This window comes from Photobacterium proteolyticum, assembly GCF_001939735.1.
Classification (GTDB): domain Bacteria; phylum Pseudomonadota; class Gammaproteobacteria; order Enterobacterales; family Vibrionaceae; genus Photobacterium; species Photobacterium proteolyticum.
This window is the reverse complement of the sequence record NZ_MJIL01000091.1, coordinates 1-57,671: the sequence shown is the minus strand read 5'-3', so window position 1 is coordinate 57,671 and position 57,671 is coordinate 1. Positions and strand designations below refer to the sequence as shown.

Annotated in this window: 49 protein-coding genes, 2 tRNA genes, 1 rRNA gene and 1 pseudogene (1 of these 53 running past the window's edge); 29 read left to right on the top strand and 24 right to left on the bottom strand. The window is 49.2% G+C overall.

Going from position 1 to position 57,671, the window contains the following annotated elements:
- The 8 genes from nudF to idi all read left to right on the top strand — a co-directional run.
- A protein-coding gene (nudF, locus tag BIT28_RS21885; protein WP_075767075.1) for an ADP-ribose diphosphatase crosses the window boundary here: on the top strand, positions 1–68 show its final stretch. It extends 571 nt beyond the left edge of the window; the window shows 68 of its 639 coding nt (coding positions 572–639); its start codon lies off the left edge, out of view; it ends in the stop codon at positions 66–68.
- A gap of 26 nt (positions 69–94) precedes the next feature.
- Positions 95–523: a DUF1249 family protein gene (locus tag BIT28_RS21880; protein ID WP_075767074.1), complete on the top strand. Its 429-nt coding sequence runs from the start codon at positions 95–97 to the stop codon at positions 521–523.
- A 30-nt stretch (positions 524–553) separates the two neighbouring features.
- A complete protein-coding gene (gene cpdA, locus BIT28_RS21875; RefSeq protein WP_075767073.1) occupies positions 554–1,381 on the top strand; it encodes a 3',5'-cyclic-AMP phosphodiesterase in 828 nt (275 codons plus the stop codon).
- Positions 1,382–1,960, top strand: coding sequence for an esterase YqiA (gene yqiA, locus BIT28_RS21870; protein WP_075767072.1), 579 nt, complete (start codon positions 1,382–1,384; stop codon positions 1,958–1,960).
- 142 nt (positions 1,961–2,102) lie between these two features.
- Positions 2,103–3,986, top strand: coding sequence for a DNA topoisomerase IV subunit B (gene parE / locus BIT28_RS21865; protein WP_075767071.1), 1,884 nt, complete (start codon positions 2,103–2,105; stop codon positions 3,984–3,986).
- A 104-nt stretch (positions 3,987–4,090) separates the two neighbouring features.
- Positions 4,091–6,355 carry a DNA topoisomerase IV subunit A gene (gene parC / locus BIT28_RS21860; RefSeq protein ID WP_075767070.1) on the top strand — a complete coding sequence of 755 codons (2,265 nt, stop codon included), beginning with the start codon at positions 4,091–4,093 and terminating at the stop codon, positions 6,353–6,355.
- 151 nt (positions 6,356–6,506) lie between these two features.
- Complete coding sequence (locus BIT28_RS21855; protein WP_075767069.1) at positions 6,507–7,232, top strand: 1-acylglycerol-3-phosphate O-acyltransferase; 726 nt, start codon at positions 6,507–6,509, stop codon at positions 7,230–7,232.
- A gap of 97 nt (positions 7,233–7,329) precedes the next feature.
- Positions 7,330–7,857 carry an isopentenyl-diphosphate Delta-isomerase gene (gene idi / locus BIT28_RS21850; RefSeq protein ID WP_075767068.1) on the top strand — a complete coding sequence of 176 codons (528 nt, stop codon included), beginning with the start codon at positions 7,330–7,332 and terminating at the stop codon, positions 7,855–7,857.
- A 103-nt stretch (positions 7,858–7,960) separates the two neighbouring features.
- Here the strand turns inward: idi and BIT28_RS21845 are convergent, their stop codons facing one another.
- The 10 genes from BIT28_RS21845 to BIT28_RS29370 form a co-directional block, all read right to left on the bottom strand.
- Positions 7,961–8,347 (bottom strand): RidA family protein, encoded by a 387-nt coding sequence (locus tag BIT28_RS21845; RefSeq protein ID WP_075767067.1) that lies wholly within the window; start codon positions 8,345–8,347, stop codon positions 7,961–7,963.
- A 107-nt stretch (positions 8,348–8,454) separates the two neighbouring features.
- Positions 8,455–8,949 carry an arginine repressor gene (locus BIT28_RS21840; protein WP_075767066.1) on the bottom strand — a complete coding sequence of 165 codons (495 nt, stop codon included), beginning with the start codon at positions 8,947–8,949 and terminating at the stop codon, positions 8,455–8,457.
- A 269-nt stretch (positions 8,950–9,218) separates the two neighbouring features.
- Complete coding sequence (locus BIT28_RS21835) at positions 9,219–10,211, bottom strand: serine protease (RefSeq protein WP_075767065.1); 993 nt, start codon at positions 10,209–10,211, stop codon at positions 9,219–9,221.
- 207 nt (positions 10,212–10,418) lie between these two features.
- Complete coding sequence (gene pyrI / locus BIT28_RS21830) at positions 10,419–10,883, bottom strand: aspartate carbamoyltransferase regulatory subunit (protein WP_075767064.1); 465 nt, start codon at positions 10,881–10,883, stop codon at positions 10,419–10,421.
- Between the two features lie 16 nt (positions 10,884–10,899).
- Positions 10,900–11,829, bottom strand: a complete 930-nt coding sequence (pyrB, locus tag BIT28_RS21825) for an aspartate carbamoyltransferase (protein WP_075767063.1) — start codon at positions 11,827–11,829, stop codon at positions 10,900–10,902.
- Positions 11,830–12,363: 534 nt separating this feature from the next.
- Positions 12,364–13,374 carry an ornithine carbamoyltransferase gene (locus BIT28_RS21820; protein WP_075767062.1) on the bottom strand — a complete coding sequence of 337 codons (1,011 nt, stop codon included), beginning with the start codon at positions 13,372–13,374 and terminating at the stop codon, positions 12,364–12,366.
- A 129-nt stretch (positions 13,375–13,503) separates the two neighbouring features.
- Positions 13,504–14,415, bottom strand: coding sequence for a carbamate kinase (arcC, locus tag BIT28_RS21815; protein WP_075767080.1), 912 nt, complete (start codon positions 14,413–14,415; stop codon positions 13,504–13,506).
- A 121-nt stretch (positions 14,416–14,536) separates the two neighbouring features.
- Positions 14,537–15,757, bottom strand: coding sequence for an arginine deiminase (arcA, locus tag BIT28_RS21810; RefSeq protein ID WP_075767061.1), 1,221 nt, complete (start codon positions 15,755–15,757; stop codon positions 14,537–14,539).
- A 993-nt stretch (positions 15,758–16,750) separates the two neighbouring features.
- Entirely contained in the window at positions 16,751–18,196 is a 1,446-nt protein-coding gene (locus BIT28_RS21805; RefSeq protein ID WP_075767079.1) for a YfcC family protein, read from the bottom strand.
- A 174-nt stretch (positions 18,197–18,370) separates the two neighbouring features.
- A complete protein-coding gene (locus BIT28_RS29370; protein ID WP_139310504.1) occupies positions 18,371–18,592 on the bottom strand; it encodes a hypothetical protein in 222 nt (73 codons plus the stop codon).
- A gap of 515 nt (positions 18,593–19,107) precedes the next feature.
- Here BIT28_RS29370 and rraB point away from each other — a divergent pair.
- The 3 genes from rraB (at position 19,108) to BIT28_RS21790 (ending at position 21,990) form a co-directional block, all read left to right on the top strand.
- Positions 19,108–19,506 (top strand): ribonuclease E inhibitor RraB, encoded by a 399-nt coding sequence (rraB, locus tag BIT28_RS21800; protein ID WP_075767060.1) that lies wholly within the window; start codon positions 19,108–19,110, stop codon positions 19,504–19,506.
- Between the two features lie 340 nt (positions 19,507–19,846).
- A complete protein-coding gene (locus BIT28_RS21795) occupies positions 19,847–20,998 on the top strand; it encodes a YjgN family protein (RefSeq protein ID WP_075767059.1) in 1,152 nt (383 codons plus the stop codon).
- A complete protein-coding gene (locus tag BIT28_RS21790) occupies positions 20,995–21,990 on the top strand; it encodes a M48 family metallopeptidase (protein WP_075767058.1) in 996 nt (331 codons plus the stop codon). The genes BIT28_RS21795 and BIT28_RS21790 overlap by 4 nt, the downstream gene beginning before the upstream one ends.
- Positions 21,991–22,060: 70 nt before the next feature.
- On the opposite strand, the gene BIT28_RS21785 is transcribed toward BIT28_RS21790, so the two are convergent.
- From BIT28_RS21785 to pepA, 5 genes and pseudogenes are all read right to left on the bottom strand, one after another.
- On the bottom strand, positions 22,061–22,966 hold the full coding sequence (locus BIT28_RS21785) for a bifunctional helix-turn-helix transcriptional regulator/GNAT family N-acetyltransferase (protein WP_075767057.1): 906 nt from the start codon (positions 22,964–22,966) through the stop codon (positions 22,061–22,063).
- 168 nt (positions 22,967–23,134) lie between these two features.
- Positions 23,135–23,296: pseudogene (locus BIT28_RS21780) on the bottom strand (DUF2061 domain-containing protein); the annotation flags it as partial.
- Positions 23,297–23,548: 252 nt separating this feature from the next.
- Entirely contained in the window at positions 23,549–26,407 is a 2,859-nt protein-coding gene (locus tag BIT28_RS21775; protein ID WP_075767055.1) for a valine--tRNA ligase, read from the bottom strand.
- A 28-nt stretch (positions 26,408–26,435) separates the two neighbouring features.
- A complete protein-coding gene (locus BIT28_RS21770; protein WP_075767054.1) occupies positions 26,436–26,888 on the bottom strand; it encodes a DNA polymerase III subunit chi in 453 nt (150 codons plus the stop codon).
- Positions 26,889–26,939: 51 nt separating this feature from the next.
- Complete coding sequence (pepA, locus tag BIT28_RS21765) at positions 26,940–28,448, bottom strand: leucyl aminopeptidase (protein WP_075767053.1); 1,509 nt, start codon at positions 28,446–28,448, stop codon at positions 26,940–26,942.
- A 193-nt stretch (positions 28,449–28,641) separates the two neighbouring features.
- Here pepA and lptF point away from each other — a divergent pair, with 193 nt between their 5' ends.
- Together lptF and lptG are read left to right on the top strand one after the other, a co-directional pair.
- Positions 28,642–29,742, top strand: coding sequence for an LPS export ABC transporter permease LptF (gene lptF, locus BIT28_RS21760; protein WP_075767052.1), 1,101 nt, complete (start codon positions 28,642–28,644; stop codon positions 29,740–29,742).
- The gene (gene lptG / locus BIT28_RS21755) at positions 29,742–30,812 is read left to right on the top strand and encodes an LPS export ABC transporter permease LptG (protein WP_075767051.1); all 1,071 of its coding nucleotides are present in this window, start codon (positions 29,742–29,744) and stop codon (positions 30,810–30,812) included. Before lptF ends, lptG begins: the two co-directional genes overlap by 1 nt.
- 53 nt (positions 30,813–30,865) lie before the next feature.
- Here lptG and BIT28_RS21750 read toward each other — a convergent pair whose 3' ends face one another.
- On the bottom strand, positions 30,866–31,360 hold the full coding sequence (locus tag BIT28_RS21750; protein ID WP_075767050.1) for an RDD family protein: 495 nt from the start codon (positions 31,358–31,360) through the stop codon (positions 30,866–30,868).
- A gap of 239 nt (positions 31,361–31,599) precedes the next feature.
- Between BIT28_RS21750 and BIT28_RS21745 the strand changes: the two genes are divergently transcribed.
- The 3 genes from BIT28_RS21745 to BIT28_RS21735 all read left to right on the top strand — a co-directional run bounded on the left by BIT28_RS21745 (position 31,600) and on the right by BIT28_RS21735 (position 32,470).
- A complete protein-coding gene (locus BIT28_RS21745; RefSeq protein ID WP_240152958.1) occupies positions 31,600–31,806 on the top strand; it encodes a hypothetical protein in 207 nt (68 codons plus the stop codon).
- The gene (locus BIT28_RS21740) at positions 31,769–32,158 is read left to right on the top strand and encodes a hypothetical protein (RefSeq protein WP_175577583.1); all 390 of its coding nucleotides are present in this window, start codon (positions 31,769–31,771) and stop codon (positions 32,156–32,158) included. Before BIT28_RS21745 ends, BIT28_RS21740 begins: the two co-directional genes overlap by 38 nt.
- 227 nt (positions 32,159–32,385) lie before the next feature.
- Positions 32,386–32,470, top strand: a tRNA-Leu gene (locus tag BIT28_RS21735).
- A gap of 162 nt (positions 32,471–32,632) precedes the next feature.
- Here the strand turns inward: BIT28_RS21735 and BIT28_RS21730 are convergent.
- Complete coding sequence (locus BIT28_RS21730; RefSeq protein ID WP_083652057.1) at positions 32,633–33,913, bottom strand: polysaccharide deacetylase family protein; 1,281 nt, start codon at positions 33,911–33,913, stop codon at positions 32,633–32,635.
- Positions 33,914–34,319: 406 nt separating this feature from the next.
- On the opposite strand from BIT28_RS21730, the gene BIT28_RS21725 reads away from it, so the two are divergent.
- The 10 genes from BIT28_RS21725 to BIT28_RS21680 all read left to right on the top strand — a co-directional run bounded on the left by BIT28_RS21725 (position 34,320) and on the right by BIT28_RS21680 (position 44,041).
- Positions 34,320–34,628 (top strand): PTS sugar transporter subunit IIB, encoded by a 309-nt coding sequence (locus BIT28_RS21725; RefSeq protein ID WP_075767046.1) that lies wholly within the window; start codon positions 34,320–34,322, stop codon positions 34,626–34,628.
- Between the two features lie 121 nt (positions 34,629–34,749).
- Positions 34,750–36,081: a PTS sugar transporter subunit IIC gene (locus BIT28_RS21720; protein ID WP_075767045.1), complete on the top strand. Its 1,332-nt coding sequence runs from the start codon at positions 34,750–34,752 to the stop codon at positions 36,079–36,081.
- A 61-nt stretch (positions 36,082–36,142) separates the two neighbouring features.
- Entirely contained in the window at positions 36,143–36,451 is a 309-nt protein-coding gene (locus BIT28_RS21715; RefSeq protein WP_075767044.1) for a PTS lactose/cellobiose transporter subunit IIA, read from the top strand.
- A 13-nt stretch (positions 36,452–36,464) separates the two neighbouring features.
- Positions 36,465–37,778, top strand: a complete 1,314-nt coding sequence (locus tag BIT28_RS21710) for a 6-phospho-beta-glucosidase (protein ID WP_075767043.1) — start codon at positions 36,465–36,467, stop codon at positions 37,776–37,778.
- Positions 37,779–37,844: 66 nt separating this feature from the next.
- Entirely contained in the window at positions 37,845–38,582 is a 738-nt protein-coding gene (chbG, locus tag BIT28_RS21705) for a chitin disaccharide deacetylase (RefSeq protein WP_075767042.1), read from the top strand.
- A gap of 144 nt (positions 38,583–38,726) precedes the next feature.
- Positions 38,727–39,737, top strand: coding sequence for a LacI family DNA-binding transcriptional regulator (locus BIT28_RS21700; RefSeq protein ID WP_075767041.1), 1,011 nt, complete (start codon positions 38,727–38,729; stop codon positions 39,735–39,737).
- Between the two features lie 176 nt (positions 39,738–39,913).
- Positions 39,914–39,998, top strand: a tRNA-Leu gene (locus tag BIT28_RS21695).
- A gap of 152 nt (positions 39,999–40,150) precedes the next feature.
- Positions 40,151–41,284, top strand: coding sequence for a Glu/Leu/Phe/Val family dehydrogenase (locus tag BIT28_RS21690; protein WP_075767040.1), 1,134 nt, complete (start codon positions 40,151–40,153; stop codon positions 41,282–41,284).
- 26 nt (positions 41,285–41,310) lie between these two features.
- Positions 41,311–43,032, top strand: a complete 1,722-nt coding sequence (locus BIT28_RS21685; RefSeq protein ID WP_075767039.1) for an AMP-binding protein — start codon at positions 41,311–41,313, stop codon at positions 43,030–43,032.
- Between the two features lie 208 nt (positions 43,033–43,240).
- Positions 43,241–44,041, top strand: coding sequence for a helix-turn-helix domain-containing protein (locus tag BIT28_RS21680; RefSeq protein ID WP_075767038.1), 801 nt, complete (start codon positions 43,241–43,243; stop codon positions 44,039–44,041).
- A gap of 33 nt (positions 44,042–44,074) precedes the next feature.
- Here BIT28_RS21680 and BIT28_RS21675 read toward each other — a convergent pair whose 3' ends face one another.
- The 7 genes from BIT28_RS21675 to BIT28_RS21645 form a co-directional block, all read right to left on the bottom strand.
- A complete protein-coding gene (locus tag BIT28_RS21675; RefSeq protein ID WP_075767037.1) occupies positions 44,075–45,046 on the bottom strand; it encodes an ABC transporter ATP-binding protein in 972 nt (323 codons plus the stop codon).
- A complete protein-coding gene (locus BIT28_RS21670) occupies positions 45,039–46,037 on the bottom strand; it encodes an ABC transporter ATP-binding protein (protein ID WP_075767036.1) in 999 nt (332 codons plus the stop codon). The genes BIT28_RS21675 and BIT28_RS21670 overlap by 8 nt, the downstream gene beginning before the upstream one ends.
- A gap of 14 nt (positions 46,038–46,051) precedes the next feature.
- Positions 46,052–47,860 carry an extracellular solute-binding protein gene (locus tag BIT28_RS21665; protein WP_083652055.1) on the bottom strand — a complete coding sequence of 603 codons (1,809 nt, stop codon included), beginning with the start codon at positions 47,858–47,860 and terminating at the stop codon, positions 46,052–46,054.
- A gap of 102 nt (positions 47,861–47,962) precedes the next feature.
- Positions 47,963–49,006, bottom strand: a complete 1,044-nt coding sequence (locus BIT28_RS21660; RefSeq protein ID WP_075767035.1) for an ABC transporter permease — start codon at positions 49,004–49,006, stop codon at positions 47,963–47,965.
- Positions 49,007–49,009: 3 nt separating this feature from the next.
- Positions 49,010–50,029, bottom strand: coding sequence for an ABC transporter permease subunit (locus tag BIT28_RS21655; RefSeq protein WP_075767034.1), 1,020 nt, complete (start codon positions 50,027–50,029; stop codon positions 49,010–49,012).
- Between the two features lie 144 nt (positions 50,030–50,173).
- Positions 50,174–54,067 carry a zinc-dependent metalloprotease gene (locus BIT28_RS21650; RefSeq protein WP_245823830.1) on the bottom strand — a complete coding sequence of 1,298 codons (3,894 nt, stop codon included), beginning with the start codon at positions 54,065–54,067 and terminating at the stop codon, positions 50,174–50,176.
- Between the two features lie 24 nt (positions 54,068–54,091).
- Positions 54,092–54,913, bottom strand: a complete 822-nt coding sequence (locus BIT28_RS21645) for a hypothetical protein (protein WP_083652053.1) — start codon at positions 54,911–54,913, stop codon at positions 54,092–54,094.
- A gap of 521 nt (positions 54,914–55,434) precedes the next feature.
- Here BIT28_RS21645 and BIT28_RS21640 point away from each other — a divergent pair.
- From BIT28_RS21640 to BIT28_RS21630, 3 genes are all read left to right on the top strand, one after another.
- A complete protein-coding gene (locus tag BIT28_RS21640; RefSeq protein WP_075767032.1) occupies positions 55,435–56,874 on the top strand; it encodes an aminotransferase-like domain-containing protein in 1,440 nt (479 codons plus the stop codon).
- Between the two features lie 100 nt (positions 56,875–56,974).
- Complete coding sequence (locus BIT28_RS21635; protein ID WP_075767031.1) at positions 56,975–57,184, top strand: hypothetical protein; 210 nt, start codon at positions 56,975–56,977, stop codon at positions 57,182–57,184.
- 408 nt (positions 57,185–57,592) lie between these two features.
- Positions 57,593–57,671, top strand: a 16S ribosomal RNA gene (locus tag BIT28_RS21630); the annotation flags it as partial.

Here is a 57,671-nt window from a genome sequence, read left to right as displayed (position 1 = left end):
CAGCCTCAATCATTGCGCTACAATGGTTGCAGCTAAACTATTTAAGATTACAGGCTCAGGCTCAATAACCAGTCCATTGGTTTAAGGACACCGATTGAATAAAAGATACACCGTTGATTTTGCAGGAATCATGCGTTTGTATGAAACCAACTATGCGAAGCTGCTCCCATTACTGCCAAAAACAGATACGGTGGGAGACGAGTGCGTATATAAGGTTTTCGAGCACGAGTACCAGTTGCGAATCACGGAGTCGACCCGCTATACCACAGTGATCGAGCTGTGGCAGCGTGCTGACGGGGAGCTTCCGGATTATCTGATCCCCCGACTGACAGTGCGGTTATACCACGATGCCAGAGTGGCAGAAGTGTGTTCCGCTCAGCAGATTTCTCGGCTTAAGCCGAGGTATGATTACCCAAATTTGCGGATGCACCAGAAAGATGAAAAGCATCAAGTGAACCGCTTTTTGGGTGACTGGCTGGCCTATTGCCTGAAAAATGGGATCAGCAAACAATCGGTTTGTTAACAGTATTAGATAAACAAGGTTTTTGACGTTTTGCAGATGTATTCTCTGCCTCAGACGAACCCAGACAGTGTGGTTCTCCTCCAAATTACCGATACCCATCTATTTGCCAACGAGGCAGGTAGCCTGCTGGGTGTCGCGACCAAAGACAGCTTCCATGCCGTAATGGATGCTGTCGATGCGGCTGCGCGTCCGTTTGATGCTGTGGTTGCAACCGGTGATATCTCTCAGGACCATAGCGAACGGTCTTACCAGCGTTTCAGCGACGGTATCTCGCGTTGGTCGCAGCCCTGTTTCTGGCTGCCGGGCAATCATGACTATCAGCCGAGCATGTCCTCGGTGTTGCCGTCTCCGCAAATCAAGCCTTGCCAGCAGGTACTGGCTGGCGAGCACTGGCAGGTGATCCTGCTAGACAGCCAGGTCCAGGGCGTCCCGCACGGGGAGCTGAGCGATGCGCAGCTAGCGATGCTGGATGAGGCGCTGGCATCCCAGCCTCAGCGTCATGCACTGGTATTGTTGCATCATCACCCGCTGGAGGCTGGCAGTGCCTGGCTGGATCAGCATAAATTGCATAATGCCGATGCATTCTGGCAGGTTGTGGACAAATATCCGCAGCAGGTAAAGGCTGTATTGTGCGGCCATATTCATCAGGAACTGGATCGCCTCTACCACGGGGTACGGGTACTGGCGACACCGTCGACCTGTATTCAGTTTCAGCCTGATTCCAACGACTTTGCGCTGGACAAGCTTAATCCGGGCTGGCGTTACCTTGAGCTCATGGCCGATGGCCGGGTGGTAACCTCGGTTTCCCGGTTGCAGGGAGAGTGTTTTGCCCCCCAGTTCGATGCAGGCGGTTACTAGATGAAACCGCTATTGCTTTATATCCATGGCTTTAATAGCTCTCCGAAATCATTGAAAGCGACGGAGATGGCGGAGTATTGTCGTCAGCACCGTCCGGATATTCGCGTAGAGATCCCGCAAATGCCGTGCTATCCGGCCGAGGCGGCAACTTTTATTGATGATCTTGTTTGCTCGCTGCGGCAGGATCACCAGATTGGGTTAGTCGGCAGCTCGCTGGGGGGCTACATTTCAACCTGGCTCAATCATCGCTACCAACTCCCGGCCGTAGTCGTTAATCCTGCCGTCAAGCCGTATGAGTTATTGGTAGATTACCTGGGGGAACAGGAAAATCCCTATACTGGCGAGCGTTACCTGCTTGAGGCCAGGCATATGGAAGAGCTAAAGCAGATGGATGTGCCGGAAATAGTGACACCAGAGCTGTTTTGGCTGATGCAGCAAGAAGGTGATGAAGTTCTCGATTACCGTCAGGCCGTGGCTAAATATGCCGCCTGTAAGCAAACCGTGGAGCCCGAAGGCGATCACAGTTTTATCGGTTTTGACCGTTTCCCCGCTGAAATCATTAAGTTTTTAGGGCTCTAAACCGTTGCCAGGCGGGCAATCGCCGAGTGACGGGTGATGGAGCCGGACTCACAATTGTGGGCATTATCCTCGACCTCAGCTTGACAACCGGGCTGGGGTTACTGACTATTGTGGCAAAAATTTTCTCGTAAACTTCCGTAATATGACAGATCAAAGCTATAACGCTGGAGCCATTGAGGTTCTCAATGGCCTTGAGCCAGTACGCCGACGTCCCGGCATGTACACCGATACGGTCAGGCCTAACCACCTCGGTCAAGAGGTTATCGATAACAGTGTCGATGAAGCATTGGCCGGCCATGCCCGCAAAGTTGAAGTCATCCTCCATGCGGATCAGTCCCTAGAGGTCATTGATGACGGCCGTGGTATGCCGGTGGACATCCACCCGGAAGAAGGGGTATCAGGCGTTGAGCTGATCCTCTGTAAGCTGCATGCCGGTGGTAAGTTCTCCGGCAAGAACTACCAGTTCTCCGGTGGTTTGCACGGGGTTGGTATTTCGGTGGTGAATGCCCTGTCGACACGTGTCGAAGTAACCGTGAAGCGTGATGGTCAGATGTACCAAATTGCGTTCGAAAACGGCGACAAGGTGTCCGAGCTTGAGGTGATAGGTACTTGCGGCCGTCGTGCCAAGGGAACACGGGTACATTTCTGGCCGAACGCGACATATTTTGATAGCCCGAAATTCTCGGTATCCCGCTTAAAAAGCAATTTAAAAGCCAAAGCGGTCTTATGCCCGGGGCTTGAGATCGTCTTTACGGATAAGAACACCGATGAAACCCTGCGCTGGTGCTACGAAGATGGCTTGAAAGACTATCTTGCCGAAGGCGTAAAGGGCTACACCTTACTTCCGGAAGAGCCGTTTACCGGAGTGTTTAGCGGTCAGACTGAAGCGGCTGACTGGGCATTGCTGTGGCTGCCGGAAGGCGGCGAGCTGATCACCGAAAGCTACGTTAACCTGATCCCGACAGCGCAAGGTGGTACTCACGTCAACGGCCTGCGCCAAGGCCTGCTGGATGCGATGCGAGAATTCTGTGAGTTCCGTAATATGCTGCCACGCGGTGTCAAGCTGACGGCAGATGATATCTGGGAGCGTTGTGCCTACGTACTGTCGGTGAAAATGCAGGATCCGCAGTTTGCCGGCCAGACCAAAGAGCGTCTGTCCTCGCGCCAGTGCGCGGCGTTTGTTTCCGGGGTGGTGAAAGATGCCTTTAGCCTGTGGCTGAACGAGCGTCCTCAACTGGCCGAACAGCTTGCTGAGGTGTGTATTGCCAATGCCCACCGTCGTATGCGTGCCAGCAAGAAGGTGGTACGTAAGAAAGTGGCGTCCGGGCCAGCCCTGCCGGGTAAGCTGGCGGATTGCTCCCAGCAGGATCTCAGCCGGACCGAGCTGTTTTTGGTCGAGGGTGATTCGGCGGGCGGATCGGCCAAACAGGCCCGTGACCGTGAGTTTCAGGCAATTATGCCGTTGCGCGGTAAGATCCTGAATACCTGGGAAGTCTCGGCCGATCAGGTACTGGCCTCACAAGAGGTCCATGATATCTCTGTCGCGCTGGGTATTGACCCTGACAGTGATGATCTCAGTGGGCTGCGCTACGGTAAAATCTGCGTCCTCGCGGATGCGGACTCCGATGGTTTGCACATTGCAACCTTGCTGTGTGCGCTGTTTATGAAGCACTTTGAGGCACTGGTGCGTGCAGGACATGTCTATATTGCCATGCCGCCGCTATACCGGATTGATTTGGCCAAGGAGGTTTATTACGCACTGGATGAGGCCGAAAAAGATGGCATTATCGACCGCCTGAGCAGCAAGCGAGGCAAGATTAATGTCCAGCGATTCAAAGGTCTGGGTGAGATGAACCCGCTTCAGCTGCGTGAAACCACCATGGATCCGAATACTCGCCGTCTGGTTCAGCTAACCATTGATGATGATCAGCAGACCAATGAAATGATGGACATGCTGCTGGGTAAGAAGCGTGCGGAAGACCGTCGTTACTGGCTGCAGGATAAAGGCGATATGGCTGAGGTGTAAGCCTGGTTATCTAGGCCGTAAAGCCTTGACCTTCTCAAAATATGATGGCTACTGCCTGCCGATGGCCGGCGGTAGCAAAGAATGATTGAACGGAATACCCAACGATGACTGATGTCTCAATGGACGGCGTTGAACAGCTCCCGCTGAGGAAGTTTACCGAAGACGCTTATCTCAATTACTCCATGTACGTAATCATGGATCGTGCCCTGCCGTTTATTGGTGACGGCCTGAAACCTGTACAGCGCCGTATTATCTACGCAATGTCAGAGCTTGGCCTGTCAGCAACGGCGAAATACAAGAAGTCGGCCCGTACTGTCGGTGACGTACTGGGTAAGTACCACCCTCATGGTGATTCAGCCTGTTACGAAGCCATGGTACTGATGGCGCAGCCGTTCTCCTACCGCTACCCGCTGGTGGACGGGCAGGGGAACTGGGGTGCTCCGGATGATCCGAAATCGTTCGCGGCAATGCGTTATACCGAATCGCGCCTGTCTCGTTTCTCCGAGGTGTTGCTTGGTGAACTGGGACAGGGGACGGCCGACTGGGTACCTAACTTCGACGGCACGATGAAAGAGCCGAAGATGCTGCCGGCCCGCTTGCCGCATATCCTGTTGAACGGGGTGACCGGTATCGCCGTTGGTATGGCGACGGATATCCCGCCGCACAATGCCCGTGAGGTGGCCAATGCGGCCGTGCATCTGATCGAGAACCCGAAAGCCGAGCTGGATGAGTTGATGATGTTTGTCCAGGGGCCGGACTATCCGACAGAAGCAGAGATCATTACGCCTAAGACTGATCTTAAGAAAGTCTATCGTACCGGCCGCGGCAGCATTAAGATGCGTGCTGTCTGGCACAAGGAAAATGGTGATATCGTGATCACGGCGTTGCCGCATCAGGTTTCCGGCTCGAAGCTGCTTGAGCAGATTGCCGCACAAATGCGGGCCAAGAAGCTACCGATGGTCGATGATCTGCGTGATGAGTCCGATCACGAGAACCCGACCCGTATCGTGGTTGTTCCGCGTTCAAACCGTATTGACTGCGAACAGCTGATGAATCACCTGTTTGCCTCGACGGATTTGGAGAAGAGCTTCAGGGTTAACCTCAATATGCTGGGCCTTGACGGGCGTCCGCAGGTGAAGGGGCTGGTTCAGATTGTCACCGAGTGGCTAGCGTTTCGTCGTGACACGGTTCGCCGTCGCCTCCAGTTCCGTTTGGATAAAGTGATAGCTCGCCTGCATATTCTCGAAGGTTTGCTGGCTGCGTACCTTAACATTGACGAGGTGATTGAGATCATCCGTACCGAGGATGATCCTAAAGCCGAGCTGATGTCGCGCTTTGACTTAAGTGCAACTCAGGCTGATGCGATTCTGGAAATCAAGCTGCGCCAGTTGGCGAAGTTAGAAGAAATCAAGATCCGTGGCGAGCAGGACGAGCTATCAAAAGAGCGTGAGAAGCTTGAAAAGCTGCTGGGATCTGAGCGTCGTCTCAATACTTTGATTAAGAAAGAGTTGCTGGCCGATGCCGAGAAATATGGTGATGATCGTCGTTCGCCGCTGGTTGAACGTGCCGAGGCCAAGGCGCTGACCGAGCGCGATCTGGTACCAAGCGAAGCCATCACGGTGGTGTTGTCGGAGAAAGGCTGGATCCGTCATGCCAAGGGCCATGAGGTGGACCCGACCTCGCTGAGCTATAAATCCGGTGACGGCTATCTGGCTCATGCCCGCGGCAAGAGTAACTTGCCGGCGATTTTCCTCGGCACGGATGGCCGCAGTTATGCGCTGGAGTCCCATAGCCTGCCATCGGCACGAAGCCAGGGCGAGCCGATTACCGGTCGTCTTAACCTGACACCGGGCTCGAGTATGCGCCAGGTAATGATGGCGGACGATGATCAGCTATGGCTGATGGGATCGGACGCCGGTTACGGCTTTATCTGCAAGACAACCGATATGGTCTCGAAGAACAAGAGTGGCAAGGCGCTGCTGACGGTTCCCGAGAATGCCGAGGTGATGGCCCCTCAGCCGATTAATAATATTGACAGTGATGAAATCCTGGCTATTACCAATGAAGGGCGGATGCTGCTGTTCCCGATTAAAGATTTGCCGCAATTAGGTAAAGGTAAAGGGAATAAGATCATCAATATTCCGGCGGCTCGCTCCAAGGCACGGGAAGAGTTTCTTTCCCAGCTTGTTGTTCTGCCTGCGAGCGGGCATGTCACGATTTATGCGGGTAAGCGTAAGCTGGGGCTGAAGCCATCGGATCTCGATAACTTCCGCGGTGAGCGTGGTCGACGTGGCTCGTTGCTTCCACGGGGACTGCAACGTGTAACCCGGATGGAAATTGAACAGCCTGACGTGCCGGTTGGCGAATAGCAGTCACCGTTGTCATCGATATCAAAAGCCCTCAAAATTGAGGGCTTTTTTCATAATATTGAAGCCATAGACAATAATTTGTGTACTTAGAGGGTGTAATTTCCCGTTGCCTGAGTATACTAGCGAACGCTTGTACGCTGAGGAGAGTTCCATGATATTTTTATTGCGCATGGTCGCTGTCGCAATTTTTGCAGTTGTCATGTTTGTATTTGGCTGTGGCTACTGTTTGTTGAGCCCGCGCAACCCGAAAAATGTTCATAATGTGGGTCGCCATTTTTGTAAAATGGCCCGGATTTTTGGGATTAAACTGGAACTCCGCTATGCCGAAGGGGCCGACGATGTCGGTGCCAGTATTTATATTGCCAACCACCAGAACAACTATGACTTGTTCACGGTATCTGGTGCTATCATGCCCCGTACGGTTACCGTCGGTAAGAAAAGCCTTGTCTGGATGCCGTTGTTCGGCCAGCTGTACTGGCTGACGGGTAACATTCTGATCGACCGTGCAAACCGCAGTCGGGCTGCCGGGACAATCAGCCAGATTGTCGAGAAAATTAAGCAGCTTCAGGTATCGGTATGGATGTTCCCGGAAGGAACTCGCTCACGTGGTCGTGGCCTGTTGCCGTTCAAGACCGGTGCGTTTCATGCCGCCATTGGCGCCGGCGTACCTGTTGTGCCTATTGTCTGCAGCTCAACTGAACATGTAAACATGAACCGCTGGGATAACGGCGTGGTGATTGTTGAGGTAATGCCGCCAGTCGTGACTGAAGGGTATACCAAGGAAGATGTTCGCCAGTTATCTAACCAGTGTCGTACAATCATGGAAAATAAACTGGCCGAGCTCAATGCCGAAGCCGTTCAGCGTTCTGCAAAATAGAAATGGCATAATATAGCCTCTGTAGTACAGAGCTGGATAATACTAAGGACATGCCTGGCGTGTCCTTTTTGCTTTTATAGATATAGATGTAGATATCATGATCGAAGAACAGGTTGTTTTAGTGGATCCTCAAGGCCGGGAGCTGGGACTACAGGAAAAAATGCAGGCCCACCGGGACGGGGCACTGCACCTGGCCTTTTCCGTGTTGCTGTACCGGGATACCGATAATGGCAGGGAGTTTCTGATGCAGCAGCGGGCGCTGGGCAAGTACCACAGTGGCGGTTTGTGGACCAATACCTGTTGTTCTCACCCGCGTCAGGGGGAATCGATGGAGCAGGCCGGTATACGCCGCCTTGGCGAAGAGATGGGTATTTCCGGTGTAAGCAAGCTCGAAGATATTGCGACGTTTCTCTATCGTGCCGAGCTGGATAACCAGCTGGTTGAACACGAGCTGGACCATATCCTGGTGGCTTGTGTCTCCGAGTTGGGGATTGAGCCAAATAGCAGCGAGGTGATGGGTTACCGTTGGTGGCCGCAGCTCGAGCTGGTACAGGCGGTTGATTCTGACCCCGAGCAGTTTACGGCCTGGTTCCCGCAGGTTTTGGCACGGACACTGGTTCGCTGAGGGTTTCTTCAGCAAGCGCATTACTTCTGCCGGTGTAACGGGTATAAAAAAAGCTGTCGTCAGACAGCTTTTTTGCATCAATGTCTTTTAGTCGCCAGCGCCGTTACTTACGTACCGCGATAGCTTCGATTTCAATTTTCACATCTTTTGGCAGACGTGCTACTTCAACACATGAACGCGCAGGATAAGGGGCGTTGTGTTCGTCAAAGAACTTGCCGTACACTTCATTGACGGTGGCGAAGTCATTCAAATCTTTTACAAAAACCGTCATCTTGACAATATCCGCAACTTTCAGGCCGGAAGATTCAACAACAGCTTTGACATTATCCAGTGACTGACGTGCCTGCTCGGCAATATCCTCAGACACTTCGCCTGTAACCGGGTTTACAGGGATCTGACCTGAAGTCAGAATCATGTTGCCTAGGTCAACACCTTGTACATAAGGGCCGATAGCTGCTGGAGCCTGATCTGTGTGTAGTACTTGAGTCATTGATTGTCCTTACTAAGTCATTCAGAACCTATGTTTAGGGCACTAGTTTGCAGCCCAAAACAATTTAGGTCAAAGTATTTCCTGTTACTTGTAGCACGTAAGTAAGGTTAGGCCGGGATCCCTAATCGTGCTTTAACCACACGCTCGCATTGTTCAATGCGGTTAATGTCCTTCGGCGCAACCATTACCGTATCATTTCCACCCACGGTTCCCAGAATCTCGGCATGAGGCTGGATATCAATCAGACGGGCAACAAGTTGCGCGCCGCCGGGATGGGTCTTGACCACGACCACGAGCTGGTTGTGGGTAATGAATTCGATCTGCGAGGAAATGGATGAACCAACCTGCACCGGCTCATTTTCAACCGTTAGGCAATAGACCTTTTTACCGTAGGCATTGGGTACCTTGGCAACGCCAAGTCGTGAGAGCAGACGGGAAACCGTCGACTGACTGACATCATCATATCCCATGTCAATCAAACGCTGGCGGATGTCGTCCTGGGTCGAAAAGCTTTGCTGCTGAAGCAGACGTTTGCAGGCTGTAGTGATGTTCTCATCAGATGAAAGTGCATCAATCGCGCCGTGTACATTGGATACATTCACGGGCAACTCCTTGTTATTCTATAGGGTATTAAGATCGTATCTCTCTGTATTGCCCGCCATGTTCCGACAAGGAAGTGCGTACTTCGGCAGCCATCTGCACGATGGTCTTCGGGGGCAGGCATAACGCAAGTTATAATATAGCCATTGCATAATCTTGCATAAGCATCATAACAATAATGTGATTATGTTTTATTGACCCTAATCACCAAAATAAAAAGCCGATTTTTTCTGCTATATGACGAATTTTATTCCGCCATATTCGGTGTCAGTTACGGATTTTGAGGAACTTTTTTCTGTGGCTGTGAGGTTAGCTGGGTGCCGGCTTCCGGATCGCTTCTGAGCCCGGAAAGTGCCTCGGCGCTGTTATCCGGGGCTGTCCTTTGGGCCGGCGGTTGGAAGGTTGAGGAAATGGGTGTCCGGTAGGTTTCGAACGGCGATGAGCTCGCTGCAGCCGTATTGATTTCGCTATCGACAGGCGTTAACTGCTTGATATCTGTTTCCTGGAGTCTGTCCGGTGTGTCAGTCACGCTGGCAATGTCGATGACAGGACGGTTGGGACGATTGAGGTCGGTGACATATTGGGATACCTGAATAGAGGCAAGCGCCGGACTGGCCGAGGCGGTAGCAATACCCAGCGCATCAAGCCAGTCGAAAATAAGGGTGGCAGGGACAAACTGGCTGTAGCGGACGGCCGGGCGCAGGTTGCGCAAATCTTCCGGGTTATGGACGATGGCCACCGTGATCCCGGCAATCTCGCCGTCGGGGTTAAAGACAGGGCCTCCGCTCATTCCCGACATCACAGGAGCATCACTGAGCGAGTAGAGGCAATCGGTATTGGTGTCGATGACATCCTGGAGGTACTTGCCGTCCCCTTTGATACTGTTGCCGACTAGCGAATGCCCGTGGTGGGACACGGGCTGGTCCGGATAGATCAGCCCCCAGGTCGGAATACGGACTGATGAACGGCGGATCAGGGCGAGATCGCAATAGGGGTGATGAATGACACCGAAGTCCCAGGACAACCGGGCAACATGCTTGGCGGTGATCATATACTCGTTGTTGACCGGAACGGCAGAGCCAAAACCGCCGAGCAGGAGCGGGATCCCAATCATGACCATCTGGTTGGCCTGGTTGCCCGGCGCCTGGCTGATCGGGCCATTGCTCATGATACAGCCTGACATCAAAGCCAGCGCCAGTGCACCTCCACTAAGCCTGGAGAATAGAGAATTGGAATGCCAACCAAAATCTATAACACACTTCATGCCGCTGCCCTTTGAAAGTCGATGAGTCCGGCAGTGGCATCGATAGAGATCGATAAAAGGAGTAGCCCTGTCGGTTTTTAGTTGTGATTTTTCAAAGGTAGAGGCATTAGTGGGGGCCGAGCGCTCTAGAAATGAGAATAAAAAAACCGGCTCAGGGGTGAGCCGGTATTCTTAGTCTTGATGCAGGAAAAGTCGTTTCTGAGGCAGTTAGTTATGCTCGGTAACGATTTCGCGTGAGAAGACTTTCTCACAATATTTACATTTCAGCTGTACATCGTCTTTCTTGGTTAGAACGCTGAAGCTGCTGTCGACCGGCTCGCCATGGGTAATGCAGTTGGTGTTCGGGCATTTGAAAATAGCGTTGATCTGATCGGGCAGCGACAGAGTCAGTTTCTTAACAACCTCATAGTTTTCGATCTGGTTGACTGTCGCCTTAGGGGCATACAGTGCCAACTGGTTGGCCTGGTCTTCACTGATGAACGTGTTTTCAATTTTAATCAGGTCCTTGGCGCCCAGTGCCGATGATGGCAGGTTCAGGCCGACGGTAACGCGCTGGTTGGTTTTGTGCATCTTGAACAGTTTCAGCACCTTGATCCCTACATTCGCCGGAATGTGGTCGATAACAGAACCGTTCTTAATTGCTTCAACCTGTAGTTGAGTTTCCTTAGTCATAGCTGTCATCTCCTGCTTAAAGTTCTTCGTTTAGTACAAGGGCTAGTAGGGCTTCACGTGCATACACACCATTTTCTGCCTGCTGGAAGTAATAGGCGTGCTTGGTCTTGTCGACATCGACAGTGATTTCATCGACACGTGGCAGTGGATGCAGTACTTTCAGGTTGTCGCGGGCTTCGGCCAGCATGTCCGCCGTCAGGATATAGGCGGCTTTCATGTGGGCATACTCAGACTCGTCAAAGCGCTCTTTCTGGACACGTGTCATATACAGGACATCCAGCTGAGGTATCACCTCTTCCATGCTGGTATGCAGGCTGTAGTTGATACCGGCGTCGTCCAGTTCTTCGCAGATGTAGTCAGGCATCGCCAGAATTTCAGGTGCGATGAAGAAGAAGTTGATGTTGTTGAATTTAGACAGTGCCTGCGTGAGCGAGTGAACGGTTCGGCCGTATTTCAAGTCGCCGACAAACGCTACATTCAGGTTATCCAAATGGCCCTGTGTTTCGAAGATACTGAATAGATCCAGCAGTGTCTGGGTTGGGTGCTGGTTGGCACCGTCACCGCCGTTGACGACCGGTACACCGTTAGAGAATTCAGACGCCAGACGAGCCGCACCTTCCTGAGGGTGGCGCATCACAAAGGCGTCGACATATGATGAGATAACTTGAACCGAGTCCGCCAGGGTTTCGCCTTTTTTCGCCAGTGACGTGTTGCCGCCATTGTCAAAGCCAATCACTGTGCCTCCCAGGCGTTGAACAGCCGTTTCAAACGACAGGCGAGTACGTGTTGAAGGCTCAAAGAAGCAGCTTGCCACTACCTTGTTCTTAAGTAGTGTCGGATTTGGCTCTGCTTTTAGTTTTCCAGCAGTTTCAACAATAAGTTCAAGTTCACTTCGGTTTAGTTCCGGAATGGAGATGATGTGCTTTTGAAACAACGAGTTCGCCATGGCTTCTCTTCCCTATGATAGATAACTGATGAATATATCTAAACTTTCTCTGGTGCCCTTTCATCCAATGTATTCATCGAATGAAGCTGCTGCCAGAGATCTGTTTAAATTTGTCTGCTCTCACGCAAAAAACAGACAAAAAAAAGCCCCCTAAATAAAGGAGGCTTTTTTTAAAAAATTGAAAAAACAGAAAAACGAGACCAGTGCCGATTTTCGGCGGTAGTGCGTCAAGTTGTGCTTAACTGGCTGGTTCATTTTCCGACTCTGTTCTGACAAATTGCGAAGGATTATACGCCCATTTTTTGTGAGCGCAAGCGTTTGCGTAAAGTATTCATTTTGTGGGATTTTATGCAGATATTACGCTGCTGAACCGGTGCGATAAATTCGGAATAACCCGCTGAAAAGGAAGGGCTTTATGAGGCGTTCTATCAGTAGGGAAATGAAGGAAAATGCAAATGCCGCCCCGAGGGACGGCATTAATTATAAGAGCTTTAAGGTTTTCTACGTCGAATCTTTAAAACTCAAGAGAGCCGATTACTGACCCAGTGTTGCCACCATTACTGCTTTGATGGTGTGCATGCGGTTTTCAGCTTCGTCGAATACGATAGAGTGCTTAGACTCAACCACTTCGTCAGTTACTTCCACACCGTTAGCCAGTACTGGGTATTCTTTCGCTAGCTCTTTACCAACTGTTGTATCTTCGCCATGGAAAGCAGGTAGGCAGTGCATGAATTTCACATGTGGGTTGCCTGTTGCTTTAAGCATGTCCATGTTGACCTGGTAAGGAAGCATTAGGTTGATACGCTCAGCCCACGCTTCTTTCGCTTCACCCATTGATACCCAAACATCAGTGTATAGGAAGTCACAACCTTGAACGCCTTCTTGTACGTCTTCAGTCATGGTGATTTTCGCGCCTGTTTCTTCAGCGATTTCTAGGCACTGAGCGACTAGCTCTTCTTCAGGCCAGAAGGCTTTTGGAGCTACCAGGCGGATGTCCATGCCCATTTTCGCAGCGCCAACCATTAGTGAGTTACCCATGTTGTTGCGAGCATCACCCAGGTAAGCGAAAGTCATTTCGTGTAGCTGCTTGCCACGGCCATGCTCTTGCATAGTCAGGAAGTCAGCCAGGATTTGCGTTGGGTGGAATTCGTCTGTCAGGCCGTTCCATACTGGAACACCAGCGTAAGCACCTAGCTCTTCAACGATTTCCTGACCGAAACCACGGTATTCGATGCCGTCATACATGCGACCAAGAACACGCGCAGTATCTTTCATAGATTCTTTGTGGCCAATTTGAGAGCCTGATGGGCCTAGGTAAGAAACTTTAGCGCCCTGGTCGTAGGCTGCTACTTCGAACGCACAGCGAGTACGAGTAGATGTTTTCTCGAAGATCAGTGCAATGTTCTTACCTGTTAGGCGTGGCTGCTCGTAACCGTTGTACTTGGCTTTTTTCAGCTCAGCTGATAGCTCTAGCATGTGCTGAATTTCACGAGGAGTGAAGTCTAGTAGTTTAAGGAAGTTACGGTTGCGAAGATTAAAAGCCATGATGTTTTCCTCTTAAGAATCTGTATCTCTCTGGCCAGCTGACACTGCCTTTGGTTATGTTTGGCAGTGTGCCAGCCTGTATTATGTATTGTTTATCGTATTATGATGCTTTTGTGAATAACTATTCTGTTATTCTGCAACAATATTTGTTCCGGCTTCACCTTTCAGGATGCGTAGACCCGCTTCCAGTGAGCCGATACCAACCAATTTGCCGCCTTGCTTGATGAACTCGCAAGAGGCATCAATTTTTGGTCCCATAGAGCCTGCGTCAAAGGCGTATTGTGATAGCTCACGTGGTGTCGTGCTGCGCAGGGCTTTCTGGGTTGGTTTGCCCCAGTCAAGGAACACAGCGTCAGCATCGGTCAGGATTAGCAGTGCGTCGGCATTAAGTTGCTTGGCCAGGAACGCTGCTGACATGTCTTTGTCGATAACCGCTTCGACACCAACCAGCTTGCCGTCTTCTTTCTTCACTGGGATACCGCCGCCACCAGTACAGATCACCAGGTGTTGCTGTTTGATCAGTGCTGCAATCGCTTCGTCTTCGATAATGCCGGTAGGCTGTGGGCTTGGTACAACACGGCGGAAGTACTGGCCGTCCGGCTTCACTGTCCAGTGGTATTTTTCAGCCAGTTCACGCGCTTCAGCTTCTTGGTAAACAGGACCGATAGGTTTTGTTGGGTCTGCAAATGCTGGGTCATTCGGATCCACGCTCATTTGCGTAAGCATGCAGGAAACGTTCTGCTCAGGAAGCAGGTTTTTCAGTTCTTGCATTAGGATGTAGCCGATCATGCCTTGGGTTTCTGAACCCAGTACATCCAGTGGGTATGGATTTACTTTCTTGTATTCCAGACCTTGTAGTGCCAGTAGGCCAACTTGCGGGCCGTTTCCGTGTACCAGCACGACGTTATATTCTTCCGCGATTTCCGCGATGGTTTTTGCTGCCGTAGCAATGTTCTGGCGCTGGATATCTGCTTCTAGTGGCTCGCCGCGACGTAGTAGGGCGTTACCACCAAGTGCAACAACAACAGTTTGCTTGGTCATGGGATCGTCTCTCTTGGTTTTGTGCTTTGTTGGCCGGTATTCATTGGTACCGGCCATATTATTTTTGCTTAGCGTTTTCGCTTAGCCCCCGAGCTATGTTGCTCAGGATTTATCGTTCGGCTTAGATACCGTCACGTTCGATTGGGCAGCTCATGCAGCGTGCGCCACCACGGCCGCGGCCTAGCTCGTCACCTGGGATTGGAAGAACGGTGATACCAGCTTTGTCGTACTTCTCGTTGGTGTAGACGTTACGCTCGTAGCCAATAACCACGCCTGGTTTCACAGTCAGTACGTTGTTCGCATCGTTCCACTGCTCACGTTCAGCTTCGAAGCTGTCGCCACCTGTGGTGATAAGGTTAAGCTGACCCACACCCAGTGCTTTTTCGATAGCAGTTACGAAGTAGCCTTCTTCTTTTACGCTGACTGCGCCAGATTCATCACCTGTCAGGCTCCAGCACTGTACGTCTTTACGCACAACTTCTGGGTAAACAGAGAAGGTATCTTCACGCATATGCGTCATTACTGTATCCAGGTGCATGCAAGAGCGGTGCTTAGGTAGCTGCATAGCGATAACTTGCTTCGCTTCGCCGTGCTTGAACAGGCTAGAAGCTAGCTGCTCAACACCTTGTGGGGTAGTGCGCTCGGACATGCCGATAAGTACCGCGCCTTTACCGATAACCAGTACGTCGCCGCCTTCGATAGTCGAGTTGTCGTACATTTTCTCTTCGTCACCGAAGTACTTAATGAAGTCTTGGCCTGCGAAGGTTGGGTGCCAGCGGTAGATTGCACGAACGTGGTTGGTTTCACGTTGGCGAGCAGGTTTAGCCATTGGGTTGATAGACACGCCGCCGTATACCCAGCAAGATGTATCGCGAGTAAATAGGTGGTTTGGCAATGGTTCAATGATGAAGTCTGTAGGCTCGTGCATACCTTGCATCATTGAAGATGATTTGATTGGAAGCTCTGAGTAGCTTAGGCCGCCAAGTAGAATAGAGGCTAGTTCTTGGTTAGGAAGGTCAGCCAGGAAGCAGCGAACATCGTTGGCGAAAGCCGGACCGAAACGGTAATCAGAGATTTGAGTACCTAGCAGCCAGTCTTTTGCTTCTGGTACCGCAAGTGTTTCAGCAAGCATGTCACGAAGCAGGAAGACTTCAACGCCTTGTTCGCGAAGCGTATTGGCAAATACGTCATGCTCTTCACCGGCACGCTCAACAGCCAATACATCATCAAACAATAACTCATGGCAGTTTGAAGGCGTTAGGTGAGTTAACGCACGCTCTGGACGATGAAGAAGTACGCGACGTAATTGACCTACTTCAGAACCTACATAGAACTTACTCATGATCGTATCTCTCTATTTTTATGCCAGTGTAATATCACCGGCTTATTTGTTTTTTGGCGATGGTAATTAAATTGATTATTTAATCTATCGCGTCGTTTCTGTAATTAATTCTACTCTTTCGTTAATTGCAGTCTTAGACCTTCGTCACACTTTAATTATTAATAGGGCAACTTAACTGCCCAGTTTTATTAACATAATTCATGCATTTGTAGCTTCTTTTCAAGGTTGGGTTTTTATGTGTGCTTTGTGGGTTATGCATGGTTTTTGTTTCTTTATATTGTTGTTTTTAATTGGTTTTTGTTTTTGGTTGGGAAGTTTATGCAGTTTCTTTTCATCGGGGTGACATATAGAAATACCGATCTTATGCACTTAATATGGTTGTCTATCTAAAATAATCGTGTTTGTTACTGTCGCGGTAACAAATATTTTTCCTTTTATTTTTAAAAATGTCTGTTTTGTAGTTTTAATACAGGTTGGTATTAATTGCATTTATTAAGTTTTAGTGACGATTTAGTGCTTTTTCAGGAAGGCGTTTTTCTCGTTTTTTTATGTTTCGTAAAACGTTTTTATTTCAGGTTTTATTTTATATCTGATAACAAATTAATTTTTGCTGATAATTTAAATGAATAAATCAAATATACCCAAGCTACCTTAAGATGCAGGATTCAGTGTGAGACCTGCAAGCTCAGCTCAAGGAAAATCACGGTAGGAATAGCTACTTCCTTTCAACGCTATGTCCGGTGCTATGAGCTCAATTAGGGCGCTTTTCTGGCCGTCATGCTTTTTTGGGGGGGGAGGTGGAAAGCCCTGACAAGACAAAGACCTGGCAAGATAAAGGCAAGCTCGCCATGTTTGAACAGAGCAGGGGACGGCTACGAGTCGGGAAATTTCAGGAAGGTGCTTGCGAGAAGGCAACAGGCAGTCGGCAATCACCAATAAAAAAACCGCCCGAAGGCGGTTTTCGTCGAGATTGTAAGGATGCCGAGAGGCAAATTACATCATTGCACCGACACTGAGCATTGCCATGATAAGTACAGTCAAAATACCTAGCAGTGGCGCCACCCATTTCACCCAGCGTACGTAAGGGACGCGAGCGATAGCCAGACCACCCATAACAACCGCTGATGTTGGTGTCATGAGGTTAACAATACCTGATGCTGACTGGTAGGCAGTTACGACGAGATCACGGCTTACACCAGCAAAGTCAGCAAGCGGAGCCATGATAGGCATCGTCAGTACAGCCAGGCCTGAAGATGAAGGAACTAGGAAAGACAGTAAGATTTCTAACCAGTACATCACGTTGATGAACACGATAGAAGACAGACCTGTAACCGCATGCTCTGCTGTGTTCAGGATAGTATCGGTGATCATACCGCGGTCCATAATTACCACGATACCACGTGCAATACCGATGATCAGTGCCACACCCAGTAGGTCACGGGCACCGTCGATAAAGCTGGATGTTAGCTCTTCTTCACTCATGCGAGCAATCAGGCCGATGATGATAGTGGATGCCAGGAACATACCTGAGATTTCAGCCATCCACCAACCTGCAACCGCAACGCCGTAGATCATGATACCGAAAGATGCGGCGAAGATAGCAAGGATGATTTTACGTGTCGTCGTGAACTCCAACATTTCGCCTGACTGATTGCCAAGGAAGTGTGCTTTGTTCTCTTCGTATTTGTCGTATACAAGAGACTTGCTCTGGTCGGCACGTACCATTTTTGCGTAACGCATGACGTAGGCAACACAGATTAGCCAACCTACTACTAGCATCGCGACACGCAGCATGATGCCGTCAGTAAACGGAATACCTGCGGCATTTGCTGCGATTACTGTTGCGAATGGGTTAATCGTTGAGCCCAGGGTACCGATACCCGCACCGAGAAGAACGGTTGCTGCAGCGACAACAGGGTCGAAGCGCGCTGCCATCATTACAGGAACAAGTAAGGTGTAGAAAGGTAGTGATTCTTCTGCCATCCCGTAAATCGTACCGCCTGCGGCAAAAAGTGCCATCAGGATCGGTATCATCATTTCTTCACGGCCTTTCAGTCGTGCTGTTACCCGTTCGATACCGGCGTCGATTGCACCGGTTTTGGTAACAAGACCAAGGAAGCCACCAATGACGAGGATGAATAGCGAAACATCAATCGCTGCAGCTTCGTACGAGTTATGGTCGTAGAAGCCATCAATCGGTGCCAGCAGGACATCAACAACACCTTGAGGGTTACTCTCTACGGCTTTGTATGTTCCAGTAACAGGTACTTCTTTACCTAGCTCTTCGTTCATCACGCGGTCATACTGGCCGGCTGGAACGATCCAGGTCATCAGTGCCACAAGGGCTATCAGGCCAAATAGAATGGTATAGGCCGAAGGGAATTTAAAGTTGGCAAAGAAGCCACCTTTTTCTTCTTTGTTTACGGTTTGCGTCGTCATTGTTGTCTCCTTGCCTTTATGGCTGTTGCCAGCACAAAGGGTCATTCTGTGTGCCAAACTTTTGCTTGGCATGACGGTGCTCCCTGAACAAGCTGTTCAGTGAAAAGTGGTATCAGCGGTTTGTGCAGTTAGCTATCGATAACAGTTGCTGACTGCGCTTTGATCATCCTCGCCCTACAGGGTTTGCTGGCAGGATGTCGTCGCTAAAGAGTGGTATGGATTTGGCGTCAGGAAGTCGCTTCCCGTATCTGGCCTATGGCGGTGATGGGCCGTTAGCATTTCGCTTTGGCTGGTATCACCGTTTGCCAAGGTCTGATAGGTGAGCGCTCCTCTGAGGCGGCGTTGCAAGGTGCGCCGTCGGCGCCCTGGCTCGGAGCCGGGATAGAACTTACTCATGATCGTATCTCTCGTATTTTATTCGCTCTACAGTCTGTGCCGCGAGTCTGTTTTTTTGTTTTGCGAGATGATTTTATGCTTCCCGGAAGGGTTTAACTTTGGTTTCGTTCACATTTTTCGTGGGCGATTATGCAGCAAGAGAATCATCAAATCCGGTAATGAGGGTATTTTTCGCCAATAAATGGGTGAATATGCTTATAGGCATTAAAATCATGGAAGATGTTTATGCATAAGGCTGCCCGGCTTGACTTAATAATCCTATAAATAATGGTCTCTAAGCGCGGTTTTAGCCCCTGTCCGCTGTTTTGTTATGCGCTTTTATCTATATAAAGTCGCATTTGTTTCATTCAGTGGAGGCGCATAAACGGGAATATTATGCAGTTTCTGTCGCGGTTACCGAATGAGCAGAATCGACGCTTAGTTTGATAAATATCAATTTTTATTAGCAGCATGGTATTTGTGCGCGATCCATGCGATATTTGCGTGAAATTTTATTCCACAGCTGGAGTTACCCCATGTCTTACGCAGAACTGATTGAAGAGCAGAAAGAAGAAACCCGCGATATTATTGCGGCATTGATGGAAGACGGCAGCGATCCTGATTCTCTGTATTCTATTGAACATCATTTTTCTGCCGATACCTTTGAGGAACTAGAAGGTGCCGCGGTTGAAGCCTTTAAGATGGGTTTTGAAGTACTAGAGGCCGAAGAACTGGAACTGGCTCCGGAAGACGGCGGCGGCAAGGTGGTATGCTTTGATGCGGTTATGGAGTCTGCGCTGAAGGCTGAACTGATTGATGAGCAAGCAGAAAAGCTGATCAAGTTGGCTGAAAAGCACAATATCGATTATGACGGCTGGGGCACATACTTTGAGTCGGGTGAAGACGATGAGGAAGAGATCGAAGGTGAAGAGTAAGCCTTGACTCATCCAAGAGAAAGCTGGCAGTGGCCAGCTTTTTTTGTGCCTTGTTTACAGCGTTGCTTTGTTTTTCATCCCCATCCTTCTGCCCCTTTCCTCCTGTTTAACTAAATCTTATTGATTGATTTTATAGATTATTCCTGCCAAGGAGAGCTTGCCCATAACTGAGAAATAAGTCACTAATATGATATTTGTTTGTGGTATATCTGTTGCTTATTGCTGTGATATTCTTTGTTGTTCTTAGTTTGCCTAGGTGAATGTATTAATTGTTGATACAGCATCTTGTTGGACGGGTTTTATCGTCAATAAAATTAAAAATAATAATGGAATTTAGAAAATGGAAAATCAGGTTAGGTTTTACGGCCGGGGACGCGAGTTCTTCGGCATCTGGATTGTTAACCTTCTGCTCAGCATTGTGACCCTCGGGGTTTACTCCGCCTGGGCGAAGGTCAGGACCAAAAAGTACTTTTACGGAAATACCGATTTGGCGGGTGACAGGTTTGACTACCATGCCAAGCCGATGCAAATCCTGAAAGGGCGTATCGTCGCCATGCTGGGTGTGATTGCCTGGTTGGTATCGAATAGTTTCTTTCCGGTGTTTTCACTTGTCTTATTCCTGGCGTTTATGCTGGTAATGCCATGGTTGGTGCATGGCAATACGCGCTTTGATGCCAGAGTGACGAGCTATCGTAATGTTCATTTTGATTTTGTCGGGACGCTGAAAGGCGCCTACGGTGTTTTTCTCGGCTGGCCTTTGCTTTGCTATCTGTTGATTGGATTGTGCTTCTTTTTCACAACTTCGGTTGGGATGAGTTATCCGATAGGTGGCGTAGTGCTGGGATTATTGACCTTTGTTCTGGGTTTTGTGCTTTACGCATGGATCTCGGCTCAGGTCGCGTCGTATTTTATTAATGGCTATCGTTATGGTGACAGGGCGTTTAGCGGGGAGGTCGAGCTTAAGGTTTATATTAAAACCTATTTGCTCGGCGGTTTGCTAGGGATAGGGATCTGCGTGGTTTGGTTGATCCTCGGGGTCGTCTTCGGAGGGGCTTCTTTACTGGCTGAGCTAGATGCCGTCGGTCAGATTAGCGATCAGGGTCCATCTATCGGGATGATTGTAATTATGATGGCGACGTATGCCGGTATGGTTCTGACGATGCTTGTTGTTATGGGCTTTGTACAGGCCAGATTGCGTAACTATTTGTTTGGAAAAATTAAATCTGATGGTGAGCCGGAGTATGGCCTGGGCTCCAGAATGACAACCTGGGGCTTGGTGTCATTGATGGTGACTAACTTCCTGCTGACTGTTGTCACATTGGGCTTTGCTCGTCCATGGGTGAAAGTCAGAACGGCTCGTTATATTGCTGATGTGACTGTGGTTAATGGTGACCTGGATAAACTGGTTGTCGAAGGCAACGATGCTGACACAGACTCTGCAGTCGCTGACGAGGTTGCCAATGCCTTTGATCTGAATATAGGTATCGGATGATCGTTAGTGGCATTTGTCATCCCCCGCGGAGCTCGGAGAAGCGTGACGCCAGTGTGCAGCTGTTACCTTCTGGTCAACTGCAGCTGGTGACAGAACTGGGGCAGCAAGAGTGGTCATTGACTGAACTTGAGATCAGTAAGCCATTGGGAAATTTGCCGATAAAGGTGACCTTTCCCGGTGGGATGCAGTTCATTGCTCATGATTCACGGTCGCTAGAGCGTATGCTGGGGGCGGGTAAGTCATCGAGGTTGCACCGGGTTGAACGAAATATCCCTATGATAGCAGCCAGCCTGGCAGCCATGTTGGTGGTGTTCGTGCTGATGTTTACCCATGGAGTGCCTTGGTTAACCGGCGCCTTGGTGAGGGTGATGCCTGAACAAGTGCCGCAGCTTGTCGGGGAGCATGTGCTGGCAACATTGGATGAGCATATGCTGGAGCCCAGTGCGCTCACGGTGAGCCAGCAAACCGCGATCAGTGATCGTTTCTCCCGGATGAATACCAACCTGCCGCCGCTACCCGTACAGCCCAAGCTGGTTTTTCGCCGTTGGGGAAATGGGCCGAATGCGATGGCACTCAGTGATGGTTCGGTTATCGTCTTTGATTCTTTAGTTGAACTGGCCGAGACTTCAGAGCAACTCGACAGTATTATATTGCATGAGCTAGGGCATATTCAGAACCAGCATGTGATGAAGTCTCTGGTGCGCTCTACGCTTCTTTCTGCTGCTGTTGCAGTAGTGACCGGGGAAAGTACAGGTCTGATTGACACGTTCAGTGGTATCGGTGTGTTTCTGGTGACTCAGGGCTATTCGCGCACTGCGGAAGAAGAAGCTGATGAATATGCCGCCGGGCAGATGGTGCGCCTATATGGCTCGGTCGTTCCGATGCGGCAGATGTTTGAGTTGCTCAATGAGACAGCGGGCAGTGGCGAGCTGCCGGAGTGGCTCAGCACTCACCCTGAGCTGGAGTCACGGATAGAAGGGTTGTCGCAATAAGGCGCTATCAACGAAGTATCTCTTGAACTCGTTACCTCAAAGCTGGCTTTCGCCAGCTTTTTTATTGTGCTTAGAATGTCTTCAACATCCGTACCTCACAGGCATCATGACCGGTGTTGCCCATCGGGTGGGAGATTTTGACAAACCCAAGTGACTGGTAGAGCGCGATGGCCTCGGTGAGATTGGCGGTCGTTTCGAGGTAGCAGCCCTGGTAGCCCTGCTCGCGTGCAAACCTGAGGGCTGTAACCGCCAGTTTGCGAGCCAGCCCCCGGCCTCTTAGTTCGGGGAGAAAATACATTTTCTGCAGCTCGCAAATCTTATCTTCTCCTGCCAGTGGAGCAACTCCGCCGCCACCTAAAATGCGGTTATTGTGCTCAATCACCCAATATCGGCTGCCGTCATGCTGATACACCTCGCTCATGGTGTCCAGGGTTGGGTCGGCAACGCCGTAGCCTTTATCTGCTGTCAGGCCGTACTCTGCCGAGACGCGGCGGATCACCGCAGCCACAGCCGCGTTGTCGAGCGGGTTTAGTTGCCGGATCTCATACCCTTCTTGTCGGGAGGTGGCCTGCATGGATTTGGTGTATCGCTTTAGGCTGGCTCCGAGCCGGTCGATCTCATCGGTATCCATCTGATCCAGCCAGTTATCGACCTGTGTGTTGAGTTGCTGGTGGAGGGCGGTGAGTTTGTCTCTACCTGGCGTTGTGAGCTCAAAGATCTGGCTGCGTTTATCGAGTGGGTTGGGGACAGATTGCACCAGTCCCTGATTGAGTAAAATAGCCAAGGTCCGGCTGGCATTGGATTTGTCGACATTAAGCCGGTGGGCCATTTCATTGACGGTGGCAGCTCTGTGCTCAAGTTCGATAAGCGTGTGAGCCTGAACCGGGGTAAGGGCCATGCTGCCACAGTGGTTGTCTAGCATACCGAGTTGGCGGACCAGCTGGCGAGAAAGTTGTCTTAATGTTTTGGCATCCATGTGGCTAAACCTGTGTTGTTGCGATGTACAACTATATTTAATTGCGGTGCGCAACAAAGTCAAGTCCTGTGTTTCTTTGCCTCACATTTAGGTGATTGAGTGTTGGCAGTTGATGAGCCTGAAAATGTTATTGTGTTCTCGGCTCTGTACCTGATTGAGGCGATGCGCTCGATGTTGCCAAACCCGTTCGTGAAAGTAATACGCAATGGTGTTGATGGCAGGCTCTATCATCGCCATAACACTACCTATCAGGAGATCACCGGTAAGAAGGTATGCGACGCTAAAGGCAACTGTAAAATGGATAACGGCAAAGCTCAGGGTCTTTTTCATGATGGCTTCCTCTCTCTTGATATCGTTATTATTGCGAATAATTATCAATAACAAAAATCAATTGTTGTTATTGAATTGATAGGTGGAAGCTATTGAAGGGGAGGTTGGTGAGGAGGCAGTAATTACCCTCCCAACCTCCCCCTTGAAAAGGGGGATGAGTTGCTGGTTGTACAGATTGGTATTACAGGTGCCAGAAAATAAAAAAGCCGACGATTGCTCGTCGGCTTTCGCTTCTAATATTAAGGCTGGAGATTACAGCGCAGCGATTGTTGTCTGCTGCTCTTCTAGCTTAATCAGCGTTTCTTTGTAGCTTTCAAGCTTCTCGCGCTCTTTGGCAACAACGGCTTCTGGTGCTTTCGCAACAAAACCCTGGTTACCTAGTTTGCCTTCGATGCGTTTGATTTCGCCCTGGGTCTTCTTCACTTCGCCAGCAAGACGAGCAAGCTCGGCATCTTTGTCGATAAGACCTGCCATCGGGATCATCAGTTCAGACGTGCTAACCAGTGCGGTTGCACACGCTGGTGTTTCTTCTCCCTCTGCCAGTACTTTGATACCTTCCAGCTTGGCCAGTGACATCAGTACGGTACGGTTTGCTTCCAGGCGAGCTGCATCGTTTTCGTCAGCTGCTTTTAGCATCACATCAAGCGGCTTGCTCGGGGCGATATCGTACTCGGCACGCAGGTTACGGATACTGGTGATAAAGGCTTTCACCCACTCGATGTCAGCGATAGCTGCTTCGTTGAAGTTAGCCTCGTTAAACTGCGGTAGTGCCTGAGTCATGATGGTTTCACCCTCAACACCGTCTACTAGCGGCTTCACGCTCTGCCAGATAGATTCAGTGATGTAAGGTAGAACCGGGTGAGCAAGACGCAGTGTCTTCTCAAGCACGGTGATTAGCGTATGACGAGTTGCACGCTGTTGTGCTTCGGTACCTTTCCACAGTACAGGCTTGGTCAGCTCCAGGTACCAGTCACAGAACTGGTTCCAGATGAACTCATAAATCGTACCTGCTGCCATATCCAGACGGTAGTTTTCAACATGAGTGTTGAAATCTTTCGCTGCCAGCTCGAACTGAGATTCGATCCACTTGTCAGCCAATGAGAATTCCATCTCACCGCCCTTCATGCCGCAATCTTGGTCTTCTGTATTCATCAGTACGTAACGACTTGCGTTCCATAGCTTGTTACAGAAGTTACGGTAACCTTCCAGGCGCTTCATGTCCCAGTTGATGTCACGGCCGGTTGATGCCATTGCCGCCAGAGTAAAGCGTAGGGCATCGGTACCGTAAGCTTCGATACCGTTCTCGAAGGTCTTGCGGGTGTTCTTCTCGATTTTTGCTGCCAACTGAGGCTGCATCATGTTGCCACAACGTTTCTCAACCAGTTCTTCAAGGCCGATACCGTCGATCATGTCGATTGGGTCGATAACGTTACCCTTGGATTTCGACATCTTGTCGCCGTTCTCGTCACGGATAAGGCCCGTTACGTATACTGTCTTGAACGGTACTTGAGGCTTGCCGTTTTCATCTTTACAGAAGTGCATGGTCATCATGATCATGCGGGCAACCCAGAAGAAGATAATATCAAAGCCGGTAACTAGTACATCTGAAGGGTGGAATGTTTTCAGATCTTCTGTCTGCTCAGGCCAGCCTTGGGTACCGAATGTCCATAGCGCTGAAGAGAACCAGGTATCCAGTACGTCGTCGTCCTGACGCAGTACGACAACAGGAGCCAGATTGTTGTTCTCACGAACTTCTTCTTCGGTACGGCCAACGTAGACGTTACCGTCGTTGTCATACCAGGCCGGGATACGGTGGCCCCACCATAGTTGACGAGAGATACACCAGTCCTGAATATCGCGCATCCAAGAGAAGTACATGTTCTCGTATTGCTTCGGTACGAACTGGATTTCGCCGTCTTCAACGGCTTTGGTGGCTGTTTCTGCAAGCGGAGCCGCACGTACGTACCACTGGTCGGTCAGCATCGGCTCGATCACCACACCACCACGGTCACCGTAAGGGACGGTTAGGTCGTGATCTTTGATTTCTTCAAGCAGGCCTAGTTCATCGAACTCAGCGACGATTGCCTTACGTGCAGCGAAACGCTCCATACCGTGGTATTTAGCAGGAAGCTCAGTGTTGTAGGCATCGCTTGGTTCACCGTTGGTGGTGAAGACTTCAGCGCTGTCACGGATGTCAGCATTGAAGGTCAGGATGTTGATCATTGGCAGGCTGTGGCGCTTGCCTACTTCGTAGTCATTAAAGTCGTGTGCCGGGGTGATTTTCACACAACCCGTGCCTTTTTCCATATCGGCGTGCTCATCGCCCACGATAGGGATGCGACGGTCTACGACAGGAAGAATGATTTCTTTGCCGATCAGATCTTTATAGCGAGGATCTTCAGGGTTTACTGCTACACCGGTATCACCCAGCATGGTTTCCGGACGCGTGGTTGCGACAACGATGTAATCTTTGCCTTCGGCCGTTTTCACGCCATCCGCCAGCGGGTAGCGGAAGTGCCACATGTGGCCTTTCTTGTCTTTGTTTTCAACTTCCAGATCCGAAATCGCGGTGTGTAGCTTCGGATCCCAGTTGACCAGACGCTTTCCGCGGTAGATCAGGTCTTCTTCGTATAGACGAACAAATACTTCCTGAACGGCATTAGACAGACCGTCGTCCATGGTAAAGCGCTCGCGGTCCCAGTCGACAGAAGCACCTAGGCGACGAAGCTGTTTGGTGATAGTGCCACCTGATTCGCCCTTCCATTCCCAGATTTTGTCGATGAACGCATCACGACCGTAATCGTGCTTGGTCTTGCCTTCTTCGGCTGCAATTTTACGCTCCACAACCATTTGGGTTGCGATACCTGCGTGGTCAGTACCGACTTGCCAAAGGGTGTTTTTGCCTTTCATGCGCTCACAGCGGATCAGGGTATCCATGATGGTATCCTGAAACGCGTGGCCCATGTGCAGGCTGCCTGTGACGTTTGGTGGCGGGATCATGATGCTGTAGGCATCTTTAGATGTGTCACCATGAGGCTTGAAGTAACCAGCCTCTTCCCAGCGCTGGTACAGCGCCTGTTCGATTGATTGTGGGTTGTATGTCTTTTCCATAGCGCTCTTAGAAGGATCTATATGGGAATTAGGGCGTCTCAGGGGCAGTGGCGGTCTGTAACTGAATGCCGGCAAGGCGATATGCCTTGTAGCGCTCTCGGGCCAACTGCTTGAGTTTTTCATCGCAAGGAACGAAGTCTACCACTTGTGAGAAGGTAACAGCAAAATTTGGTGCTTCCTGACTCAAATTAATCAGAATACCCCGGCGCCCGCTGTGGCGTAACCCCGGCCAGCCGATCTCGACCGGCGAACCACCGCGGGGGCCTTCACCAATGAGATTGTGCGGAACGAAGTTGTCCGGCTCTTGCTGCCACAGGTATTCATCTATCTGTTCAGCTTGCTCTTTGCTACCAGCTAACAGGTAGACCTTTTGTCCCTGCTTGTAACTCAATGCTGCCTGATGGCAGGCAAAGTGAAGCTGATAGTCGCTATCGGCTTCAACTTGCTTGTCATCGATAATATAAAAAGTAGCATGAGTCATGGTGATTGTTCTCAAAAAGAAAGGGGCCTTGCGGCCCCTTTGTTGTCTGATTTATTCGACGTTTTCCTGGCCGGCACGGTTGAGTAGGAACTGGACCAGTAATGGGACAGGTCGTCCTGTCGAGCCTTTGTTCTTGCCGCCGACCCAGGCCGTTCCTGCGATATCCAGGTGCGCCCAGTTGTACTTCTTGGTGAAGCGGGACAGGAAGCAGCCAGCTGTAATAGTACCGGCACCTGGCGAGCCGAGGTTCGCCATATCGGCAAACGGGCTGTTCAGCTGCTCCTGGTACTCATCTGACATCGGCAGACGCCAGGCGCGGTCGCCCGCCTGCTCGGAAGCATTGATCAGCTCGTGAGCGAGTGGATTGTGGTTGGCAATCAAACCGCTGATGTGGTTGCCTAGGGCAACAACACAGGCACCGGTCAGGGTGGCTACATCGACAACACACTCTGGCTCGAAGCGCTCGACATAGGTCAGTGCATCGCATAGTACCAGTCGGCCTTCGGCATCGGTATTTAATACTTCAACAGTCTGGCCTGACATGGTTGTCAGAATGTCGCCCGGACGGTAGGCACTGCCTCCCGGCATGTTTTCACAGCCAGCCAGGATACCGACGACGTTAATAGGCAAGTTCAGTTTGGCCAGTGACTTCATCGCACCGAAGACGGTAGCAGCACCGCACATGTCGTACTTCATCTCGTCCATCTGGGCTGATGGCTTGATAGAAATACCACCGGAGTCAAAAGTCAGGCCTTTACCGACCAGAACAATAGGCTTGGCATCAGGATCCGGGCTGCCTTTGTATTCGATCACTGACATCATGGCTTCGTTTTTCGAGCCTTGGCCAACCGCCAGGTAAGATGTCATACCCAGCTCTTTCATTTCTTGCTCACCGATGATCTTGGTGCTGACTGTTTCAAAGTCATCCGCCAGGCGGCGTGCCTGGGAAGCCAGATAGGCAGGGTTTGCCACATTTGGTGGCATATTGCCAAGATCTTTACCGGCTTTCACACCTGAGGCAACGGCCAGGCCATGGGCAATAGCACGTTCGCCCAGCGACAGCTCGCGGCGGGTCGGGACATTGAAGACCAGCTTGCGCAGCGGACGGCGAGTTTCCGGCTTGTTGCTCTTGAATTGGTTAAAGGTGTAGAGGCTGTCTTTGGTCGTTTCGACAGCCTGGCGTACCTTCCAGTAGGTATCGCGGCCTTTGACGTGTAATTCTGTCAGGAAGCAAACGGCTTCCATCGAACCAGTTTCATTTAGGGTGCTGATAGTTTTCTTGATGATTTGCTTGTATTGACGCTCATCAAGTTCACGCTCTTTACCACAACCAACCAGTAATACACGCTCTGATAATACGTTTGGTACATGGTGAAGCAGCAGCATCTGACCCGGCTTACCCTCTAAATCGCCACGACGCAGCAGGGAGCTGATATAGCCGTCGCTGATTTTATCGAGTTGCTCGGCAATCGGAGAGAGGCGACGTGGTTCGAAGACGCCGACGACAATACAGGCACTTCGCTGTTTCTCGGGGCTACCACTTTTTACACTGAACTCCATGCGTACTCCTACATCCTATAAAGACAATTAGAGCCAAATGTTAGATAATACCGCACTTACTTGCTGGACTACCGTTTCGGTATAGGATTAAAGTGCAGGTTAACATTTAGCCGAAAGATTAAAAAATAACTACTTAACCGAAAAACTATAGTGATTCCAGCAAAAAAACAAGTTTTCTATGGGTATATAAAGCGTGATTATTGTTCGGTATTTGACACGTGAGACATTAAAGAGCCAATTTGCGGTTCTTTTTGTACTTTTTCTTGTCTTTATCAGCCAAAAATTTATTCGAGTTTTGGCTTCAGCCACAGAGGGATCAATTCCCAGTGATTTGATCTTGACCTTGATGGGGCTGTATATGCCGTCAATGGCATTGTTGATGTTACCACTCAGTCTCTATATCGGGATTTTGCTGACTTTTGGCCGTTTGTATGCCGAGAGTGAAATTACCGTGATGAATGCGACGGGTATTGGCAACAAATTTCTGATCCAGGCAGCGTTATGGCTGGCGGTGATCACCGGATCGTTTGCAGCCTTTAACTCGTTGTGGCTGGCGCCGTGGTCTGTCGAGCAGGAAACTAAGGTGATGGAACAGGTCGAAGCCGATTCTGGTCTTGAGCTGCTGGTTAAGGGGCAGTTTCAGGCTGCGCCTGACGGAAAAGGCGTGGTGTTTGTTGATGACATCACCGAGAGTGGAACACGCCTGCATAACGTTTTTGTGGCCCAGATTACCGCGCGGGATACTATGCGGCCGAGTGTCATGGTGGCAGAGCGAGGCTATGTCAGTGAGCTGGAAGATGGTCGTCAGGTCTTGGATCTTCAGGAAGGCACACGCTATGAAGGTTTTCCGACTCGCCTTGATTATTCGGTAACGGAGTTTGATGGCTATCAGGCGCTGATTGGCCAGCGTGCGGTACGCGAAAAAAGCCGCGACTGGGATGCCCTGCCGACATTGGAGTTGATGCAGCGCCCTGAGCTGGCGGCACAGGCCGAGTTCCAGTGGCGGGTGTCGTTGTTCCTGTGTATTCCTTTGCTGACGATGGTGGTGGTCCCGCTGTCTGCAGTGAACCCGCGGCAGGGACGTTTCGCCAAATTGTTCCCGGCGGTGTTGATTTACCTGACTTACTTTTTGTCAATCAGTGCCGGTAAGTCTTCGCTTGAAGACGGGGCGCTACCGCCGGCTATTGGCCTGTGGAGTATTAACTTAATGATATTTCTTATTGCTGTGGGGTTAAACGTCTGGGATACATTGCCGGTTAGACAGCTGAGAGAGAAATTAAGGAGACGTGGCTAATGTTTAAGATTTTGGATTTGTACATTGGCCGAACGATCATCGCGACCACGACGCTGACGCTGTCAACTTTGGTGGGGCTGTCGGCGATCATTAAATATGTTGAGCAGCTGCGCAAGGTCGGTGAGGGCACCTATGATCTCTGGAAGGCGCTGGCTTTCGTCTTGCTCAGTGCCCCGCGTGATATCGAGATGTTTTTCCCGATGGCCGTATTGCTTGGCGCGTTGATTGGTCTGGGGACATTGGCGTCCAGCTCCGAGCTGGTTGTGATGCAGGCGGCTGGGTATTCCAAGCTGGATATCGGGCTATCGGTGCTAAAAACGGCGGTACCGCTGATGCTGATTGTGACGTTACTGGGTCAGTGGGGCGCGCCCGAAGCGCAGAAGGCGGCCCGTGAGCTACGCGCTTTGTGGACATCGGGCGGAAGCATGCTGTCTGTCCAGCGGGGCGTATGGGCCAAAGATGCTAATGACTATATCTATATCGGCCAGGTTCATGAGAAGAGCAACTTGAATGCGGTAAATGTCTGGCAGTTTGATGACAACAATGAGCTGGCCCAAACGTGGTTTGCCAAGAGTGCTTCCTATCATGAGCAGGAAGGGTGGTTGCTGGAAGACGTAACCATTACCGATATTACTGATGTTCAGCAATCGAACACGGAGTATGCCACTCTGCCCTGGAAGACGACACTGACGCCAGATAAGCTGGCAGTGGTTACCGTAAAACCGGAGGAGCTGGCCTTATCCGGGGTATATGAATATGTTTCATATCTGAAAGAGTCAAAACAGGATGCGGCGCGCTATGAGCTGGCCTTCTGGCGTAAGGCGCTGCAACCGGTCTCGATTGCCGTTATGATGCTGCTGGCACTGTCTTTTGTCTTTGGGCCGTTGCGTTCGGTAACGATGGGGGCCAGGGTATTATCCGGGGTGATATTTGGCTTTGCCTTCTATATATCCAACGAAGTGTTCGGCCCGATGAGTATAGTTTACCGGCTTCACCCGATGATCGGGGCGCTTGGTCCGAGCCTGGTATTCCTGTTTATTACCGTCTACCTGCTAAGGCGTAAGCTGTAACAGACAAAAAAGGAGCCAATCGGCTCCTTTTTTGATGCAGCAGATGCGGTCTGTTAGTTTGGCTTGGGCAGGACGATCATTTCGCATTCGGCCATCATATCCTGAAAGGACTGCTTTTCTTTGTTAAAAGGAGCCAGTAGGTTGCCGAGGCCAAAAGCCGAGGTGCCCATTCTGATCATCGCCTGAGTCAGGCGAATGTTGCTTCCGTCTTTGTTTTGCAGTCGCAATTTCCAGGCCCGCATGCCGATTGTCTGCCCGCCACGGCACCAGAAGTAGGTGAAAAAGCCAATGATGACGAAGGCCAGATACGCCGTATACAGTATGCTAACAACAGGGTGTTCCGTGAGATAGGCACTTGCGTCCTGATAGTCGCCGAGATTGAGTATGCCGAGGTTGAGCAAGATAGCGACACATGCCATCGCTGTGCCGCCAGCTAGCATCAGTACGGCAGCCACGACCAGTGAGTCATAAAGCCATGCCCCCAGGCGACGCAAAAGCCCCGGATATTGCTTGGCCAGTTTAACGTCCTGTTGTTTCTTCTGTTTCATCAATTCACCACGTCTCAATGGGTTGTCAGCGCTGTTGTATCGTTATTTAGGAAGCTGTTACTAGTTGGCGAGTACCTCGCAAGGTGATTTCGGCAGAGCAGTCTCCTGAACGGAGTGTAACAACTAACGCTGTTAACGGGAATCTCCGCACTGTCGGAAATGAGAGGGGAAAAGCCGCTGGATTGACGTTTTGCAGCTATCCTTAATTTTCAGGCCCCTGTGAGTTAATAAGGAGAAACATGATGGCAGAAGAAGTGAAGAATACGACCAACTGGCCGGATTTGGCCGGAGCGCTTTATGACAAGTTGACTGAGCGCCATGCGGAGTTGACGTATGATTTTCATAATGTCGAGGTCAGTGTTCCCAGCGGAGCGGGCGACAAACCAGATCACTCGGTATGGAAGTTCAATGGCAGTATCAGCATCCGGGGACGAAATCTGGATTAGCCCTATGCAATTGTATATTCAGGGCGAGATGGATATCGAGGTGGATGGTGAGCCTGTCCACCTCGAAGCCCGGGCTGATGGTCTTCTATTGACTTTGAGACGGCTCACAACATTGGCAGCCGTTGCCCGTGTACTGTCGCAGTTGCCACGGACTATTCATACCAAGGTTTCTTTGTCCCACTTAACCGTGATCTGTCCGTCTATTGTGATTAAGATTGGTGAGGATACCGTCTTGCAAATCAGCCGACGTGATGGTTTCCTGTCATCAGTATGGCCGCACCAATTTACCTTGGGCAATAAAAAGCTCTGGTTGCGCAACAGTGTTGGTTTACTGCGTTGCTATTTTAGGTAAGTACCATGTTGTATAAGGTTTAGCCTTGCTAAGTGGTTGTTGGTCAAATATAAAGCATGCAGACATCAATACACTGTCCGTATTGAATAAATACTTGCGCCCCAAGGTTCGATACGTATAATGAGCTGCATNGTTGGTCAAATATAAAGCATGCAGACATCAATACACTGTCCGTATTGAATAAATACTTGCGCCCCAAGGTTCGATACGTATAATGAGCTGCATCTGCCCGAGTGGTGAAATTGGTATACACGACGGATTCAAAATCCGTTTCCTTCGGGAGTGACGGTTCAAGTCCGTCCTCGGGCACCAAGATTTAACAAAAAAGCCTCAGCTAACGCTGGGGCTTTTTTGTTTCTGCTGTTTGCTATTCAAGACGATAATAAAACATATACTCCAACTCCAAGCAGAAACAGCGCGTATGCCATAGACATACACGCTGCGAATTGAAGTTGTTCTGTTAGCTAGGTGCGATTATAGCTTAACGAACAGTGTTGGCTCTGCGACTGGTGTCCAGTCTGTCTGTGATACGTGTGCCGTCAGTACCTGATAGCGTGCGCCCATATAGTCAACAACATCACCCTCAACGTAGCTTACGTTAGCAGCCCAGATAGTTGATGGTTCTGCGTTAGTCCATAGTGTTGAAGTTACAGACGGTGCCCAGTCATCTTGTGCAACGTGAGCTGCCACTGATTTGTAAACCATGCCATTGTGCTCAACATAGTCACCTTCGGCATAAGATGCGCCAACAGCCCATAGCGGTGTGTAGTTATCCATGGTGTCAAACACATAGCCCGCTTCTTGTGCGATACGTAGGAACTTCTCTAGCTTAGGCAGGTTTTTGGTTGCGCCCATACCACGCTTGCCATCTTCGAATAGGAAGTCATGGGTAAGTACGATAACTTTGTCTGCATGAAGCGGTGTGCCACATGGGAACTCCTGAGCTTTTGAGTTAATAGGCTCAATCGTTGTTGGTGCACAGGCATTAAGTGCTGCATCAACATAGCCCAAGAATGCATCGGCTTCTGTCAGGCTGTTGGCTGGCATAGGAATACCCCAGTTTTCAGGTGCCCAGTCCAGATCCCAACCATGAGTCTGATACCCTTTATTGGTTAGAATGTCTTGAACCTGAATGCTGGCTTTGACGCTATTTGATGGGTTAGCAGTATCACATACGTATCCAGGCTCCCAAGGTTTCAGGTCGTCAGAGGTTGCACATAAGCCGTCGGCTTTAAAGTCTTTCGCGACACGCCAGCCGTTGGTGTACGGTAGTCGAGCCAGGCTTGTACCCTTGTAATTTGGATAGCTGTTAACAGTTGGAAGATGCTTTTCGATAACAGTCAGGTTGTCATCAAACATTGATGCATCGAAAACAGGATCCTGATAGGAGTTGATCTGGTGATCACCTGTCGCGTTACATTCAGCGGCACTGTTTGGACCAAACTCTTCGACACAGTTATGTACCATGTGGTTATAACTGTGGTTAGCGATAACATGGCCAGTATCAAGCATGTACTTCAGAGCTTCGACGGCTTTGTCTTCGTTTTCGTCACCGATGCCGTCCAGGTGCCAGGAGTTTACATAGAAGGTTGCTTTGATGCCGGCTTTGTTTAGTACATCAACAACTGGAATTGAAGCGTTGACCGGGCCATCATCGAAGGTTAGATAAATAGTGCCTTTAGGCGCAGCCTGTGCAGCCGCAGATGTAGCAAGGATTGCACCGGTACATAGTACGGACAAAAGTGTCTTTTTCATTTCGATATTCCATATTGGTTGGTTGGTAAATAAGATTATTCTCTGGCTCGATACTATTAGTTAGCCCTGTATTGCCTAGTATTATTACCACTGATTTTTATTGATATAATCCATAGTGTTATTCTCTATCTGCGCGTCACTATGCATTGAATTACTCTAGCCATACTTTTATCGCATTAATATTTCGAGTCACATCCCACTTTCGGGACATTTTCAATTAAAGTGGTTGGAATGGTTTGTTGAAAATATATTTCCTTTCATTTCTTTGAAATTTTGCATTGATTAATTACTTTATAAAATGAGAAGCTCTTCACGTTAATGCAACCGGTTGCGCTTTTACTTTTTTTTTATTTGGTTACAATTTTCATATCGCTTAGACAGCGTAAAAATAAAACTGGAGAGTGGGATGAAAAAGATTTTGTTATGTTGTAGTGCTGGCATGTCAACCAGCATGCTGGTTCAGAAAATGGTTCAGTCAGCCAAAACCCGTGGCATTGATTGTCAGATTGAAGCGCAGTCTGTGAGTTCATTTGACAAGGCTATTCAAGAGTTTGATGTCTGTCTGCTTGGCCCTCAGGTGCGTTTCCAGCTTGAAGACCTGAGAAAGATTGCGAGTCAGTACGGAAAGAAAATTGATGCTATCTCTCCTATGGCTTATGGAATGATGAAAGGAGACGAAGTACTGGATCAGGCTCTCTCATTAATGGCCAAATAAATTGATTTGAATCAACCATCGCTGATGGTTGATTCTTTTTATATTCAATAAGGAAAGTTTTATTCCTCTGCATTATTAGTATGGGGTGGAATTCTTTATCTTTTTAAAAAGGATTGTTCATATGAAGCTTTACGATAAGTTAATGAATGTCGTAGAAAATACAATCGCCCCATTGGCGGCGAAAGTCGGCTCACAAATACATGTGCGGGCAATGCGTGATGGTTTTATTACCGCAATGCCATTTATTATTGTGGGTAGTTTTATTCTTATATTTGCTTTTCCCCCGTTTGCTGAAGATACAACGAATGGATTCGGTCGAGCTTGGCTAGATTTTGCGACTAATAATTTTGACGCAATTATGATGCCTTACAATATGTCGATGGGCATTATGACGATATTCGTCTCTTTGGGTGTTGCCTATAGTTTGGCGCGCGCCTATATGATGGACGGTATTACCTGTGCATGTTTGTCGCTAATGAGCTTCTTGCTGATTTGTGCACCTGTTACCGATGGTGCCCTACCTGCAAACCACATGGGCGGAACGGGTATCTTTACTGCAGTATTGACAGCTTTCTTTGCTGTCGAACTAGTTCGCTTCCTGCAGAAACACAACATCACGATCAAAATGCCAGAACAGGTTCCACCGGCAATTGCCCGTTGTTTTGAGATGCTTATCCCTGTCTTGATTGTGTTCATGACGCTGTACCCGTTAAGCCTATTTGTTCAGGCTCAGTCAGGTATGCTGATTCCTGATGTGGTGATGGATCTGTTCAGACCGCTAGTTAGTGCATCAAATACTTTGCCTGCCATTATCGGTGCGCTTCTACTGTCACAGCTACTATGGTTTGCTGGTATTCATGGTGCTGCAATCGTTGTTGGTCTGCTGTCACCAATCTTCCTGACCAATATCGGCGCTAACACTGCAGCGTTTGTTGCAGGCGAGCCTATTCCAAACCTACTGACTCAGCCGTTCTGGGACTTCTATATCTTCATTGGTGGTTCGGGTGCAACCTTGGCCTTGGCTATTTTGATGGTATTCAGCCGCTCAGTTCACCTGCGCAGCTTGGGACGCATGAGTGCGGTTCCTGGATTCTTCCAGATTAACGAACCAATCATTTTCGGTGCGCCAATCGTAATGAACCCAATGCTATTTGTTCCTTTCCTACTAGCTCCAATTGTGAATGCAATCATTGCCTTCACAGCTGTCAAGATGGGGCTTGTCGGTATGGGCGTAGCAACAACACCATGGACAACGCCAGCAATTATCGGCGCATCTTGGGGTACGGGCTGGACACTGGCACCTGTGTTCCTGGTTGTGGCTCTTCTGGTTATTGACCTGCTTATTTACCTACCATTCTTCAAGATGTTCGAGAAGCAGTTGCTTGAAGATGAGAAGAAAGTTGCTGATAGCTCTAAAGAGGAAGCCGCTGAAGGCACTCCAGCGACAGCATAATTTAGTACTTGGGCTACGGGTTTATCCGTAGCCCCTTTTTTACCTACACGAGGAGAGAAAAATGGACCAGGAAGCAGTTGTTATGGAAATCATTGTCAATGCCGGTGAAGCACGCAGCTTGTGTTTTGAGGCATTGGCCAAGGCGAAGAAGCAGGAACTGGAACAGGCCAGAGAGCTGCTACAGCAAGCCAAAGATTGTCTGAACCGTGCCCACCTAACCCAGACTCAGTTGATTGAAGCTGATCAGGGAGAAGGTAAGGTGAAGATGACATTAGTGATGGTACATGCCCAGGATCACTTGATGACGACTATCTTGGCGCATGAGCTAACCAATGAAATGGTATCTATGTACGAAAACATGTCTAAATAAATAGGGATGGATTATGACTAAATCACCTCTAAAACTGGCCATCATCGGCGGTGGCAGCAGCTATACGCCGGAGTTGGTTGAGGGTGTTTTGAAAAGGCTTGACCGTGTGCCAGTCAAAGAAATGCATTTTGTCGATGTCGAGGCTGGACAGGATAAGCTCGAGATTATTGAGGCACTGACCCGGAGGATGGTTGAAAAGGCGGGGGCTGATATCACGATTAAAGCTTCGCTGGATCGCCGAGCTGCAATAGAAAATGCTGATTTTGTCATGACTCAGTTTCGTGTCGGTGGGCTACAGGCTCGCGCGAATGATGAGCGTATCCCATTAAAATATGACGTGATTGGCCAGGAGACGACGGGACCAGGTGGATTTGCCAAAGCGCTTCGGACTATTCCTGTTATCTTGGATATCTGTAAGGATATCGAGGAACTTGCCCCGAATGCCTGGATGCTTAATTTCACCAATCCGGCAGGGCTGGTGACTGAAGCGGTTCAGAAATACAGCAAAGTAAAAACTATCGGATTGTGTAATGTCCCCGTCTCAATGAAGATGATGATTGCCGAGATGATGGATTGCTTGCCGGAAGAGCTGTCGCTTGAGTGTGCAGGGTTGAACCATTTGGTATGGGCCCACCGCGCATGGCTTGATGGCAAGGATATTACTGCAGAAGTGCTGAAAAAAGTCGGTGATGGTGCCAATTTCAGCATGAAGAATATTTTTGAAGAGCCTTGGGATCCGGCATTTCTGAAAGCCTTGGGGGCTATCCCATGCCCTTACCACCGTTATTTCTATCAGACTGATGCGATGCTGGCGGAAGAAAAGGAATCTTCCCAAAACGAGGGAACTCGTGCAGAACAGGTGATGAAAACGGAACAAGAGCTGTTTGATCTGTATCAAAATGAAAATCTTGCAGAAAAACCAGAGCAATTGGAAAAACGAGGTGGTGCTTACTATTCTGATGCATCACTGAATCTGGTTGATGCGATCTATAACGATCTAAAGACGATCCATGTAGTGAACGTACGTAATAACGGAACCATTGCGACGTTGCCTGATGATGCCGTGATTGAGTGCAGCTCCGTGATTGGAAGCTGGGGTGCCAGGCCACTGATGATTGGAGAGCTGAGTCCGTCTGTGATTGGTTTGATTGGTCAGGTGAAAGCCTATGAGCAACTTACCGTTGAGGCTGCCGTTTTGGGTGATTATGACAAGGGGCTCATGGCGTTGGCGAATAACCCTTTGGTTCCTGATATCAGCAAAGCGAAAGCAATTTTTGACGATATTTTGAAAACGAATCACGATTATCTGCCGCAATTTAATCAGTAGTATGAAACTAAAGAGCAGTGTGCCAGGTGAAAACCAGGCGGCTGCTCTTCTTTTTAGGTGGTTGTTATGCATGTTATTTTTAATGCCGATGATTTTGGTTTGACACCTGGGGTCAACCTGGGAATTGTTGATGCGTGCCAGTCTGGTGTTGTGCGTTCAACAACGCTAATGGTCGGTATGGAGGCAGAGAAGCATGCAGTTGATTTGGTCTCCTCATCGCCAGCGCTGAAGGTTGGGCTTCACTTACGCTTCACAGCCGGAGCGCCGCTAACCGATATTCCCTTTCTGGTCGGCGATGATGGATTGTTCGAGATGAAGGAAGGGTTTTGGCGAAAACGTAATTTCTCGCAGCAACTGATTGCCGATGAGGTCATTGCACAAATTTCCCGCTTTAATGAGACCGGACTTAGTCTCAGTCATATCGACAGTCATCACCATGCGCATATGCATCCGCAAATCTTGCCTGTTGTGCAAGAAATCGCGCGTGACTGCCAGGTTCCGTTGAGAGCGACGGGGTTTTATGGCAAAACGCAGAATGATTGCCGCTATGCTTTTGATGACAGCTTCTATGGCGAGAATATATCTCAGGATAAGGTGCTGCAGATAATCAACAGGCACCGCGGTAACTGTGATGTTTTGGAAATCATGGTCCACCCGGCGTATGTTGATCAGGCTCTTATGGATGTTAGCTCTTACAATACCTATCGGGCCAAAGAGCTTGATATCCTGACCGATAGTAACTTGTCTGAAGCATTAGACGAACTTGGCGTTACAGTGAGTGATTATTCCATTTTGTCTTCGTAAGTTAAGATTATTGTGATCAAACCTATTGTCAGCAGCTTTATGTGAATTTGGCTTGGTACTATAGTCGAGGGGTATAGTGGTGAGAGTGAAATTGATTCTCGAGCATTATGTTACTCAGCAGGTTTTAGAGGTAGTGCAGTAACCATGGCAAGTATTAAAGATGTGGCATCCCTGGCGGGGGTTCACCGTTCAACGGTTTCGAGGATCATTAACGGCGAGGGGAAATTCCGCTCGGACACCAAGCGGAAAGTAGAGCGCGCAATGGCCGAGCTAAATTATCGCCCGAGTGCGATTGCCCGCTCATTGGCCACAGCTTCATCAAATATGACTGGTTTGCTGGTAACCTACTACACTGGTGGTTTTTTTGGTGAAATGATGGAGCAGGTCCAGGCTGAGCTGGATCAACATGATAAATTTCTGATCACCGCCCAGGGGCATCGGCGTGCAGATGGCGAACGTGAAGCGATACGTCGCTTTCATGATCTCCGTTGTGAAGGTTACATCCTGAATAGCCGTTACTTAAGTGACGATGAACTTCGGGAGCTGGCGCAAGAGCCTACCCCGTTTGTCCTGCTCGATCGTGTCGTCGAAGGGTTGGAGTCGCGGTGTATCACTTTTGATCATAGCCTGGCTGCAAAGATGGCCGTTGATTACCTGGTTGAGCAAGGGCACAGCGACATTGCCTGTATTTCAGGTCCGCGCAATCGCGCCAGTTGTAATCAACGATATCAAGGCTATGTACAGGCGCTTAAAAATGCAGGATTAGCACTTGATCCTCGGCTAACGGTTGAGGGTAACTATGGCCGTGAAAGTGGTTATCTTGCCGCACAAAAGCTATATCATACGGCGCCGGAGATGACGGCGCTGTTTTCTTGCAGTGAAGAAATGATGCAAGGGGCACTGCAGTTTTTCCATGAGCACCATGTCGAGATCCCGCGCCAGCTTTCACTGATCAGTTTCGATAGTATCGATTTATGTGCGACTATGTACCCTTTCGTTTCGTCCGTCCACTTTCCTATCAGTGACATGGCACAGGTTGCTGTTGGGTTGCTAATGAGTCAAATCAATCAACAGGATGCCTGTATACAGCGGCATTTCGAGCCGGAATTACGCATTCGTAACAGTGTGAATAGACGTGAGTTTGTGAGCGGATAACCCAGCTTCTGAATTACTTTCAATATCACCCTTGGATCGTCGATCGGTGGTATTCGTATGGCTCCTGTGTTACGACAGAGGAGTGACTTCGGCTTGACCGCTCCCCATTTTCTTTGAACAAATATTGAAGAAAAGTAATTGTGTATCAATTGTGTATACGTATAATAGTGCCACCTGCCCGAGTGGTGAAATTGGTATACACGACGGATTCAAAATCCGTTTCCTTCGGGAGTGACGGTTCAAGTCCGTCCTCGGGCACCATATCTCATATGACAAAGCCTCGACTTCAGTCGGGGCTTTGTTGTATCTGGCCCTCCTTTTTGTTTGCTCAAGTCATTCCTAATATTGTTCCTTCGCGTTGTGTTTTTGTAGCTACCTTTTAAGTACAGCAATTGTCACTGGCGAGGGTGGATATGGATGTAAGTTTCAAATATGCAGATGAGTTTGGCCCATTTAAGGTGATTCAGCTGCATGAGCCTTCTCTGTCTCTGAAAGCTGCTTTGGTAGTTGATAATGTAGCGCTGGGACCTTCAATCGGTGGCATTCGAATGGCGCCGGATGTCACGATTGATGAATGTTTCCGGCTGGCACGGGCGATGACCTTCAAAAATGCGGCGGCCGGGCTGCCTCACGGCGGTGGCAAGGCGGTCATTTGTGCTGATCCAAAAATGCCAAAAGCGGAAAAACAGGCGGTTGTTCGGGCATTCTGCCAGGGGCTACGTAATGAGGAGAGTTATATTTTTGCGCCGGATATGGGCATGGACGAAGAGTGTATGGCCTGGATCCGGGACGAAATCGGACGAGTTGTCGGCTTGCCTCGTGAGTTGGGAGGCATTCCGCTTGATGCGTTGGGGGCTACTGGCTGGGGGCTGAGTCATGCTGTTGATGTGGTTGCTGAGAAATATGGGATCTCGATTCAAGGTGCCCGGTTTGTGGTGCAAGGCTTCGGGGCTGTCGGTAAGCATGTCAGCCGATTTCTGGTTGAAAAGGGGGCCCGATTAGTCGGTGTGGCGGATTCCCGGGGAGCTATTTGCGATGAAAACGGTTTTGATATCGATGCTCTGATTGAGCTGAAGGCACAGGGAAAGTCAGTGACTGAATACCCTGATGCGACGATGGTGTCAGCGGATGATTTGATTGAGCAGGAATGTGACCTCTGGATTCCGGCCGCCCGTCCGGATGTTATTCATGAAGGGAATGTTCAGCGGCTCAATACCAGAGCGGTGATCCAGGGAGCAAATATCCCCTGTAGCAAAGAGGCCGAGGCTTATCTTCATCAGCAGGGCATATTGTGCTTGCCTGATTTTATCGCCAATGCCGGCGGGGTTATCTGCGCTTCGATGGAATATCATGGCGCGACACAAGCAGCCGCTTTTGATGCGATTCAAGAGAAGGTGCAACGCAACACCGAAGAGGTGCTCTGCCGGATAACAACACAATCTGTTTCACCCCGCGAAGCAGCGATAGCGCTGGCCAAAGAGCGTTTGAAAAAGGCGATGGCTTACCGGCGCTACTCATTGTTTTCGACTGCGCCACACTTCCTTTGAGCTAATAGTTAAAGCGGGGAACTCGTATGATCAGGGCAGTAAAAAGCTATTTTCACCGCGGCGGCATGGAACCTTTGCTTGGCAAAACGATTCCTGAGCATTTTTCCGACATCGTCAGCTGTTACCCTGAGCGGGAAGCGGTGGTCGCTGTTGCTCAAAACCGGAGGCTGAGCTACGGAGAATTAGACAAAGAAATAACAAAACTGGCAAAAGGCTTGCTGGGGGCTGGGTTTAAGAAAGGGGAGCGGGTCGGAGTCTGGGCGACGGATAACCTGGAGTGGCTGTTGTTGCAGATAGCGACAGCCCGCATTGGTGTCGTATTGGTCAATATCAACCCGGCTTATCGTCAGCGGGAGCTGGCATATGCGCTGCAATGCTCTGAGGTACAGGGGCTGTTTGTGATCCCATCTTTTCGTGATAGTGATTATCTTTCGATGCTGACCTCCCTGGTGCCTGAGTTGCTAACCGGCAAACCGCTTTCTGTACTCAATAATCAGGCGCTGCCGTTTTTACGAACTGTGGTGGTATATGATCCGGCCGCACCGGAAACAACAGCCCGGCCAGCACCCGGCTTTACACTCTGGTCAGAGATCATCAAGGCGGGTGAAGCGGTATCGGAGCCGGTACTCGAGGCGATGACGAGTAGTCTGGATTGCGATGAGCCGATTAATATTCAATATACATCCGGTACGACCGGGTTTCCGAAAGCGGTCGTGCTGACACATCACAACATCCTCAATAATGCCTACTTTTCTGCGAAGGCGATGCATTTTACTGAGCAGGATAGGCTGTGTGTGCCTGTGCCGTTTTATCACTGCTTCGGGATGGTGCTGGCAAATTTGCTGTGTCTTTCAGTTGGTGCCTGCATTGTGATCCCGGCAGAGCACTTTGATCCGCAAGCAGTACTGAAAGCGATTGATAATGAAAAGTGCACCGCAATCCACGGCGTGCCGACCATGTTTATTGCTGAGCTGGAATCTCAGGATTTTGCCGACTACGACATGAGCTCCCTGCGTACTGGTATTATGGCGGGAGCGCCTTGCCCGCCGCCGCTTATGAGGAGGGTGATGGAAGAGATGCACTGCCGGGAAATTCTGATTGGTTACGGGGAGACCGAGGCCTCACCGTTGACGCACCTCACCTCGCGAGATGACAGTCTGGAGCGGCGAACCGAAACGGTCGGGAAAAACCTTCCACACCAAGAGGTTAAGGTTGTTGAACTGAACGGCGGGGCAACGGTGCCGTTAGGCGTCGTCGGTGAAATTTGCTTTCGAGGTTACCACCTGATGCACGAGTATTATGGCAATGAGCCAGGAACCCGGGCGGCAATTGATGAACATGGCTGGCTGCATTCGGGCGATCTGGGCTCGATGGATGCGGAGGGGTACGTGAAGATCACCGGGCGAATGAAGGAGATGATCATCCGTGGTGGAGAGAATATTTACCCGCTTGAAATTGAATCATTTTTATTTGCTCACCCGAAAATTCAGCAAGTGGCAGTGTTTGGGGTTCCCGATGAGTATTACGGAGAGCAGGTTGTCGCATGGATCCAGCTTCAATCCGGAGAAGCGCTGACAGACAGGGAACTTCGAGCTTATTGCGAAGGGCAGTTAGCTCATTTCAAAATTCCGGCTTACATTCGCTTTGTGGACCGTTTTCCGATGACTGTGACCGGAAAGCTGCAGAAATTCCGGATGCGTGAGCTGGAAGTGGAAAAGCTCAATCAGCTGAAAGGTGAGCGAGAGTAAGAGTGATTTGCTCAATGACTCTTCATTTTCCTCACACCGTTGATGCCGTAACCTTCATATTTCTTCTTATTTTTGTGGCTTTGATCACGCTTTTGAGGGGCGAAAATCGCGCCTGGAAGAGAAAAATTTACAGAATCCGCTTGCCAAACCTGAAACATCCTTTACTAATAACAGGATATGCAAAATAACAATACAGGAGTGTAGTAGTATGCGAGCAGCAAATCCTGAGTATTTACTGGCGGCATTGCGGGGAGTCATTAAGGCAAAGGGTCTAACCTATAAGGAGTTGGCCGATCGGCTTGGGGTTCCTCTGTCCACGTTTAAACGTCATTTGTATAGCCCGAGTATTACTCTTGAGAAGTTGCTTGATTATTGCCTGGAGGCTGATACGACTCTGGAAGAGTTGCAGAAGCTGGCGATTAAGCTGCAGCACGATAATGATAGCTTTTTCAGCCATACCCAGGATGAGGTTTTTTATCAGTTTCCTCAACTCTATGACTTCTACCGTGAGCTTCGGCATCTGCGACACCAAGATAGTTACGAGCATATGCAGCAAAAATATGGTCTGGATAATTCATCGACATATGCCTACCTGCGGGCGCTGGAAATGTTGGGGCTGGTCAAGCTTGCCGATGACAATAAGATTCAGCTGATTGGTCCCTACTATTACCGCTTTTCAGATGATTCCAAGTTAAGTCAGAAGTACAAGGAAATTCTCAAGGAGCAGGCGTTGGAAAACCCCAATTGCGTCAGGGTCGGGTTTTCACGTATGTACCTGAAAGAAGAGCAATTGGAGGCCTTGAACAAACTTTTGGCAAAAGAGGTGCTTAAGTACCATAGCGAGAATATGCAAAATGATGCCACCAGTCAGGAATTGCTCCGTAATGTGCTGTTGTTCGTAACCCAGCACCAGCCGTTAGCCTTCTCCGAGGGGATAGCTTCGTTACCCAATTCTTTTCTTCAGGACGTCAAAGCTGCTATTGCGAATTTTGAAGAGCAGGGAGCATAAATACTCCCTCTGAATGCGTGAAGGCAGGCCTCCTCAGGTTGATACTGCCTGATGACAGGCGACGAGATGCTGCTCGTTGTTCTGCGTCAAAGTCGGGTAAGTGTTTTGGCACAGACTGTCGGCTTGTGGGCACCTTGATGCAAAGTGACACCCTGGTGGAGGGGCCATGGGGGATGGGACATCGCCTTCCAGCATGACACGCTTGCCGCGCTGACGCGGATCCGGGATAGGGATCGCTGAGATCAGCGCTTTGGTGTAAGGGTGTTGCGGGTTGCTAAACAGTGTTTCTGTATCGCTGAGCTCGACAATCCGCCCCAGATACATTACGGCGATCTTGTCTGAGATATGACGGACCACCGATAGGTCGTGAGCAATGAAGATCAAGGCCAGGTTCATCTGCTTTTGCAGATCAAGCAGCAGGTTGATGATTTGTGATTGTACAGAAACATCCAGAGCGGATACCGCTTCGTCGCAAACAATCAGTTTCGGGTTGAGTGCGATTGCCCGTGCGATGCCGATCCGTTGGCGTTGTCCGCCGGAGAATTCATGCGGGTAACGGTTGGCAGCAGAGGCGGGTAGTCCGACTTTTTGTAGCAGCTCTTTGATCCAGACTTCGCGTTCTTCCGGCAGGCCGATACTGTGGATTTCATACGGCTCGGCAAGAATGGTACCTATGGTATGGCGGCCGTTAAGGCTCTCCATAGGATCTTGAAAGATGATTTGCATCTCTTTGCGCAGAGATACCATTTCCGACGGACTCAGATTGGTAATATCTTGTCCGTTATAGAAGATCTGCCCGGCTGTCGGCTCATGCAGTTTGAGTAGGGTGCGGCCCACTGAACTTTTTCCGCAGCCCGATTCACCGACCAGGCCAAGAGTCTCTCCTGCCTTGACATCGAATGATACACCGTCGACAGCATAGACGTATTTGGGCTTGCGAAACAGTGAACCTCGCAGTGCGTAGTGTTGCTTCAAGTCGACTAATTTAAGGATCGTCTCAGGCATGGTTGACCTCGTTTATCTTCAGGCAACTGACGAAGTGCCTCGGTGATATCGCCTGCGGCTGTGGTACGGTTTCGCCACAATGTTCGCTCTGGTAGTGACAGCGGTTACGGAACCGGCAGCCAGATGGCATCTCTTTAAGGTGGGGAACTGAGCCCGGGATGGTATCCAGCTTGGTTTTCGGTTTACCCTCGATACGCGGAATCGAGCGCAGTAGCCCCTGCGTATAAGGGTGCTTGGGAGATTCGAACAGGGTGAACACATCCGCCCGTTCCACCACCCGGCCGGCATACATCACCACTACCTCATCACACATTTCGGCAACAACGCCCAGATCATGGGTAATGAAGATGATGGCCATGTCATTTTCTTCCTGGATGGAGCGCATCAGTTCAAGGATCTGGGCCTGAACAGTCACATCTAAAGCCGTGGTCGGTTCATCAGCTATCAAGATGTCCGGTTTGCAGGCCAGAGCCATGGCAATCATTACCCGTTGGCGCATCCCGCCAGAAAGTTCATGAGGGTAGACATTGAAGCGTTGTTCGGCTGCTGGAATACCTACCCGCTGCAGCATATCAATAGCTGCCTGTTTTCGTTCAGTTTTGGAATATTCCGGCCGATGCAGCTCATAGACCTCACACAGTTGGCGTCCCACTGAGTGGACGGGGTTCAGGGCTGTCATCGGATCCTGGAAAATCATTGAGATCCGCGCTCCGCGAGTGCGGTAGAGATCTTCCGGGGCCATGCTGACAAGATCGGTGTCATTATAGGTAATGGAGCCCGCGGTCACTTTGCCGTAAGGTCGGGGTAGCAGCCCCATAATCGAAGCTGCGGTGACGCTTTTACCACAACCAGACTCACCGACAACCCCGATGGTTTTGCCTTTGGCGACACTGAATGAGACGCCGTCCAGTACTTTAATTTCCCCTTCATCGGTTGAGAAGGTGGTTTCCAGATCCTTGATAGTCAGGATATCGTTATTGTTACTACTCATTGTGTGGCATTTCCTTATCCCTGAACGAAACGTTTGTCGATGAGGGTGACAGGCTCAAAGAACTTGTCGTCATCCAGGGCTTCCTTGGTTGCTCTTTTCTCGTCAAGGTCAATCCAGAACAGACCGAATTCCATTTTACTGGCATCGAGAATATCGCGGGACAATGCAGTGCCCAGTCCTTGAGGCAGCTTGACATAACGCCAGTGGGAACCTCGCGAGAACGGCACCGAATAGGTTGGTATCACGCAGTTGCAGTCAGCGATTTTTTGCTGGATTTGCCGTGATATCTCAGCCTTTTTGCTGACATCAAATTCAGTGTCAAATGCTTCAATTAACTTGTCCATCTCCGGGTTGGCATAGTTGGTGAAGTTATTGGTTTGCGGATGTGCATTTGATGAGTGGAAGTACTGCCAGTAAACAGGCAGTGCGCTCGTACCCATACCCAGGAAGGCTGCCTGATGTTTTTTCTCAAGAAGTGACTTGAAGCCGGTAGCACCGTCAACCAATTTGAGTTCAAGATCCAGACCGGCTTTTTTTGCTTCTTCCTTCAGTACCACAACCCGGGCTGTGTGCATTTTGGTCAGATAGGTCAGAGTGATGGCAAGGCGCTCGCCCTTGTTATTGATACGGGTACCGTCGCTGTCCAGACGGTCGAACCCGGCCTTTTCGAAATATTCGGCGGCCAGTGCCGGATCAAACTTCTTGGCTTTGATGTCCGGGTTATCGTAGTCGCCATAACCAGAGCCGAAGCTTTGCTGGTGGGCATAATCTCCGCGCAGGGCGACATCAATCATTTTTCCGACATTCAGAGAGTGGGCAATACCCTGGCGGATATCGGCATTATCCATCAGCGGAGCCTGAAGGTTCAGCCATACTCCGGCCGCACCTTGAGGGGACTGGTTGTAAAACCATGACTTCTGAATGTAGCCCTTATCATAGAGCGGCCCCTTGGCTTTGTTGTGCCACAGGGACGGAAAGACCATGTAATAAGCATCCAGCTTGCCACGCTCGAAATACTTAAGGGCAATATCAGTATCACGGATCACCTTGATGATGATCTTGTCAACGTTGTAGCGATGCTGGTAGTAGCGGTTGGTGTATCCCCACCAGTTATCAACCTTCACTAGGTGAACGGCCCGGCCTTTGCGAATTTTACCAACTTTGTACGGTCCGGTAGTCGGCTCGGCTTTCCAGTTATAGCGACGGATGAAATCGTTCGGAAGCTGACCGCCCGGATAGAAGTGCGCCGGTTTAGGCATGATGTTTAGCCGCATGATCAGCTCATCGTCAGCCAGTTGATCGGCGGAGTGGAGGGCAAAGGTGTAGTTGTCATAGACAGTGATCCCCGCCACCTTGTTGGTGAAGTAATCTTTGTACCATGGCGCCTTGGCATTCTCGCTTCTCATGTAGTCGAATACAAAGGCGAAATCCCGGCTGGTGATTGGCTCGCCGTCGGTCCAGCGTGCCTTTTCATCGATCCGAAAGTAGAGGGTTTTGTGGTCGTCACCAAAGGCCCACTCCTTTGCAATAGCTGGCAGAAACTGTCGGGTGTTCGGCTGCTGCTGGAGCAGAGCCGGGTTGCCATCGAGCAAAAAGGCCCGAAAGCTTCCGTTAGAATCAGGGCCGATAGTGCGCAACGTCAGCGGAAAGCTTGAAATATGTAACCGGTAAGTGCCGCCTGCTTTGGCCCGGCTGTCGGCAAACAGCGGCTGCTCCGGATTAGAAATCCAGTTCAGGCCCGACGGGAGCTCTGCTGTCAGCCCCTTGCCCTGGCACAGTACCGTAACGACTGCGAGCAGAGAGGCCATCCAAAATTGTCTCATTGTTTCTCCATACATTTATGTTCTCGGTGGCTGCCTTGCTACCGTTTTAATGTTGTGGTTTGTATGAACCGTTATCTGTCATGAGCATAGTGCGCTCAGCTATCAGATGTAGCGGGTGTATTTTTTCGGGTCGAAGGCTTCCCTGACGCCTTCACCAATAAAGGTCACCATGGTCAGTACCGACACAATAGCCATCACAACCGAGCCGATGATCCAGTAGGCATCCAGGTTTGATTTACCCTGTTGCAACAAGTCACCCCAGCTCGGGGTTGGCGGCATTAGCCCTAGCCCGAGGTAGTCCAGCGCGGTTAGCGTGGTGATATTGGCAACAATGCCGAACGGTGCCAGGGTGATCACCATGACCATGGTATTAGGCAGGATGTGTTTGACGATCACCCGCCACAGGCCTGCTCCCTGAGCCCGGGCTGCCATAACGTATTCCCGGGCTTTTTCTTTATAGGTCATGGTTCTCATGTACCAGGTAATGCTGATCCAGCCGAACATAACGTTAATCAGAACGAACAGTAAAAAGCTTGGCTGGATAATCGAGACCATGATCATGATGACGTAGAGGAAGGGTACCATCGACCACACCTCAATGACCCGCTGCATTACTAGATCGAATTTGCCGCCGAGGTAGCCCATCAGTGAGCCAATTAGCACGCCAATGGTGTAGCAGAGTGTCAGGGTCAGTATGGCGAACCAGATAGCGATCCGGAAACCGTAAATCAGGCGGGCGAGCACATCACGCCCTGACTCATCGGTGCCCAGGTAGTGCTGGCTTTCCAGTGAAGGCGGATTCGGTGGGTAGTGCATGCCATCGAAGTCCTGCTCGTACGGATTCCAGGGAATAACGGGCATCAGTACCCAGTTCCCTTGTCCTTCTTCGGCAAAGGATTTTTTCAGCTGGCGGTAATTCACTTCGTAGCCGTAATCAAGGCCGAACATCTCACCGGTTTTTACCTCAGAGTAGGTCGGAAAGTGCAGCTCGCCTTGGTAGGAGACAACCAGAGCCCGGCTGTTAACCAGAAGCTCGGCAACACAGGAGAGCAGCACCAGGGTCGTCAGGAGCACGAAGGAATAGTAGCTTCGCTTGATGGAGCGGAAGCGGTTAAGTTTCTTTTTGGTTAGTGGATTTAACGGCATGGTTTAGCTCCCGAATTTAACCCGAGGGTCGACAATGGCAACACACATATCCGAGAGGATGTTACCGAACATCAACAGCAGGGAAGACATAGCCAGGATCCCCATGACAACCGGGTAATCGCGCTCGATGATCGATTCGTACCCCAGCAGGCCGATACCGTCGATATTAAAGACCACCTCGATAAGGAATGAACCGGCAACAAATACCGAGACAACATTGCCCAGATGGCTGGCAATCGGGATCAGGCTGTTGCGCAGGGCGTGTCTACGCACGGCATGTCGGAAGGGAAGCCCTTTGGCAATGGCCGTTTTGACGTAATCTGCTGCCAGGTTTTCCAACAGGTTGTTTTTCATTGTCATGGTGAGGATGGCGAAGTCCCCGATGATGTAACAGAACAGGGGAAGAACAGCATGAGAGAACAGGTCCGTTATTTTGTCCGGCCACAGTAAGTCGTCAAAATCATCGCTGACGAAGTCGCCCATCGGGAACCAGTCGAGATGGAATGCAAAGAAAGAAATCAGAAACACCCCGACGACGTAGTTCGGCAGGGCATAACCGATAAACACCATCACCGAGCTGACATTATCGAACCGGGAACCGTGTTTCATCGCCTTGATGATCCCGAGCGGAATTGATATCAGGTAGCTGATCAGAAAGGTCATTAAACCGTAGAACAAGGAGACGGGCAGCCGCTCTTTTATCATGCCCCATACCGGCTCGTAATAGCGGGTAGATTCGCCTAAATCAAGTTGCACCAGTTTACCCAGCCACTCGGTATAGGCCTCGAATATCGGCTTGTCCAAACCATAGAAGGCATTCAGTTCGGCAATTTGTTCATCTGACAGTGTTTGTGAACCTTGTTGGTTTCCTCCCCCGCTTTCCATTGACTGGGATTGCATCTGAGCAATCATCCGCTCAACCGGGCCGCCGGGAACAAAGCGGGTCAGGGCAAAAACAAGCAGGGTGACGCCAATAAAGGTAGGGATTATCAGTAGCAGTCGTCGGCTAAAGTAGGCTAGCAAGGGAAGCTCCTTTGCATCTTTAACGTAAGTTGTTTGGAGTTATTCATGGTCGGTCATGCATCCGTGATATGGCCTGTATTTGTTCAGTCGCGGTGAGTCGAAATCCCCGGGTATCATTGATACCAGGGGATTGTCGAGAATTGCTTAGTAGTAGGTTTGTAGTACCGGAAGCTGCTCTAGCGCATAACGATACTGGATGTATTCCCTTGTACTCCACAGCCAGATGATTTCAGGGTCGACATCATAAACGGCCGCCTCTTTCTTTCTGGACTCTTCGTCTTTAATCGCGTTCAGGGCCTCGTCGATACCTGTCGCATAGCTGTCAGCACTGGTTAATAAGGCCTCCAGATACTCAGGGTCATCATCCTTGTAGCTACGGATAGCATTCCAGGCAGCAAGAAGGTTATCTTTTGTATGACAACGGGTGCTGTTTGATGCTGGTGTGTAACAGTCGTTTTCCTTATCGAAACTGAACTTAGCAGGAGTGAATATGCTCGCTCTGAACAACGACTCGAAGTACGGTGTCTTTTTCAGAAGACTCACTGCTTCAGTATCACGTAACATAAACAGGGTGAAATCATTCAGGTTTCGAATCCCGTATGTTTTCAGGTTTTGTTTGGTAACTGAAGAGGCGTTTTCCAGCTTCTCTAGCTCTTCTTTTTTCCCGTTGATTAGCAGGGCTTTTTCAGCCATACGGAAACCAAGTCGGTTACGACGTGTTACTACGTAGTTTCGGGCTTTGAGGCTAAACTCATAGCCATTTTCTGTATCTACACCATAGCCGGGACGAGTTAGGGTAATCGCGTCGATTAGGAACTTGGAACTGTCTGACAGGCCATATTCATCGGCATAGCCAAATGCAACCAAGTTATGTATCAATGCCGAGTACGTAGGTGTTACTGTCGTCTGCGACATTTGGAAGTAATATCGTAGCCAGGACAGGTAGGACGGCACATCAATCGCTCGCTTGATATCCGGACGATATGGTTTGATCGTCTTTTTGGTGTTTCCATCTTGATCAACAAAGATTGGGGCCGGATAAGCATCATAGCCGAAACCAAGATGTCCCAAATAAGCCTGTACTTTCTGAGGCGTCCCTTGAGTGCCGCTACGAGGGTCTGATACATCAAGAAGTGCGATGTTGGACTTATCTCGGCTGAGCGTATGATCGCTACGTTTTACCAGCATTTGGGCGGCGAGTAACTTATCTGGCCAGATCCCCATTAGATCGATGGCATTTGATGAAGTTTGGTACGGGTTGTTGGCGCGCATGTTGGCATGTGAGCGACCGTCCCGAGTTTCGGAAAGGACTTTGATGTTATCGTATCCACTTGACATGGCATTGACTAGATCTGGGTCAAAACACGATGTTGGTAGCGTTGTCTTATGCTGGATCCCTGGACCGTAAGCACTCCAAAGATCTGACAGTGCAACAAATCGGTTGATCGGAGCTTGCCCTGATGGCGTGACTTCAAGCTCACAAACTTGGTCCGGAGTACTCATGACCTTAACGAAGAAGTTGGCTGCCTCAAGAGCAGCATCAAAAGTATCACAAACCTGCTGAGCTCCTTTAGGCAAGTTCTTTCGGGTAGAAGAGCGAGTACAGTTGTCGGTATAGTAATTGGCAACATTTTGGCCGTAGCTGTCTTCAGCTCCTCTTAACTGACCTAGCTGATAGTCAATTTCGCCAAGATCTTCAACGACCTTACGAATTTGGTTGAATTGGTTCCAGCGTCCGAAAGTGTAGTCTTGTAGTTGATAGTCATAGAACTTGTATTTTCCGTCTCGGCGGTTGACCAGATCGTAATTATCCCAATATTTTTGAATCCGGAACTGAGTGAGTTCCAGAATATTAGTGCCTTCGTCAAAACGGTTACAGGTTGTTGTGCTTTCTACATGTTCGTCGGTGCAATAGATGTAATTTTTAACTGTTGTTTCAGGCGAAGTCGTTGCTAAGTTTTTCTTTAATTGATCAAGGGCGCCCAGAGGGTAGGCCTGATGATTGTGACGTAGGGTTTCATCAATATCACGAAGGCTGATGAATTGAGATGCGGTTTTTTCTTGCCCTGAACTTGGCTGATTGACTTCGACTTGGCGACCATAGCCGAACTTCAGCGCAGCGATGTCATATTTACCGTAAACTGGCAGTTCATCAAAGATTGTTGCGCCGTAATCCATAATAGAACTGTAGGCCGGTACTTTTTCACTACCAAATTTGACGGCTTCATCTTGATGATAGAAGTTATCTTTATCGACAGAGCCCATAAAGTTATGGCGAAGGCCAAGGTTGTGTCCGAATTCGTGAACCAGCGTTGACTTAAACATGTGTGCACTAATGGCATCACTGGCCTTTTGCTGTTGAGCCTGTGACAACTGGTCCCATTTTTTCAGCTTCTTATTGGCATTGTCTGCGTAGTCCGGTGCACTTTGATCAAGGCCACTATTATCAAAGTATCCGCCAGCAAGGTAATCGATGCCCTTGATTAATCCTTTGGATTTAGTGCTTACCCACATAAACTCAGCAGCATACATATTGTGTTCTGCCATATGGTTGAGTTTCTGCTGATAGTTGGCCACCCCTTTGCTGAAGCTTTTTGAGTCTTGCTCATCGGGTGAAAGCCAACGCGGAACGTCATTTATAAACTGAGGCTCATGCTGAACGGGAACCTGTTGACTGGTGGCTGGTGGCAAGTTCAGGCTGTTGTTGACTAAGCTGCTTTCCAGGCCGCTAAATCCAGTTGAAGTGGAACCGCTATCAGCACTCGAGGATGAATCGCTATCTGAATTATCTTCAGGTACAAATGAGTCAGGACGCTCGATTTCGCCGCGATTATAATATTTGGCAAGCTCATTCCACATTCTGCGTGAGGTCGAGCGGATCACGCCAGCATATTGGTTGACATGGGCGTGAACAATTTCACCGGTAAGTGGGTTGGTAGCAGAAGGGCCATAACCCAAAAGGCCATTGTCTGCTGGATCGGTGATTAGGTTGAGTACGTTGTAGCGTAAATCGCCAGTATGAACGCCTGCTTTTTTTGTTGGGTTTACGATTTTAATCGGTGGAACACCAGTACCAGCCAATGTTTTATTCATTTGTTCAATCGTTTCGAGCGTAATGTCACGATAGAACTTACCCTCTTTTTCAAAATAACTGTCGCTTAGATAATAGTCGATCGACTTTTTATTCGGATTAAAACGATTGAGATAATTAAATCTCTGTCCCTGTAAACCAGCTTGGCCTGTTAATGAGCGTTGTTCCTTCTCATCTTTGAAAAAACCAAATCTCGAAACATCACGACCAGGATATTGAATTGTCTCATAATCGCTGCTGGCAAGTTTGTCCAATTTAACCAGAGAGTAGAAAAAACGTGTTTTAAAGGACAGGTTTTCCAAACTATCACCAAATTGACCGTAATCTTCAATGTTTGCGGTGAAGCTGCGTTCAACCTCTACATTGATAGTGCCTTGCTCAGCATCATACTCCCAGTGGATAAGGCGTGGTTCTGCTGTTTCTTCAACATTGTATGCGGAATAGGCAAAGTCAGTTCTGTCGACAGCCAAGGGTTTAATGCCGGCATAATCTGGAGTGAAGTGAGTTGTTTCTTCCCAGTTCAGGTCGGCATCTTCATTGAGTTCTTCTTTGTTGGTGCACTCATCATAATTATCTTCAGCACAACGATATTGCTGGAAAGTGCCCGGAATCTTAAGAACTGGTGCCTGGTTGATGACTGACGCGTAGCGGCTGTCCTTGCCGGGTTCGACAGTATCGCGATCGACTTCTTCAGCGACAATACCATTGGTTTTATCAAAACGGAGTTTGACAAGTTTTGGCGTGCCTTGAAAGAAACCACGCTGGGTGATGGCATAACGAGGGGCTGCGCCTGTAGATGGCATATATAGCCAGAGAGATTCTGTATCTAAGGTGTTTTTGGCTATTTGTTCTTGTGCGCGAGGAAGAGTGTCATAGCTCCTTTCCTCAGCGCCGCAGCCGTAGAGCGCAATGCTCACCATAGCTGCAATGGCTAATTTCTTATACATGTTGTGCTCACCAAATTATTATGATTAAAGGTCGTAATTTAATGTGATGTAGTAGGTGGGTTTTTCGAGATCGAATAGGTTTTCGATTGGATTCGGACCCCTGTCTGGGTCGTAATATGACGCACTATTTGTCATGCCTGTCGCAAGGCTAAATTCATCGTTAAACTGATATCCCAATTCGGCTGAGTACGTCAGTTCTGGCGAATAACTTGTTCCACGATAGCTCCATGATTTTGAGCTCACAAAGTTAGTGCTGAAAAACCATTTGTTCGGCATGTAATCGACAGACAATAAATTACTGATTCGATACTCTTCGAGTGGATGGCCGCCGGCAGTTGTGTATTGGTGGAAGTTTTTACGTAAACGAATAGAATCGCTAACCAGAAGCCCTTCGATAATATGGTCTAGTGAATAAGAGAATTTAATATTGCCGCGTATTGCAGTATTAAGGTCGTTTTTTATTGACTCATCTGATACTGGAATAAGAATGCGTGAACCTGCTGACATCGCAAGATGGTCAGTCGGATTCCAAATATTATATCTTGTCGCTGTTAACCAAATATCGCTCCAAAACTCACCTCTTTCACCGTCATAGCTGTGTCGGCCAGAGACAATGGCTGTGAATTTTGTACTGGCATTTAGGTAGTACTTAATCGTAGCGGTAAGTGCCAGATTACGGTCGGCTAAATAGTGGTCGTCATCGTAACCATTTCTGCTGTAATCAATACCAATAGACGCTCCCCATTTTTTTTGTTGTGAGGGAACATCCTGAACCTGTTCTTCAGCATGTATGCCATTGGATATCAATACAGATACCATACTAAATAGCATCAAGTTAAACTTCATGACTTGCCCCATTCCCTGTGCGAATTTCGATATGGCGATCCGAGTTGCCACATGAAATATACGTAGTCTTCTTATGATTAGAGGGAATCAATACTAATTCACACGCTGGTAGCAATAAAACGCTATTGCAAAAGTATCATGTAATTATTCGTCCGGTATTAAATGGTGAAACCGGTATGGGTTTTGTGTAAAGCTATGAATTTCGTGAAATTAATGTTTGTCGATATCTATATCTGTGGAGCAGGGTCTGGGTGGGTGCAATAGCTGTTGAGTAGTTCAATTATAGCATTATATATCACTGGTCGGAGGTGGTTGATAATCTTTGCTCTGAATTGGAATATATACGTATTTTAAGGGTGTTAATATTTATGTTAAGAGTGTCCTCTATAAGAAATAACAGGTGATTTTCATCGTTCATCACAGTTAATAGATAAATTATCCGTAAGGTTCTGACAGCCGCACGGTAAGCCGCTAGTATTTGCGTTGCAGCACTCAACGAAATTAAAGAGAGAATAGGGATTTTGTCATCGCGATCAGCCAATAGCCGATATGGCGTCATAATTGAAAATGTCAAAGAGCAGATCCGGCAAAAGATTTGGTTGCCCGGTGAGCGTATACCGTCTGTTCGAGTGATGAGCAAGGCCCAGTCTGTCAGTGTGATGACCGTACTGAAAGCGTATGAGCATTTGGAGGCCGAAGGCTGGATATACGCTAAGGCAAAAGCAGGTTATTACGTTGCAGCCCACTTTAATCGATTGTCTGAGCCAGAACAGGCGACACCGCAGGTTGTGAATCGGTCTATACACATCAATCGGCATGTTTTTGAAGTGCTTCGGGCCTGTAAGCGGCCTGATGTGATCCCTTTCGGATCGGCTTTTCCTGATCCTGAATTGTTTCCGCTCCAGCAATTGGGGCGAACGTTGGCTCAGACAATTAAAACCATGCCGACTAATAGTGGCATCATAGATTTACCACCGGGTAGCCTGGAGCTAAGACGTGTTATCGCTCAGCGCTATTTGAGAGATGGGATACAGGTGTCCCTCGATGATATCGTCATTACATCAGGCGCGATGGAGTCTTTGGGGTTGAGTTTGGCAGCCGTAACTCAACCGGGAGATACGGTAGCGGTTGAATCTCCTGCTTTCTATGGCGCCCTTCAGGCAATTGAAAGGTTAAGGCTGAAAGCCGTTGAAATCCCTACCCATCCCCGGAAAGGTATGTCGGTTGAAGCCTTGGAGGCTGCTATCGAAACCAATGATGTTAAAGCGTGCTGGCTGATGAGTAAGTTTCAAAATCCCCTTGGGGCGACGATGGCTGCTGAGCAGAAACAAGCGATTTACGACTTGCTGGCTAAAAATGATATCCCCCTTATCGAAGATGATGTCTATGCCGAGCTGTATTTCGGCAAAACGAAGCCTTTGCCAATTAAGGCACTGGATGAAAAGGGGGTGGTATTGCACAGCTCCTCTTTCTCTAAATGCCTGGCACCCGGATTTCGAGTCGGTTGGGTTGCCGCCGGACGGTATGCCAGACAGGTTGAAGAGCTCCAGTTTATGTCGACTCTGTCTGTGGGGGCTCCCAACCAGTTTGCATTGACTCAGTACATTCAACATGGGGGGTACGATAATCATCTCCGTCGGCTTCGGCGTACTCTTGAGCAACGGCAGCAACAAATGCTGGGGGCTATCGAACAGTTTTTTCCTGCTGGGACAAAAGTGACAAGGCCTGAAGGTGGATATTTTTTATGGGTGGAGCTGCCGGAGAACATTGATACCTCCGCGATATTAACTGAATTACTGGATAACTATCGAATCAGTATTGCACCGGGAACATTATTTTCTGGGGATCAGCGATATAAGCACTGCATGAGAATTAATTGTGCCTACCCGTGGAATGAACAAAATAGAGCCGCTTTGTGTCAATTGGCGCAGTACTTAACTGAGCTGTGTGATCAAAACTAAAAAAGTCACTGTTCTAACTGTTTATAGCCTTAACTGTTCTACGTCACCTAATTGTCACTGTGTTCCTATTACGGCTCTACCGAACAAGGAGCTGGGGATCATGCTAAACCGAATTGTTAACCCTGAAATCAAATTGCTTGCTGTATCTGTTGTATGCGCCGCGTTGTTAGTGCTTGGGCACTTATTACTGGCTAAAAGTTTGGCAGAGCAGGTTTGGGTGGAATATACCGCAGCAGCGATTCCTTTTGTGCTGTTTGGAATTGGTGCGTTGGCCATTCGCTTTGCGATTGCTAAAGAAAATCAAGACTAGGCGTTACGAGGAAAAGCATTGCAAAGATAAACAAAGCTGTTTCCTGAGTCAAAATTGCGCAGATTACGGCTTGTTGTTTATTTGTTGTTCGCTTGGGCTATTTTTAGTGATTTATTTCAAAAATAGCCTTGCCAACGGAATTGAAGTCTCTATAATGCCGCCTCACCGACACGGAGCACGGCGACTTAAGCCAACAACGTATCGGATTTGTTCTTTAACAATTTGACCATGCAATCTGTGTGGGCACTCGTGAAATGATTAGTCAAACCTTTTGTCTTCACTTTTAAAAAGTGAAAGCAAATATGGCATCAATGAACTGAGTGACCAATTGATACTTCGGTATCAGCACAGTCAATTCAACATTACGTAGTAATGTTTATCAGTATTCGTTGAGCCGACCAAAATCTTAAATTGAAGAGTTTGATCATGGCTCAGATTGAACGCTGGCGGCAGGCCTAACACATGCAAGTCGAGCGGCAGCGACATG

Bases quoted from the DNA above. Each gene is read 5' to 3' on its own strand.
- BIT28_RS21675 (WP_075767037.1), bottom strand. From the start codon at position 45,046: ATGCCTGAGACGATCCTTAAATTAGTCGACTTGAAGCAACACTACGCA.
- pyrB (WP_075767063.1), bottom strand. From the start codon at position 11,829: ATGGCGAACTCGTTGTTTCAAAAGCACATCATCTCCATTCCGGAACTA.
- BIT28_RS21805 (WP_075767079.1), bottom strand. From the start codon at position 18,196: ATGACGACGCAAACCGTAAACAAAGAAGAAAAAGGTGGCTTCTTTGCC.
- BIT28_RS21680 (WP_075767038.1), top strand. From the start codon at position 43,241: ATGCGAGCAGCAAATCCTGAGTATTTACTGGCGGCATTGCGGGGAGTC.
- pepA (WP_075767053.1), bottom strand. From the start codon at position 28,448: ATGGAGTTCAGTGTAAAAAGTGGTAGCCCCGAGAAACAGCGAAGTGCC.
- BIT28_RS21670 (WP_075767036.1), bottom strand. From the start codon at position 46,037: ATGAGTAGTAACAATAACGATATCCTGACTATCAAGGATCTGGAAACC.
- BIT28_RS21790 (WP_075767058.1), top strand. From the start codon at position 20,995: ATGATCGTTAGTGGCATTTGTCATCCCCCGCGGAGCTCGGAGAAGCGT.
- BIT28_RS21845 (WP_075767067.1), bottom strand. From the start codon at position 8,347: ATGACTCAAGTACTACACACAGATCAGGCTCCAGCAGCTATCGGCCCT.
- BIT28_RS21835 (WP_075767065.1), bottom strand. From the start codon at position 10,211: ATGAAGTGTGTTATAGATTTTGGTTGGCATTCCAATTCTCTATTCTCC.
- BIT28_RS21650 (WP_245823830.1), bottom strand. From the start codon at position 54,067: ATGTATAAGAAATTAGCCATTGCAGCTATGGTGAGCATTGCGCTCTAC.
- idi (WP_075767068.1), top strand. From the start codon at position 7,330: ATGATCGAAGAACAGGTTGTTTTAGTGGATCCTCAAGGCCGGGAGCTG.
- BIT28_RS21750 (WP_075767050.1), bottom strand. From the start codon at position 31,360: ATGAAACAGAAGAAACAACAGGACGTTAAACTGGCCAAGCAATATCCG.
- parE (WP_075767071.1), top strand. From the start codon at position 2,103: ATGACAGATCAAAGCTATAACGCTGGAGCCATTGAGGTTCTCAATGGC.
- BIT28_RS21690 (WP_075767040.1), top strand. From the start codon at position 40,151: ATGGATGTAAGTTTCAAATATGCAGATGAGTTTGGCCCATTTAAGGTG.
- BIT28_RS21665 (WP_083652055.1), bottom strand. From the start codon at position 47,860: ATGAGACAATTTTGGATGGCCTCTCTGCTCGCAGTCGTTACGGTACTG.
- BIT28_RS21645 (WP_083652053.1), bottom strand. From the start codon at position 54,913: ATGAAGTTTAACTTGATGCTATTTAGTATGGTATCTGTATTGATATCC.
- BIT28_RS21740 (WP_175577583.1), top strand. From the start codon at position 31,769: ATGGCAGTATCAGCATCCGGGGACGAAATCTGGATTAGCCCTATGCAA.
- BIT28_RS21785 (WP_075767057.1), bottom strand. From the start codon at position 22,966: ATGGATGCCAAAACATTAAGACAACTTTCTCGCCAGCTGGTCCGCCAA.
- BIT28_RS21715 (WP_075767044.1), top strand. From the start codon at position 36,143: ATGGACCAGGAAGCAGTTGTTATGGAAATCATTGTCAATGCCGGTGAA.
- BIT28_RS21855 (WP_075767069.1), top strand. From the start codon at position 6,507: ATGATATTTTTATTGCGCATGGTCGCTGTCGCAATTTTTGCAGTTGTC.
- arcC (WP_075767080.1), bottom strand. From the start codon at position 14,415: ATGACCAAGCAAACTGTTGTTGTTGCACTTGGTGGTAACGCCCTACTA.
- BIT28_RS21820 (WP_075767062.1), bottom strand. From the start codon at position 13,374: ATGGCTTTTAATCTTCGCAACCGTAACTTCCTTAAACTACTAGACTTC.
- BIT28_RS21685 (WP_075767039.1), top strand. From the start codon at position 41,311: ATGATCAGGGCAGTAAAAAGCTATTTTCACCGCGGCGGCATGGAACCT.
- rraB (WP_075767060.1), top strand. From the start codon at position 19,108: ATGTCTTACGCAGAACTGATTGAAGAGCAGAAAGAAGAAACCCGCGAT.
- BIT28_RS21795 (WP_075767059.1), top strand. From the start codon at position 19,847: ATGGAAAATCAGGTTAGGTTTTACGGCCGGGGACGCGAGTTCTTCGGC.
- parC (WP_075767070.1), top strand. From the start codon at position 4,091: ATGACTGATGTCTCAATGGACGGCGTTGAACAGCTCCCGCTGAGGAAG.
- arcA (WP_075767061.1), bottom strand. From the start codon at position 15,757: ATGAGTAAGTTCTATGTAGGTTCTGAAGTAGGTCAATTACGTCGCGTA.
- BIT28_RS21660 (WP_075767035.1), bottom strand. From the start codon at position 49,006: ATGCCGTTAAATCCACTAACCAAAAAGAAACTTAACCGCTTCCGCTCC.
- BIT28_RS29370 (WP_139310504.1), bottom strand. From the start codon at position 18,592: ATGAGTAAGTTCTATCCCGGCTCCGAGCCAGGGCGCCGACGGCGCACC.
- BIT28_RS21725 (WP_075767046.1), top strand. From the start codon at position 34,320: ATGAAAAAGATTTTGTTATGTTGTAGTGCTGGCATGTCAACCAGCATG.
- BIT28_RS21635 (WP_075767031.1), top strand. From the start codon at position 56,975: ATGCTAAACCGAATTGTTAACCCTGAAATCAAATTGCTTGCTGTATCT.
- BIT28_RS21700 (WP_075767041.1), top strand. From the start codon at position 38,727: ATGGCAAGTATTAAAGATGTGGCATCCCTGGCGGGGGTTCACCGTTCA.
- BIT28_RS21730 (WP_083652057.1), bottom strand. From the start codon at position 33,913: ATGAAAAAGACACTTTTGTCCGTACTATGTACCGGTGCAATCCTTGCT.
- BIT28_RS21770 (WP_075767054.1), bottom strand. From the start codon at position 26,888: ATGACTCATGCTACTTTTTATATTATCGATGACAAGCAAGTTGAAGCC.
- BIT28_RS21745 (WP_240152958.1), top strand. From the start codon at position 31,600: ATGATGGCAGAAGAAGTGAAGAATACGACCAACTGGCCGGATTTGGCC.
- BIT28_RS21775 (WP_075767055.1), bottom strand. From the start codon at position 26,407: ATGGAAAAGACATACAACCCACAATCAATCGAACAGGCGCTGTACCAG.
- BIT28_RS21710 (WP_075767043.1), top strand. From the start codon at position 36,465: ATGACTAAATCACCTCTAAAACTGGCCATCATCGGCGGTGGCAGCAGC.
- BIT28_RS21720 (WP_075767045.1), top strand. From the start codon at position 34,750: ATGAAGCTTTACGATAAGTTAATGAATGTCGTAGAAAATACAATCGCC.
- chbG (WP_075767042.1), top strand. From the start codon at position 37,845: ATGCATGTTATTTTTAATGCCGATGATTTTGGTTTGACACCTGGGGTC.
- pyrI (WP_075767064.1), bottom strand. From the start codon at position 10,883: ATGACTAAGGAAACTCAACTACAGGTTGAAGCAATTAAGAACGGTTCT.
- lptG (WP_075767051.1), top strand. From the start codon at position 29,742: ATGTTTAAGATTTTGGATTTGTACATTGGCCGAACGATCATCGCGACC.
- yqiA (WP_075767072.1), top strand. From the start codon at position 1,382: ATGAAACCGCTATTGCTTTATATCCATGGCTTTAATAGCTCTCCGAAA.